At 72.4% G+C, this 44,763-nt stretch carries 40 protein-coding genes and 1 pseudogene (1 of these 41 only partly in view); 18 read left to right on the top strand and 23 right to left on the bottom strand.

The annotated features are described in order from the left end of the window. Window positions 1-101 precede the first annotated feature (101 nt). On the top strand, window positions 102-1,802 hold the full coding sequence (locus IF61_RS0122410; RefSeq protein ID WP_030368292.1) for a phospho-sugar mutase: 1,701 nt from the start codon (window positions 102-104) through the stop codon (window positions 1,800-1,802). A gap of 107 nt (window positions 1,803-1,909) precedes the next feature. On the opposite strand, the gene IF61_RS0122405 is transcribed toward IF61_RS0122410, so the two are convergent. Further along, complete coding sequence (locus IF61_RS0122405) at window positions 1,910-2,470, bottom strand: PH domain-containing protein (RefSeq protein WP_030368291.1); 561 nt, start codon at window positions 2,468-2,470, stop codon at window positions 1,910-1,912. A 305-nt stretch (window positions 2,471-2,775) separates the two neighbouring features. Between IF61_RS0122405 and deoC the strand changes: the two genes are divergently transcribed. From deoC to IF61_RS0122390, 3 genes are read left to right on the top strand one after another with little or no spacing between them, the layout of a single operon-like run. Next, the gene (gene deoC / locus IF61_RS0122400; RefSeq protein ID WP_043190189.1) at window positions 2,776-3,759 is read left to right on the top strand and encodes a deoxyribose-phosphate aldolase; all 984 of its coding nucleotides are present in this window, start codon (window positions 2,776-2,778) and stop codon (window positions 3,757-3,759) included. Window positions 3,760-3,773: 14 nt separating this feature from the next. After that, window positions 3,774-5,213, top strand: a complete 1,440-nt coding sequence (locus IF61_RS0122395; RefSeq protein WP_030368289.1) for an aldehyde dehydrogenase family protein — start codon at window positions 3,774-3,776, stop codon at window positions 5,211-5,213. After that, window positions 5,206-6,090, top strand: a complete 885-nt coding sequence (locus IF61_RS0122390) for an aldehyde dehydrogenase family protein (RefSeq protein ID WP_030368288.1) — start codon at window positions 5,206-5,208, stop codon at window positions 6,088-6,090. The genes IF61_RS0122395 and IF61_RS0122390 overlap by 8 nt, the downstream gene beginning before the upstream one ends. Window positions 6,091-6,168: 78 nt before the next feature. On the opposite strand, the gene IF61_RS0122385 is transcribed toward IF61_RS0122390, so the two are convergent. Continuing rightward, window positions 6,169-6,573, bottom strand: a complete 405-nt coding sequence (locus IF61_RS0122385; protein WP_245684581.1) for a hypothetical protein — start codon at window positions 6,571-6,573, stop codon at window positions 6,169-6,171. Window positions 6,574-6,765: 192 nt separating this feature from the next. On the opposite strand from IF61_RS0122385, the gene IF61_RS0122380 reads away from it, so the two are divergent. Further along, the gene (locus IF61_RS0122380; protein WP_030368286.1) at window positions 6,766-7,422 is read left to right on the top strand and encodes a hypothetical protein; all 657 of its coding nucleotides are present in this window, start codon (window positions 6,766-6,768) and stop codon (window positions 7,420-7,422) included. Between the two features lie 274 nt (window positions 7,423-7,696). Here the strand turns inward: IF61_RS0122380 and IF61_RS0122375 are convergent, their stop codons facing one another. After that, the gene (locus tag IF61_RS0122375; protein ID WP_030368285.1) at window positions 7,697-8,476 is read right to left on the bottom strand and encodes a SigE family RNA polymerase sigma factor; all 780 of its coding nucleotides are present in this window, start codon (window positions 8,474-8,476) and stop codon (window positions 7,697-7,699) included. A 214-nt stretch (window positions 8,477-8,690) separates the two neighbouring features. Here IF61_RS0122375 and afsQ1 point away from each other — a divergent pair, with 214 nt between their 5' ends. From afsQ1 to IF61_RS37760, 5 genes and pseudogenes are all read left to right on the top strand, one after another. Further along, window positions 8,691-9,368 (top strand): two-component system response regulator AfsQ1, encoded by a 678-nt coding sequence (afsQ1, locus tag IF61_RS0122370; protein ID WP_173864811.1) that lies wholly within the window; start codon window positions 8,691-8,693, stop codon window positions 9,366-9,368. 38 nt (window positions 9,369-9,406) lie between these two features. Further along, the gene (locus IF61_RS0122365) at window positions 9,407-10,897 is read left to right on the top strand and encodes a sensor histidine kinase (protein ID WP_052392935.1); all 1,491 of its coding nucleotides are present in this window, start codon (window positions 9,407-9,409) and stop codon (window positions 10,895-10,897) included. Beyond that, on the top strand, window positions 10,894-11,511 hold the full coding sequence (locus IF61_RS0122360; RefSeq protein ID WP_030368282.1) for a hypothetical protein: 618 nt from the start codon (window positions 10,894-10,896) through the stop codon (window positions 11,509-11,511). Before IF61_RS0122365 ends, IF61_RS0122360 begins: the two co-directional genes overlap by 4 nt. 263 nt (window positions 11,512-11,774) lie before the next feature. Continuing rightward, a complete protein-coding gene (locus IF61_RS0122355) occupies window positions 11,775-12,329 on the top strand; it encodes a VanZ family protein (RefSeq protein WP_030368281.1) in 555 nt (184 codons plus the stop codon). A 116-nt stretch (window positions 12,330-12,445) separates the two neighbouring features. Continuing rightward, window positions 12,446-12,538 (top strand): annotated as a pseudogene (locus IF61_RS37760) (PspC domain-containing protein); the annotation flags it as partial. Window positions 12,539-12,629: 91 nt separating this feature from the next. Here IF61_RS37760 and IF61_RS36605 read toward each other — a convergent pair. After that, entirely contained in the window at window positions 12,630-13,097 is a 468-nt protein-coding gene (locus IF61_RS36605; protein ID WP_052392926.1) for a hypothetical protein, read from the bottom strand. 187 nt (window positions 13,098-13,284) lie between these two features. Further along, on the bottom strand, window positions 13,285-14,397 hold the full coding sequence (locus IF61_RS0122345) for an adenosine deaminase (protein ID WP_030368279.1): 1,113 nt from the start codon (window positions 14,395-14,397) through the stop codon (window positions 13,285-13,287). A 102-nt stretch (window positions 14,398-14,499) separates the two neighbouring features. Here IF61_RS0122345 and IF61_RS0122340 point away from each other — a divergent pair, with 102 nt between their 5' ends. After that, window positions 14,500-15,327 (top strand): alpha/beta hydrolase, encoded by an 828-nt coding sequence (locus IF61_RS0122340; RefSeq protein ID WP_245684580.1) that lies wholly within the window; start codon window positions 14,500-14,502, stop codon window positions 15,325-15,327. A gap of 326 nt (window positions 15,328-15,653) precedes the next feature. Here the strand turns inward: IF61_RS0122340 and IF61_RS0122335 are convergent, their stop codons facing one another. Continuing rightward, window positions 15,654-16,640: a LysR family transcriptional regulator gene (locus IF61_RS0122335; protein WP_078660405.1), complete on the bottom strand. Its 987-nt coding sequence runs from the start codon at window positions 16,638-16,640 to the stop codon at window positions 15,654-15,656. 62 nt (window positions 16,641-16,702) lie between these two features. Here IF61_RS0122335 and IF61_RS0122330 point away from each other — a divergent pair, with 62 nt between their 5' ends. Together IF61_RS0122330 and IF61_RS0122325 are read left to right on the top strand one after the other, a co-directional pair. Continuing rightward, on the top strand, window positions 16,703-18,010 hold the full coding sequence (locus tag IF61_RS0122330) for an MFS transporter (protein ID WP_030368276.1): 1,308 nt from the start codon (window positions 16,703-16,705) through the stop codon (window positions 18,008-18,010). Between the two features lie 128 nt (window positions 18,011-18,138). Then, on the top strand, window positions 18,139-18,672 hold the full coding sequence (locus IF61_RS0122325; RefSeq protein WP_030368275.1) for a GNAT family N-acetyltransferase: 534 nt from the start codon (window positions 18,139-18,141) through the stop codon (window positions 18,670-18,672). An 87-nt stretch (window positions 18,673-18,759) separates the two neighbouring features. Here the strand turns inward: IF61_RS0122325 and IF61_RS0122320 are convergent, their stop codons facing one another. The 13 genes from IF61_RS0122320 to IF61_RS0122260 all read right to left on the bottom strand — a co-directional run bounded on the left by IF61_RS0122320 (window position 18,760) and on the right by IF61_RS0122260 (window position 35,100). After that, window positions 18,760-19,620 (bottom strand): hypothetical protein, encoded by an 861-nt coding sequence (locus IF61_RS0122320; RefSeq protein ID WP_030368274.1) that lies wholly within the window; start codon window positions 19,618-19,620, stop codon window positions 18,760-18,762. Window positions 19,621-19,631: 11 nt separating this feature from the next. Beyond that, entirely contained in the window at window positions 19,632-20,195 is a 564-nt protein-coding gene (locus tag IF61_RS0122315) for a papain-like cysteine protease family protein (RefSeq protein WP_030368273.1), read from the bottom strand. Between the two features lie 222 nt (window positions 20,196-20,417). Beyond that, a complete protein-coding gene (locus tag IF61_RS0122310) occupies window positions 20,418-21,701 on the bottom strand; it encodes a thymidine phosphorylase (protein WP_030368272.1) in 1,284 nt (427 codons plus the stop codon). Window positions 21,702-21,797: 96 nt separating this feature from the next. Continuing rightward, window positions 21,798-22,193 (bottom strand): cytidine deaminase, encoded by a 396-nt coding sequence (locus IF61_RS0122305; protein WP_030368271.1) that lies wholly within the window; start codon window positions 22,191-22,193, stop codon window positions 21,798-21,800. Then, the gene (locus IF61_RS0122300) at window positions 22,190-23,482 is read right to left on the bottom strand and encodes an ABC transporter permease (RefSeq protein WP_030368270.1); all 1,293 of its coding nucleotides are present in this window, start codon (window positions 23,480-23,482) and stop codon (window positions 22,190-22,192) included. Before IF61_RS0122300 ends, IF61_RS0122305 begins: the two co-directional genes overlap by 4 nt. Continuing rightward, a complete protein-coding gene (locus tag IF61_RS0122295) occupies window positions 23,479-24,585 on the bottom strand; it encodes an ABC transporter permease (RefSeq protein WP_030368269.1) in 1,107 nt (368 codons plus the stop codon). Before IF61_RS0122295 ends, IF61_RS0122300 begins: the two co-directional genes overlap by 4 nt. Continuing rightward, window positions 24,582-26,321 (bottom strand): ABC transporter ATP-binding protein, encoded by a 1,740-nt coding sequence (locus IF61_RS0122290; RefSeq protein ID WP_245684584.1) that lies wholly within the window; start codon window positions 26,319-26,321, stop codon window positions 24,582-24,584. The genes IF61_RS0122295 and IF61_RS0122290 overlap by 4 nt, the downstream gene beginning before the upstream one ends. Window positions 26,322-26,592: 271 nt before the next feature. Further along, window positions 26,593-27,621, bottom strand: coding sequence for a BMP family lipoprotein (locus IF61_RS0122285; RefSeq protein WP_030368267.1), 1,029 nt, complete (start codon window positions 27,619-27,621; stop codon window positions 26,593-26,595). Window positions 27,622-27,974: 353 nt separating this feature from the next. Then, a complete protein-coding gene (locus tag IF61_RS0122280) occupies window positions 27,975-29,210 on the bottom strand; it encodes an amidohydrolase (RefSeq protein ID WP_030368266.1) in 1,236 nt (411 codons plus the stop codon). 113 nt (window positions 29,211-29,323) lie between these two features. Beyond that, a complete protein-coding gene (locus IF61_RS0122275) occupies window positions 29,324-30,610 on the bottom strand; it encodes a hypothetical protein (RefSeq protein WP_030368265.1) in 1,287 nt (428 codons plus the stop codon). 302 nt (window positions 30,611-30,912) lie between these two features. Further along, window positions 30,913-31,854 (bottom strand): N-acetylneuraminate synthase family protein, encoded by a 942-nt coding sequence (locus IF61_RS0122270; protein WP_030368264.1) that lies wholly within the window; start codon window positions 31,852-31,854, stop codon window positions 30,913-30,915. A gap of 166 nt (window positions 31,855-32,020) precedes the next feature. Continuing rightward, the gene (locus IF61_RS0122265; protein ID WP_078660403.1) at window positions 32,021-33,376 is read right to left on the bottom strand and encodes an acylneuraminate cytidylyltransferase; all 1,356 of its coding nucleotides are present in this window, start codon (window positions 33,374-33,376) and stop codon (window positions 32,021-32,023) included. 383 nt (window positions 33,377-33,759) lie between these two features. Further along, window positions 33,760-35,100: a DUF6716 putative glycosyltransferase gene (locus IF61_RS0122260; protein ID WP_245684579.1), complete on the bottom strand. Its 1,341-nt coding sequence runs from the start codon at window positions 35,098-35,100 to the stop codon at window positions 33,760-33,762. A gap of 187 nt (window positions 35,101-35,287) precedes the next feature. Here IF61_RS0122260 and IF61_RS0122255 point away from each other — a divergent pair, with 187 nt between their 5' ends. From IF61_RS0122255 to IF61_RS0122245, 3 genes are read left to right on the top strand one after another with little or no spacing between them, the layout of a single operon-like run. Then, entirely contained in the window at window positions 35,288-36,277 is a 990-nt protein-coding gene (locus IF61_RS0122255) for a glycosyltransferase family 2 protein (protein WP_030368261.1), read from the top strand. Next, window positions 36,277-37,659, top strand: a complete 1,383-nt coding sequence (locus IF61_RS0122250) for a polysialyltransferase family glycosyltransferase (protein ID WP_030368260.1) — start codon at window positions 36,277-36,279, stop codon at window positions 37,657-37,659. The genes IF61_RS0122255 and IF61_RS0122250 overlap by 1 nt, the downstream gene beginning before the upstream one ends. After that, on the top strand, window positions 37,656-38,795 hold the full coding sequence (locus tag IF61_RS0122245; RefSeq protein WP_052392925.1) for an acyltransferase family protein: 1,140 nt from the start codon (window positions 37,656-37,658) through the stop codon (window positions 38,793-38,795). Before IF61_RS0122250 ends, IF61_RS0122245 begins: the two co-directional genes overlap by 4 nt. On the opposite strand, the gene IF61_RS0122240 is transcribed toward IF61_RS0122245, so the two are convergent. Next, window positions 38,766-39,425, bottom strand: a complete 660-nt coding sequence (locus tag IF61_RS0122240) for a TetR/AcrR family transcriptional regulator C-terminal domain-containing protein (RefSeq protein ID WP_030368258.1) — start codon at window positions 39,423-39,425, stop codon at window positions 38,766-38,768. The two genes, IF61_RS0122245 and IF61_RS0122240, sit on opposite strands and share 30 nt — an antisense overlap. A 69-nt stretch (window positions 39,426-39,494) precedes the next feature. Here IF61_RS0122240 and IF61_RS0122235 point away from each other — a divergent pair, with 69 nt between their 5' ends. Then, window positions 39,495-41,249: an FAD-dependent monooxygenase gene (locus IF61_RS0122235; RefSeq protein ID WP_245684578.1), complete on the top strand. Its 1,755-nt coding sequence runs from the start codon at window positions 39,495-39,497 to the stop codon at window positions 41,247-41,249. Window positions 41,250-41,284: 35 nt separating this feature from the next. Here the strand turns inward: IF61_RS0122235 and IF61_RS37090 are convergent, their stop codons facing one another. The 3 genes from IF61_RS37090 to IF61_RS0122220 all read right to left on the bottom strand — a co-directional run bounded on the left by IF61_RS37090 (window position 41,285) and on the right by IF61_RS0122220 (window position 44,295). Then, complete coding sequence (locus IF61_RS37090; RefSeq protein WP_030368256.1) at window positions 41,285-41,974, bottom strand: hypothetical protein; 690 nt, start codon at window positions 41,972-41,974, stop codon at window positions 41,285-41,287. 368 nt (window positions 41,975-42,342) lie between these two features. Then, the gene (locus IF61_RS0122225) at window positions 42,343-43,740 is read right to left on the bottom strand and encodes a GntP family permease (protein ID WP_030368255.1); all 1,398 of its coding nucleotides are present in this window, start codon (window positions 43,738-43,740) and stop codon (window positions 42,343-42,345) included. 39 nt (window positions 43,741-43,779) lie between these two features. Continuing rightward, entirely contained in the window at window positions 43,780-44,295 is a 516-nt protein-coding gene (locus IF61_RS0122220) for a gluconokinase (RefSeq protein WP_030368254.1), read from the bottom strand. Window positions 44,296-44,423: 128 nt separating this feature from the next. Here IF61_RS0122220 and IF61_RS0122215 point away from each other — a divergent pair, with 128 nt between their 5' ends. Next, window positions 44,424-44,763, top strand: the start of a protein-coding gene (locus IF61_RS0122215; protein WP_030368253.1) for a FadR/GntR family transcriptional regulator. 362 nt of this gene lie beyond the right edge of the window; 340 of the gene's 702 nt are visible here — the first part of the coding sequence; its start codon is at window positions 44,424-44,426; its stop codon lies beyond the right edge, outside the window.

The following is a 44,763-nucleotide window of genomic DNA, read 5'->3' as shown; positions in this document are numbered from 1 at the left end:
GAGGGCCCGTAAATCATGCAGCCCCGGAGGGCCCGGCCCACCCCGCCCCCGACCCGCCTCACCACAGACCCCATATCCCCGAACCCTCCGTAGGAGACACCGTGGAGCGAGACGACGCCCTCATCGCCCAGGCCCGGACCTGGCTCGCCGAGGACCCCGACCCCGACACCCGCGAGGAGCTCGCCCGGCTCATCGACGGCGCGGCCACCGGGGACACCGCCGACCTCGCCGCCCGCTTCGCCGGCACCCTCCAGTTCGGCACCGCCGGCCTCCGCGGCGAACTCGGCGCCGGCCCCATGCGCATGAACCGCTCCGTCGTCATCCGCGCAGCCGCGGGCCTCGCCGCGTACCTGAAGAAGCAGGGGACCCCCGCGGGGGACGACACTGCCGGCACGGTCGTCATCGGCTACGACGCCCGCTACAAGAGCGCGGACTTCGCCCTGGACACCGCCGCCGTCATGGTCGGCGCCGGCCTCAAGGCCGTCCTCCTCCCCAAGCCGCTCCCCACCCCCGTCCTCGCCTTCGCGATCCGCCACCTCGGCGCCGTCGCCGGCATCGAGGTCACGGCGAGCCACAACCCGCCCCGCGACAACGGCTACAAGGTCTACCTCGGCGACGGCTCCCAGATCGTGCCGCCGGCCGACGCCGAGATCGCCGCCGAGATCGCCGCGATCAAGAGCCTGGACGACGTCCCGCGCCCCTCCGCCGGCTGGGAGACCCTCCGCTACGAGGACGTCGTCGGCGCCTACCTGGAGCGCACGGACGCCGTCCTGACCGGCGGCTCCGCCCGCGACGTCCGCGTCGTCTACACGCCCATGCACGGCGTCGGCCGCGACGTCCTGACCGCCGCGTTCGAGCGCGCCGGCTTCCCCGCCCCGACCGTCGTCGCCGCCCAGGCCGAGCCGGACCCGGACTTCCCGACCGTGGTGTTCCCGAACCCGGAGGAGCCGGGCGCCATGGACCTGGCGTTCGCCACCGCCCGCGAGGCCCGGCCGGACATCATCATCGCCAACGACCCGGACGCGGACCGCTGCGCCGTCGCCGTCCCCGACCCGGACAGCACCGAGGGCTGGCGCATGCTCCGCGGCGACGAGGTCGGCGCGCTGCTCGCCACGCACCTGGTGCACAAGAACGCCCGTGGCACGTTCACCACGACGATCGTCTCGTCCTCCCTGCTCTCCCGCATCGCCGCCGCGAGCACCGGCACGCCGTACACGGAGACCCTGACCGGCTTCAAGTGGCTGGCCCGCGTCGACGGCCTGCGCTACGCCTACGAGGAGGCGCTCGGCTACTGCGTCGACCCCGAGGGCGTCCGCGACAAGGACGGCATCACCGCGGCCCTGCTGATCGCCGAGCTGGCGGCGGAGCTCAAGGAGTCCGGCCGCACCCTCAGCGACCTCCTGGACGACCTGGCGGTCGAGCACGGCCTGCACGCCACGGACCAGCTGTCGGTGCGCGTCCAGGACCTCTCCCTGATCGCGGACGCGATGCGGAGGCTGCGCGAGCAGCCGCCGACGGTTCTGGCGGGCCTGCACATCACGTCCGCCGAGGACCTGTCGAAGGGCACGGAGTCGCTGCCGCCGACGGACGGCCTGCGCTATCACCTCGCCGGTGACGAGTCGGGGACGGTCTCCGCCGCGCGGGTGATCGTGCGGCCGAGCGGCACCGAGCCGAAGATCAAGTGTTACCTGGAGGTCGTGATTCCGGTGGCGGACGCGGCGGCACTCGCGGGCGCGCGATCCAAGGCGGCGGAGGTCCTGGCCGCGATCAAGACGGACCTGTCGCAGGCAGCGGGCATCTGATTCCCGGGGCCCCGCCCCGGACCCCGGTCCTCGAACGCCGGACGGGCTGAAACATTTCAGCCCGTCCGGCGCAGGATTTCGGGGCGCCGGCTGCCGGCTGCCAGCCGTCAGCCGATAACCAGCAACACCACGAACAACACCAACCCCACTCCGGCGGGCACCAGCACCTCGTACGCCCACCGCACCACGACATCCCCCTTCGCGTCCTCCCGCGAAGCGCCCCGCTCGGCAAGCTCCTGCAGCTCCGCGACGGTCTGGTCGGCGGGTGCCGCCTCCGCCCCGCTCCGGGCCGCGCGCTTGCGCTTCCTCAGGGACACCGGCACGGCCCACAGCTGGTACGTGGAGCCCCCGGCCAGCACCTCGCTGGAGTACCCGGCCCGCACCGCGTCCACCGCCGCCCACGGCAGCGTGATCGTCCGGAACGGGTTCCGCACGAGCAGCCGCGAGGCGCCCGCGAAGACGGCGGGCCGCAGCGTGAAGGCGATGATGAGCGGGACGACGCACAGCAGGCCGGCCAGGGCCAGCCAGGGCGTACGGCCCTCGCCGCGGGCCGCGGCGTCGCCGCCCAGCCAGCCGGCGAGGGCGAGCAGCAGCACGCCGCCGGCGATGCCGGCGGGCGAGCGGTAGCGCCTGTCGGCGAATTCCTGTTCGGGGCTAGGGCTCGTCATGGGCAGATTGTGCCTGACGCCTCCGGCGGGGACCTCGGGCGCAGCGCCCGGGACACCCGCGGCCGAGCCGCGAAGCACGTCCGGCACCGCCGGATTCCACCGTCGTGGCTGCGCGCCACTGCGGCGGAAGGGGATGCCCCCGCGTACCCCACGCCCGGGCCGGACGGCCACCCCGCACCACCGGGCCACGAGTCGATCACCACGCGATCACCCCCTCGCCACCACGTGATCACCCGCTCGGAAGAGCGCCGACTCCTGCAGGGGTGTACACGCGCTACGCGCGTAGATATGCTCATCTGGTGACCATGCCCACCACAGTTACCGCACACGGCAACGACGCCGCGACGCGGCTGAAGGAGCTGGCGGACGCCACCGCCTCCGACAGTGCGCTGCGCCGCTTCCTGCACGGACTCCCGGGGGTCGACGCGGTCGGGCTGGAGGCCCGCGCCGCCTCGCTCGGCACCCGCTCGATCAAGACCACGGCGAAGGCGTATGCCATCGACCTGGCGATCTCGATGATCGACCTCACGACGCTCGAGGGTGCCGACACCCCGGGCAAGGTCCGGGCCCTGGCCGCCAAGGCCGTCAACCCCGACCCCACCGACCGGACGGCGCCGCGCACCGCCGCCGTCTGCGTCTACCCCGACATGGTGGCGACGGCCAAGGCCGTCCTCGCCGGCACGGACGTGAAGGTCGCCTCCGTCGCCACCGCGTTCCCCGCCGGCCGCGCCGCACTGCCGGTCAAGCTCGCGGACACGCGCGATGCGATCGAGGCCGGTGCCGACGAGATCGACATGGTCATCGACCGTGGCGCCTTCCTCGCCGGCCGGTACATGGACGTCCTGGAGGAGATCCGGGCCGTCAAGGCCGAGTGCGGTGACAAGGCCCGCCTGAAGGTGATCTTCGAGACGGGCGAGCTGTCGACGTACGACAACATCCGCCGCGCGTCCTGGATCGGCATGCTCGCGGGCGCCGACTTCATCAAGACCTCGACCGGCAAGGTCGCGGTCAACGCCACCCCGGCGAACACCCTGCTGATGCTGGAGGCCGTGCGGGACTTCCGCGCGCTGACCGGCGTGCAGGTCGGCGTGAAGCCGGCCGGCGGCATCCGCACCACCAAGGACGCGATCAAGTTCCTGGTCCTGGTCAACGAGACCGTGGGCGAGGAGTGGCTGGACAACACCTGGTTCCGCTTCGGCGCCTCCAGCCTCCTCAACGACCTGCTGATGCAGCGGCAGAAGCTGAGCACCGGGCGCTACTCCGGTCCCGACTACGTGACGGTGGACTGACCGACATGGCTGACATGGCTAACAAGGCATTCGCATACGCTCCCGCACCCGAGTCGCGCGCGGTCGTCGACATCGCCCCGTCCTACGGCCTGTTCATCGACGGCGAGTTCGCCGAGGCGACGGGCGGCAAGGTCTTCAAGACGATCAGCCCCTCCACCGAGGAGGTGCTCTCCGAGGTCGCCCAGGGCTCCGCGGAGGACGTGGACCGCGCGGTGAAGGCCGCCCGCAAGGCCTTCGAGAAGTGGTCGGCGCTGCCGGGCGCCGAGCGCGCCAAGTACCTCTTCCGGATCGCCCGGATCATCCAGGAGCGCAGCCGCGAGCTCGCCGTCCTGGAGACCCTGGACAACGGCAAGCCGATCAAGGAGACCCGCGACGCGGACCTCCCGCTGGTCGCCGCGCACTTCTTCTACTACGCGGGCTGGGCCGACAAGCTCGACCACGCGGGCTACGGCGCGAACCCCCGCCCGCTGGGCGTCGCGGGCCAGGTCATCCCGTGGAACTTCCCGCTGCTGATGCTGGCGTGGAAGATCGCCCCGGCGCTCGCCACGGGCAACACGGTCGTCCTCAAGCCGGCCGAGACCACGCCGCTGTCGGCGCTGTTCTTCGCGGACATCTGCCGCCAGGCGGGCCTGCCCAAGGGCGTCGTCAACATCGTCACCGGTGACGGCACCACGGGCGCCGCGCTCGTCGCGCACGAGGGCGTCAACAAGGTCGCGTTCACCGGCTCCACGGCGGTCGGCAAGGCCATCGCCCGTACGGTCGCGGGCACGGACAAGAAGCTCACCCTGGAGCTGGGCGGCAAGGGCGCCAACATCGTCTTCGACGACGCGCCCATCGACCAGGCCGTCGAGGGCATCGTCCAGGGCATCTTCTTCAACCAGGGCCAGGTCTGCTGCGCGGGCTCGCGCCTGCTGGTCCAGGAGTCGATCCAGGACGAGCTGCTGGACTCCCTCAAGCGCCGCCTGTCCACGCTGCGCCTCGGCGATCCGCTGGACAAGAACACCGACATCGGTGCGATCAACTCCGCCGAGCAGCTGGCCCGGATCACCGAGCTGGCCGACAGCGGCGAGGCCGAGGGCGCCGAGCGCTGGGCCCCGGCGTGCGAGCTGCCGGAGAACGGCTTCTGGTTCCGCCCGACGCTGTTCACGGGCGTCACCCAGGCCCACCGGATCGCCCGCGAGGAGATCTTCGGCCCGGTCCTGTCGGTGCTGACGTTCCGCACCCCGGGCGAGGCGGTCGCCAAGGCGAACAACTCGCAGTACGGCCTCTCCGCCGGCATCTGGACGGAGAAGGGCTCGCGCATGCTGGCCGTCGCGAGCAAGCTGCGCGCGGGTGTCATCTGGGCCAACACGTTCAACAAGTTCGACCCGACGTCGCCGTTCGGCGGCTTCAAGGAGTCGGGATTCGGCCGCGAGGGCGGCCGCCACGGCCTGGAGGCGTACCTCGATGTCTGATCGGCTCAGTGTCTTCAAGACCTACAAGCTGTTCGTCGGGGGCAAGTTCCCCCGGTCCGAGAGCGGGCGGGTGTACGAGGTGACCGACTCCAAGGGCAACTGGCTGGCCAACGCCCCGCTGTCCTCGCGCAAGGACGCCCGTGACGCGGTCGTCGCGGCCCGCAAGGCCGTCGGCGGCTGGTCCGGCGCGACCGCGTACAACCGCGGCCAGGTCCTCTACCGCGTCGCCGAGATGCTGGAGGGCCGCCGCGACCAGTTCGTGGCGGAGGTCGACGACGCCGAGGGCCTGTCCAAGGCGAAGGCCGCGGCCCAGGTGGACGCCGCGATCGACCGCTGGGTCTGGTACGCGGGCTGGACCGACAAGATCGGCCAGATCACCGGCGGCACGAACCCGGTGGCGGGCCCGTTCTTCAACGTCTCCTCCACCGAGCCGACCGGCGTCGTCGCCGTGCTCGCGCCGCAGGAGTCGTCGTTCCTCGGCCTGGTCTCGGTGATCGCCCCGGCGATCGCCACCGGCAACACCGTGGTCGTGGTGGCCTCGGAGAGGGCCCCGCTGCCCGCCCTGTCGCTGGGCGAGGTGCTGGCCACCTCCGACGTCCCGGGCGGCGTCGTGAACGTCCTGTCGGGCCGTACGGCGGAGATCACGCCGTCGCTGGCCGCGCACCAGGACGTCAACGCGATCGACCTCGCGGGCGCGGACGCCGAGCTCGCCAAGGAGCTGGAGATCGCCGCGGCGGACAACCTGAAGCGCGTGCTGCGTCCACAGCCTGTGGACTGGGCCGCGGCACCCGGCACGGACCGCATGACGGCGTTCCTGGAGACGCGCACGGTCTGGCACCCGACGGGGTCGCTGGGCGCGGGCGGCTCGTCGTACTGACCCAAGGTCGTACTGAGACCCGAACGGCATGAGGAGGCGGGGTGGGCCGTGGCCCACCCCGCCTCCTCACGTCCGGTCTCAGTGCGCCTTGGGAGGCACCGCCGGCCGCCCGGTCGGCAGCAGCGACGTCAGGTTGCTCGCCACGGGCAGGTCCGTCAGGCTGCCGCCCTTGGAGATCGGCGCCGTCGCCGGCTTGGTGGTGACCGGCTGCATCTGGCCCACCTTCGTGCCCACCGTGTTGTCGAACGGGTCGACGGGCGTGCCGGCCAGCGGGTTGGTCCGCAGGGTCTTGACCGTGTCGAAGATCCCCTCCGCTCCCGCCTCCAGGCCCTTGTTGGCTCCTTCGACGGCCGCGGGGATGTTGGTCTCGCCGAACTGGGCGCGGGCCAGGCCGCTGCCCATGCCCGTGTCCGTGCCGGCGGCGCTCGCGGAGGCCGCGCCGCCCGCGGCCAAGGCCGCGCCCGCCGATACGGTCAGCCCCACGCGCAGCAGCATCCGGCGCCGGAGCGCTCTCGACGCCTTGCTGGCGGAGTGTGCGTGTCGTGCGTGCGAGGCCATGGCCACCTGCCCTGCCGGAGTCGTGAGATGCGGACGGTCGTGAGATGCGGACGAACGACAACGCAGAGTATGCGAGTCGTGACGCTGTGCGCATCATGCGACCCGGGGGGATCCCCCATGCGGACCAATGCCTCACACTGGTGTCCCGTGACTCCCCACTTGAGCCCCGCACGCGTCATCCTGCTGACCGGTCCGTCCGGTTCCGGAAAGTCGTCCCTCGCGGCCCGTACCGGGCTGCCCGTCCTCAACCTGGACGACTTCTACAAGGAGGGCACGGACCCGACGCTGCCGCTCCTCGCGGACGGCTCGGGCACGGACTGGGACTCCCCGCTCTCGTGGCACGCGGACGCCGCCGTCGCCGCGATCGAGCAGCTGTGCCACACGTCGCGGACGGACGTGCCGCTGTACTCCATCTCCAGCAGCTCGATCACGGGCACGAGCGTCCTGGACATCGGCCGCACGCCGCTGTTCATCGCCGAGGGCATTTTCGCCGCCGACATCATCGACCGCTGCCGCGACCTGGGCGTGCTGGCCGACGCCCTGTGTCTGCGCGGCCGCCCCTCGACGACCTTCCGCCGCCGTCTGGCGCGCGACCTGCGCGAGGCCCGCAAGTCCGTGCCGTACCTGGTCCGGCGCGGCCTGCGGCTGATGCGCGCCGAGCGCGGCATCGTGGCCCGGCAGACGGCGCTGGGCGCGTACGCGTGCGGCAAGGAGACGGCCATGGGCCGGATAGCCGCCGCGGCGGCGGGCCGCCGCGAGAGCGTGCGGATCTGACCGGGGCCGTACGAAGCGACGTACGGAGCGACCGGACCGTCATCCGAGGCGACCAGCCCGTCATCACTGTGCGCGCCGCCTGACCGGGACACCGGAAGCGGGCGGACGCGCACGGAAGCGCGCCGAGGCGCACGGCCCCGGCGCGGAAGACGCGCAGAAGCGGGTCAGGACAGGCCCCCCGGCTGTCCGACCCGCTTCCGCTCCCCCGTGGCCCTGTCCGCGCTCCCCCCGAAGCGCCCCCCGTTCAGGGCCCCTTGTCGTCCGTCGGCGCCCCTCAGGCGACCAGCTCGCCGAAGGACTCCAGCTGGTCACGGCCGGAGCCGATGACCTCGTCGTCGCGCAGGCGGCGCAGCGAGCGCCAGATGCTGCTCTTGACCGTGCCGACGCTGATGTCCAGGATCTCGGCGATCTCCGGGTCCGTCCGGCCCTCGTAGTAGCGCAGGACGAGCATCGTGCGCTGCAGCTCGGGCAGCCGGGCCAGCGCCTGCCAGAGGACGGCGCGCAGCTCGGTGCCGCGCATCGCGTCGCCCTCGCCGGGCATCTCCGGCAGTTCCTCGGTCGGGTACTCGTTGAGCTTCCGGCGGCGCCAGGCGCTGATGTGCAGGTTGGTCATCGTGCGGCGCAAGTAGCCGCCGACGGCCGCCTTGTCCGTGATCCGGTCCCAGGCCCGGTAGGTGGAGAACAGCGCGCTCTGCAGCAGGTCCTCCGCCTCGTGGCGGTCGCCGGTCAGGTGGTAGGCGGTCGCGTACAGGGAGGCGCGGCGCTCCTGGACGTAGGCGGTGAACGCCGCTTCGGCGGACACGGCCTCCGTCCGGGACGCCCCCGTGACGTCCCCCGTCTTCTCCCCCGTGGCCCCCGGAGCCGCCCCCGCGGCTCCCTTGGCCTTCCCGTACGTGACCGCGTCGATCGCCACCATGTACGGCGGCCGGACGCGTCCGGTGCCGCGGGCGCACCCCCGCCCGCCCACGGCACCGGACTTCTCCGGGCCCCGCCCGGCGTCGTGCAGGCGCGTGCGAATGACTGCGCTGGTCGTGGTGCTGTGCAGTGTGTTCATCTCGCGCCCCCCGTCGGTGGAGCCAGCCTCGGTCCGATTTCCGTACCGGGCCTCGCTGCCCGATGACCAAAAGCCTGCCGGGCCAGTTTCATCGCGCTGTCCGCCGACTGTCACAGCCCTGCAACAGCTCGGCGGGGCGCGGAAGGGCCCGGCGGGACCCCGCGCCGAGGGCGCCGGTCGAACTACCGGGCTGACGTAGGCCAGAATGACCACTGTGCCTTCCCTGTTGCTGATCGAGGACGACGACGCCATCCGCACCGCTCTCGAGTTCTCCCTGTCCCGTCAGGGCCACCGTGTGGTGACCGCGGCGACGGGCGAGGACGGCCTCAAGCTGCTCCGTGAGCAGCGGCCGGATCTGATCGTGCTGGACGTGATGCTGCCCGGTATCGACGGTTTCGAGGTGTGCCGGCGCATCCGCCGCACCGACCAGCTGCCGATCATCCTGCTCACCGCGCGCAGCGACGACATCGACGTCGTGGTGGGCCTGGAGTCCGGCGCGGACGACTACGTGGTCAAGCCCGTGCAGGGCCGGGTGCTGGACGCGCGGATCCGCGCGGTGCTGCGCCGCGGCGAGCGCGAGACCAACGACTCCGCCGCCTTCGGCTCGCTGGTCATCGACCGCTCCGCTATGACCGTGACCAAGAACGGCGAGGAGCTCCAGCTCACGCCCACCGAGCTGCGGCTGCTGCTGGAGCTCAGCCGCCGGCCGGGGCAGGCGCTCTCGCGCCAGCAGCTGCTGCGCCTGGTCTGGGAGCACGACTACCTGGGCGACTCCCGGCTGGTCGACGCCTGTGTGCAGCGGCTGCGCGCCAAGGTCGAGGATGTGCCGTCGTCCCCGACCCTGATCCGCACCGTGCGCGGCGTCGGCTACCGCCTGGACGCTCCGCAGTGACCGGACGCGTGCGCCGCTGGGCCGCCGCCCGCAATGTGATGACGCTCAGCCTGCGCTGGATAAGCCTGCGGCTGCGGCTGATGCTCGTCTTCGCCCTGGTCGCCCTGGCCGCAGCCGTCTCCGCCTCGGCGATCGCGTACTGGCTCAACCGCGACGCGGTGCTCACCCGCACCCAGGACGCGGCCCTCGACGACTTCCGCAAGTCCCTGCAGGACAACACCGGCACGCTGCCCCTCGGGCCGACCTGCCAGGAGCTGCAGGCGGCGGCCGACCGGATGGCGGCCACGTCGCAGAAGTACGAGGTGCTGCTGATCGGCAGCGGCGAGGGCGGCAAGGCCTGCGCCGCGCCCTCGGACCGCGACCTGTTCTCCCTCAAGGTCGTGCCGAAGTCGCTGCAGGCGGCCGTGAACCGCGAGCGGCGCGTGGACGACTCCAACCGCTACGCGTACCACCTGTACTGGCAGCGGATCACGCTGGACGGCAAGCCGTACCTGGTGGGCGGCGCGAAGGTGATCGGCGGCGGGCCCACGGGCTATCTGCTGAAGTCCCTGGAGAACGAGCGCGCCGACCTCAACTCGCTGGCCTGGTCGCTGGGCATCGCCACCGGTCTCGCCCTCATCGGCTCCGCGCTGCTCGCGCAGGCCGCCGCCTCCACCGTGCTGCGGCCCGTGCAGCGGCTCGGCGACGCGGCCCGGCGGCTCGGCGAGGGCAAGCTGGACACCCGGCTGCGCGTCTCCGGCACGGACGAGCTCGCCGACCTGTCGCGCACCTTCAACAAGACCGCGGAGTCGCTGCAGAAGCGCGTCGAGGAGCTCAGCGCCCGGGAGGCCGCGAGCCGCCGCTTCGTCGCCGACATGTCGCACGAGCTGCGGACCCCGCTCACGGCCATCACGGCGGTGACCGAGGTGCTGGAGGACGAGGCGGACAACCTCGATCCGATGATCGCCCCGGCGGTGCAGCTCGTCGTGAGCGAGACCCGCCGGCTGAACGACCTGGTGGAGAATCTGATGGAGGTCACCCGCTTCGACGCGGGCACGGCCCGGCTCGTGCTGGACGACGTGGACGTCGCCGACCAGGTCACCGCCTGCATCGACGCCCGCGCCTGGCTCGACGCCGTCGAGCTGGACGCCGAGCGCGGCATCATGGCCCGGCTCGACCCGCGGCGCCTCGACGTCATCCTCGCCAACCTCATCGGCAACGCACTCAAGCACGGCGGCTCCCCTGTGCGCGTCTCCGTCCGCACCGAGGACGACGCGCTGCGCATCGACGTGCGCGACCACGGCCCGGGCATCCCCGAGGACGTCCTGCCGCACGTCTTCGACCGCTTCTACAAGGCGAGCGCGTCCCGGCCGCGCTCCGAGGGCAGCGGCCTCGGCCTGTCCATCGCCCTGGAGAACGCCCACATCCACGGCGGTGAGATCACCGCGGCCAATTCCCCCGAGGGCGGCGCGGTCTTCACGTTCACCCTGCCGCGGGACGCCTCCGGCCTCGCGGAGCAGCCGGCCGGGGACGGGGAGGGCGGCAAGTGAGAACCACTCCGCGCCCGGCCCCGCGCCTGAGATCGACGCTGCGGGGCGCCGCGCTGGCCCTCGCCTTGCTCGGCACGGCCACGGCCTGCGGCATCCGCGGCACCGCCGTGCCGGTGGACGCGGGCGGCGCGCCGTCGCGCTCGTCGTGCGTCGTCAAGCCCGAGCGCACCGTCCCCTCGGGCTCCGCCACCGTGACCGTCCAGCTGGAGTGCACCTCGCAGCTGGTGCCCGTCACCCGCGCGGTGAACGGGCCCGACACCTCCGAGGACGGCGTGGCCGTCGCCCGCCTGCTGCTCGACGAGCTCCGCAAGGCGCCCTCGAACCAGGAGGCCGAGGCGGGCATGTCCACGGCCGTCCCGCAGCGGCTGACCGTGTCCGGGCCGCGGCCCGGCGACCCCGCCGGAACGCTGCGGCTCGGCCGGGACCCCGGCGACCTGCCGCAGGTCGGCCTGGCGCAGCTCGTGTGCACGTACGCGGGCACGGCCGCGGCCGACGGCAAGCGGACGGTGATCCTGGGCGGGCCGGCGGAGGAGCGCCCCAAGAGCTACGCGTGCACGGACGAGCTCCGGGCGCATCCGGACAGCGCGGACATCACGGGCGCGGCTGTTTCGTAAGACACGGCCGTTTCGTCAGACATCGCTGTTCGTAAGACATCGCTGTTTCGTGAGCCCTGTCGCTTTCGCTGCGGTGGATACGGCACCGCCGGGCCGCGGTGTCCCACCGTTGCGGCGGGCGATCGTTTTCCGCCGCAACGGCGGCCCGTCACCGCGGTGCGGGCCCGGCGGCATACGCAGGCGGAACCGCCCCGCGCCCCGGGAACCGCCGGAGGCTCCCGCAGGCCGGAACCGTGCGACCGGCGCACCGCGTCATGTGGGGCGTGCAGGGTCATGGTTACGGCGGTACGCCCGCCCTCCGATACCGCTACCGCCTCGCGGGGTGCGTGCTCCTCGTCGTCCATCTGCTGACGGTCGGCTGGCTCGCCCTGCGCCCGCTGACCGTGCCCTGGGTGTCCGCCGCGCACCTGGAGCCGCTGGCCACGATCCGGGCCGACCTCGCTCTGAGCCCCTGGGAGGCGGCGCGGGCCATAGGGGCGGGGGTGCTGCCGCTCGCCCCGCTGGGCGTGCTGCTGCCGTGGGCGCGGGGCCGCCTCATGGCGTCACCGCTGGGCTCGCTGACCCGTACGGTCTTCACCAGCGCGATGGTGTCGCTGGCGCTGCAGGTGGTGCAGAGCGGCGTCGTGGGCCAGGTGCTGGACGTGGACGCGCTCCTGCTGAACGTGACGGGGGTGGCGGCCGTGCACCTGGCCGTCGTCCCCGCGGCGAGGGCCCGTCTCCGTCGCACGGCGGACGGGAGGCGTCCGGAGCCCATACGCCGGGAGGAGGCCCCCCAGGGTGTCACCCCGACGATCCCCAGGGTTCGGATCGCCCCTTAGGCCGACGTTCCGGCCGGGCCCACGGACATAACGTGGAGTCATCGGGAAGCCGACGGGATGGACGGGAAAAACGTTCCCGCGCCGTATCGGTTCCCGCGAGACGAGGAGTCGCCGTCATGTCCGCCAAGCTGGTCCGTCCCCGCAACCACAGGATGATCGCCGGGGTGTGCGCCGGTCTGGCCGAGCGCTTCGGGACGTCCCGCACGACGATGCGGGTGATCCGCCCGCCCGCCGACCCCCGCTCCGGCGCCGCCCCCCGCCGTCGTACGAGCGGGACGGGCTCGCGGGGGCCGGGGCTGGTCAGCCGCCGATGCCGGACACCGGCAGGCTGCCGAGCGGCAGCCCGGACAGGGGCGCCAGCAGGCCCGTGTTCCCCTTGTTGTCGGCCGGCAGGGTGGCGGCCTGGGCCGCGGCGTCCTTGGTCTCCGGGGCGGCCTGGGTCTCCGGGGCGGCGGACCTGGTCGCGCCCTTCGGGGCGAGCTCGTGCGTGGGCAGCTGCGGCGCCACGGCCTTGTCCACGGCCTGGGCCGGGGCCTGCAGCATGCCGCTCTGGATCGCGCGGTCCGCCGCGGAGATCACCGGGCCGCCCGCGGGGGCGACCTCGGCGACCTGCTGGATGGGCAGCCCCGCCGTCGTGGTCCGGGCGGTGGTCGTGAGCGATTCGACGGCACCCGCGGGGCCGGCCGCCTGCGCGCTCCCCGCCGCCACGGCGGCGAAGGCAACACCGAGGGCGGCGGCACCGAGAGTCCTGAAGTTTCCGAGCTTCATCTGAATTCTGTCCTCGCGACGGGGGATTCTTCGAGCGGCACTGCAACCTAGCCACGACTTCCCGGCCGCCGCAATCATTGACACGGCCGGGACGATAAACGTCCCGGCCGTCGCACGCTATTCCCCGCGGATTCACCGTCCGTTGCGGCCGGTGAGAACGCCGCTGGTCAGAAAGGCCCGCCCGCTCCTACTGGAAGAGCCACTCGGACTTGAGCTCGGCGTAACCCGGCTTGATCACGTCATTGATCATCGCCAGACGTTCGTCGAATGGGATGAACGCGGACTTCATCGCGTTGACGGTGAACCACTGGATGTCGTCCAGCGTGTAACCGAAGGACTTCACCAGGTGCTCGAATTCCCGGCTCATGCTGGTGCCGCTCATCAGGCGATTATCGGTATTGATAGTCGCCCGGAAATGCAGTTTCCGGAGCAGTCCGACCGGGTGCTCCTCGTACGAGCTGGCCGCACCGGTCTGCAGGTTCGAGGTGGGGCACATCTCCAGCGGAATGCGCTTGTCCCGGACGTAGGACGCGAGGCGGCCCAGCTTGGCCTTCCCGTCCTCGCCGATCTCGATGTCGTCGATGATGCGGACGCCGTGGCCGAGCCGGTCCGCGCCGCACCACTGCAGCGCCTGCCAGATCGACGGCAGGCCGAACGCCTCGCCCGCGTGGATGGTGAAGTGGTTGTTCTCGCGCTTGAGGTACTCGAACGCGTCCAGGTGGCGGGTGGGAGGGAAGCCCGCCTCGGCGCCCGCGATGTCGAAGCCGACGACGCCGGAGTCGCGGTAGCGGTTGGCGAGTTCCGCGATCTCCAGGGCACGGGCCGCGTGCCGCATGGCGGTCAGCAGCGCGCCCACCCGGATGCGGTGGCCGGCCGCCTTGGCGCGGCGCTCGCCCTCGCGGAAGCCCTCGTTGACGGCCTCCACGACCTCTTCGAGGGTGAGGCCGGCCTCCAGGTGCTGCTCCGGTGCGTAGCGCACCTCGGCGTAGACGACGCCGTCCTCGGCCAGGTCCTCGGCGCACTCCGCGGCCACCCGGACGAGGGCCTCGCGGGTCTGCATCACGGCGCAGGTGTGCGCGAAGGTCTCCAGGTACCGCTCCAGCGAGCCGGAGTCGGCGGCCTCGCGGAACCAGACGCCCAGCTTGTCCGCGTCGGTCTCGGGCAGACCGGTGTAGCCCGTCTCGCGGGCCAGGTCGACGATCGTGCCGGGGCGCAGCCCGCCGTCCAGGTGGTCGTGCAGCAGGACCTTGGGGGCGCGACGGATCTGTTCGGGGTTCGGTTGGATGGTCTCGGTCGTCATTTCGGCACTCTAGCCCCTACGCGCGTAGATGGCGGCGAACGATACGGAACGGTGACCCGTCGGCGGGGTGGACACCACCGGTCCTTCTGCCATCGTTTTTCCATGGCTCAGCAAGCGTTGCCTCAGCGGGACCCGGAAGGAACGCACGGACAGCCGAACGCCCCGCGGCAGAAGCGGGACAGGCGGGACACGGCACGGCCCACGGCGCGGCTGGGGAAGCCGCTCGGGGCCGGGCGCACGGTGCACGGAGTGGCACTGCTGCTGCCCGGCGGCCGCGCCGAGAGCACCCGCCGGCCCTCGGCGCTCGCCCTCGCGGCACAGCGGCCGCTGGCCCGCCGGCTGACCGCGGCGGCCGCGGCGGACGGGCTGGTCACCCACGTCGTCCACTACCGGCAGCGCGGGTGGAACGGTTCCGCGGCGGACCCCTTGCGGGACGCCGAATGGGCGGCGGACGAGGTGGTGCGGCGCTACGGCGACGTACCGGTGTGCCTCGTCGGCACGGACGTGGGCGGCCGCGCGGCGCTCCGGGCCGCGGGGCACGCGGCGGTGACGGCGGTGCTGGCCGTCGCCCCGTGGCTGCCGGACGCGGGCGGCCTCCCGGAGCCCGAACCGGTGCGGCAGCTCTGCGGGCGGCGCGTGCTGATCGTGCACGGCACCAATGACGAGCACACGGACCCCGATCTGTCGTTCCGCCTCGCCCAGCGCGCGAAGAAGGTCAACCGCGACGTGTGCCGCTTCGAGGTCCACTCCGACGGGCACGGCCTGCGCCAGCACCGCGCGGAAGTCCAGGCCCTGGCCGCGGATTTCGTGCGCGGCGCGCTCTTCGGCCACCACTTCGCGCGGCCGGTCGCCGATGCGCTGGCGGCTCCGCCGCCGCTGGGCCTTCGCATGCCGCTGGCCTCCGGCTTCGGGGCGAGTCTGGGGTACTGAGCCGCGGGGTTCGCCCCTCGTACGGGGTACGCCCCTCGTACGGAGTACGCCGAGTTCGGCACCGCCGGGCTGCGCCATGGGGGTTGCTCGCCGCTGCGGCGGTTTCGAGAGGCTGGGCCTCTCGACAACCCTGCAGGTGCAGCCCGTCCCGCAGACGCGCATCTTTGCCGCAGGCAAAGATCTTCCGCCGCGACGGCGAGCAACCCCCACGGCGTGGCCCGGCGGTGCCGGACTCGGCGTGCGCACGCGAAGCAGACCCCGCGGAGCGGACCGGTGCCGGACCGGGCTCACCCCCCGTACGAGAAGCGAACCCGCGGAGCGAACCGTCAGCGCGGGAGGAGTTGCCCCCTCCTCGACAGGAGGAACCGTTTGAACGCGGCCACCGGGGGCGTGTCGGGGTGGCCGTCCAGCCACGCCACTCCGATCTCGCGGAACGCGCGCGGCGCGGTGACCGTCAGTTCGGCGACGCCGGGCCGCGGGACGGCGGGCGGGGGCAGGAGGGCCACGCCGAGGCCGGCCGCGACGAGGCCGCGGAGCGTCTCCGCCTCCTCGCCCTCGAAGGCGATCTTCGGGGTGAACCCCGCCTCCGCGCAGACCGCGTCGGTGATGCGCCGCAGCCCGTAGCCGGGTTCGAGGGTGACGAAGAGCTCGGAGGCGGCCTCGGCGAGGCGGATGCGCTTGCGGGAGGCGAGGGGGTGGTCGTCGGGGACGACGAGCCGCAGCTTCTGCTCGTCGAGGCGGCGGGAGACGAGGTCCGGGGCGTCCGGGACGGGCGAGGTGAGGCACAGGTCGAGCTCGCCGTCCCGCAGCCGCTGCAGCATGGACTCGCCGTAGTTCTGCACGAGCTGGAACCGTACGCGCGGATGGTCGGCGCGGAAGGCGCGGATGAGCTCGGGTACGGTCTCGGTGCCGAGCGTGTGGAGGAAGCCGAAGGCGACCTTGCCGGCGGCGGGGTCGGCGTCGGCCCGTACGGACTCGGCGGCGCGGTCGACCTCGGACAGGGCGCGGTCGACGGTGGCGAGGAAGGTGCGGCCGGCCGCGGTCAGGGAGACCGTGCGGCCGTGGCGGGCGAACAGGGCGACGCCCAGGTCGGCTTCGAGGCGGGCCATCGAGCGGCTGAGCGTGGACTGCGGCACGCCGATCTGCTGCGCGGCGCGCGTGACGTGCTCGTGGCGGGCGACGGCGACGAACTGCGCGAGCCGCGGAGTGAGGGTGGCGGCCCAGGAGTCGGCCTCGACATCCGCTGTTACGGGGATGTCTTTTTCATTGCCGGGCGGTGACAAGGGCGGCCGTGACCTGCGTTCATGCAACACAGGATCGATTATCGCCATTCTGTGCATTGGACGCATCAGCCCAGGCTGCCTACGGTTTTCGTATGCCTCCTGCCGATACCGGGGCATCCAGCGTCATCATGCGTTCGGGTGCCTCTGTTCTGTCGTCCCTTCACTTCTCCCGCCCGACCGACGATGACACCCGGCTGGAGCCGGGCGGCCCCGGCTACCGCCGGATGAGCTTCGCCCTGTTCGCCGCGGGAATCGCCACCTTCGCCCTCCTCTACTCCACGCAGGCGCTGCTGCCGGCCATCTCCGGCGGCCTCGGGGTGACTGCCGATCAGGCCAGTTGGACGGTCTCCGCCGCGACGGGCGGGCTCGCCCTCGCGGTCGTCCCGCTCAGCGCCCTCTCCGAGCGCTTCGGGCGCCGCACGATGATGACCGCCTCGCTGTGCGTGGCCGCGTTCGTGGCCCTGCTCGTGCCGCTCGCGCCGAGCCTGGGCTGGCTGGTCGCGCTGCGCGCGGTGCAGGGTGCGGCGCTGGCCGGGGTGCCGGCGTCGGCGATGGCCTACCTCGCGGAGGAGGTCCGGCCGAAGGCGCTGGTCGGCGCGATCGGACTGTTCGTGGCGGGCAACAGCATCGGCGGCATGACCGGCCGCATCCTCGCGGGCTGGGTGGCCCAGGCGTGGGGCTGGCGGGCCGGCCTGGCCGCGGTGGGCGCGCTGGCGGTGGTGTGCGCGGTGGCGTTCCGGCTGCTGATCCCGAAGGCGCGGCACTTCAAGGCGGCGGCGGTGTCGCCGAAGCACCTGGCCCGTACGGTGGGCGGGCACCTCTCCGACCCGCTGCTGCGGCGCCTGTACGCGATCGGCGCGCTCTTCATGACGGTCTTCGGCGCGGTGTACACCGTGATCGGCTACCGGCTGGCGGAGGCGCCGTTCGCCCTCCCCCAGGGCGTCGTGGGCTCGATCTTCCTGATCTACCTGGTCGGCACGGCGTCGTCGGCCGCGGCCGGCAAGCTCGTCGGCCGGCTGGGCCGCCGCGGGGCGCTGTACCTGGCGGTCGGCACGACGACGCTGGGCCTGCTGCTGTCGCTGACGTCGTCGCTGCTCGCGGTCCTGGCGGGCCTGGTCCTCATCACGGCGGGCTTCTTCGCCGGCCACGCGGTGGCGTCGTCCTCGGTCAGCCGCGCCGCGAAGACGGGCCGGGCCCAGGCCTCGGCCCTCTACCAGACGGCGTACTACCTGGGTTCGTCGGTCGGCGGCACGCTCGGCGCGATCGCCTTCGGGGCGGCGGGCTGGGACGGCACGGTGGTGCTGGGCCTGCTGGCGATGGTGGGCGCGGCGTCGATCACGCTGTACGCGACGCGGCGGGCGCTGCTGGAGCGCCGCCGCGAGGCGGCGGTCCGGGCGTAGCCCGGCCGCCCGGACGAACCCGAAGGGGGCCGTTTCCCCGCCGCCTGTCCTGGCGGGGACGGCCCCTTCGCCGTCTGCGGCGGTCACCGATTACCGCCGGAGGCCCCGGCTTCGGCAGGATGGACCGTATGACCGAGATCCACACCCCCCGCCTCCTCCTCCGTCGCTGGCACGACGACGACATCACCTTCATGGCGGACATCAACGCGGACCCGCAGGTCATGCGCTGGGTGGGCGACGGTTCGACGCTCGACCCGGACACCACCGCCGAGGAGATCGAGCGGTGGGAGGAGGAGTGGGACGAGGAGGGCTTCGGCCTCTTCGCCGTGGAGCTGCTGGGCTCCGGTGAGCTGATCGGCTTCACGGGGCTGTCCGTGCCGGAGTTCCTGCCGGAGGTGGCGCCCGACGTGGCGATCAGCTGGCGGCTCGGCTCCCAGTTCTGGGGCCAGGGCTACGCCTCCGAGGCCGCGCAGGCCGTGCTGGAATTCGCGCTCACGGACCGCGGCCTCGACCGCGTCATCAGCATCATCCGGACCGGCGACGAGGCCTCCGAGAACATCGCCCGCAAGCTCGGCATGGCCCCGGAGCGCGAGACGGTCCACCCGGTCCACGACTTCCCGCTGACGGTGCACGCCATCGACCTCACCGAGTACCAGGCCTGAGCCGGCAGACCCGGGAAAACATGAAACGGGGCCCGGCGGAAGACTCCGCCGGGCCCCGTTCGCCGCACGAGGCAGGTCAACCCGCGATCACGCCGCCCCGGCGCGCCTGCGGCGCCGGAAGGCGAAGGTGCCGCCCGCCAGGGCGAGCGCCGCGCCCGAGCCGCCGATGATCAGCGGGGCCGGGGACGGGGAGTGTGCCGGGGCGGTGGGCCGGAAGCCGCTGGAGAAGCCCTTCGTGTCGTAGTCCGAGCCGGGCAGTTTGTCGGCGTAGCGGCCCTTCACCAGGTTCTGGTAATCGGCCAGGGACACCGACGACTTGCCGTCGAGTCCGGCCTTGGCCGCGTCGTTGAGGGGCTCGACGGTGCTGTCGAGCTTCAGCTGGTACCAGGCGTGGAGCTGCGGTTCGGAGAACACCGTGGCCCCGAGGGCGCCCTTGGTGGGGTAGGTGCCGTCGCTGTCGCTCTCGCGCACGCCGGCCAGGTGCCATCCGCCGCCCTGGGTGGCGGCCAGCAGGACGGTGGCGCTGCGTCCGCTGCCGCTGTCGGGGCTGACCGGGGAGACCACGTAGGCGATCCGGAGCGCTTCGGCGAGGACCGGTCGGGCCGTGCCGGCGGCGAAGGCCGGGGTGACCTCGTACAGCGCGGCCGGGAGCTTGACGGTGAAGGACGGCACGCCCTGGCACGGGTCGGTCCGGGCGGGGATGGTCTGGGCCCCGCGGGGGCCGCCGTCCGGCAGCGGCGCGCTGAGGAACCGGCAGACGGCGTCGCGGGTGGCCTGTGACTTCACCGTGTCCAGGGCAGCCTGGTAGTCGGGGATGTCGGCGGGAGCGGGGGCGGGGGCGGCGAGGGCCGGCCCGGCCGCCGCGGTCAGCAGCGCCGACGCGCCCAGGGCCAGGCCGAGGGAGAGGCGGGCGGCCCTGCGTGTGCGGGGTTCTCCGGTGTCACGCATGATGCTCCTCCTCAGCCCGTGATCTTCTCGCGGCTGTGCGTCCACTTGAACGAGCTGTTGCTGACGTAGTCGTTGTACTTCCACCACGTGTACGTCTGGGTGTCCGGCCACGGGTCGCCGACGCCGATGGTGTTGTCCGACTCGTCGTAGCCGTAGACGACGTTCATGTGGCCGCCGCCGGACGTCCAGCCGATGCGCACGGCCATGGGCCGGCCGGCGTTGACCTCGTTGGAGACCTCGTTGAACGACAGCGAGCTGTTGACGCCCGTGCCGGTGTTGCTGAAGCCCATGCGCCCCCAGGCGCCGGCCATGTCTCCGAGCGTGGCCGGCTGGTTGTTGCAGCTGACGCCGGTCGCGGCATTGGCGAGGTTGCAGAACTGGGTCTGGGTGTAGTTGTAGCCCCAGTACGCGGCGATGGTGTTGCCCGAGGCGTCCCAGCACCACTGGGTCTTTTCCTGCTTCTGCATGTTGATGTCGTCGTAGGCGCCTGCCTGGGCCGTTCCGGCGGCTGCCACGAGGAACCCCGATACGGTCAGCGCGAGGGCCGATGCGACGGTGAGCCTGTTTCTGCTCATCTTCCCTTCCTTTCCGAGGAGTTGACTGTTCGGGCGGTTCGGACGGTCAGGCATTCGGCCAAATGCTTTACGTGACGTGATCAGGACACCGCCACGCGTCAATCCCAACCAGAGGCGGCGTAAGGACTTCACTCGGACGAGTGGCGCGCGTGGGATGACGGGGGTGGGATAAAAAGAAAAGCCCCCGCCGCAGCGGGGGCTTTTCTCGTGGGCTTCGCGGAGTTACGCGATGCGGTCCAGCACGATCGGGTTCGCCGTGAAGTCCGTGCCCGCCGGGGCGATCTCCACGCCGCCCTCCAGGGCCTTCAGCGCGTAGTCGAACTTCTCCGGGGTGTCCGTGTGGAGGGTCATCAGGGGCTGGCCCTCGGTGACCTTCTCGCCCGGCTTGGCGTGCATCTCGATGCCCGCGCCGAACTGCACCGGGTCCTCCTTGCGCGCGCGGCCCGCGCCGAGGCGCCAGGCGGAGACGCCGACGGCGTAGGCGTCGAGCTTGGTGAGGACGCCGGAGGCCGTGGCCTTGACCACGTGCTGCTCGCGGGCGACCGGGAGCGTCGCGTCCGGGTCGCCGCCCTGGGCCTGGATCATGCGGCGCCAGTGGTCCATGGCGGTGCCGTCGCGCAGCGCCTTCGCGGGGTCGGCGTCCTTGATGCCGGCCGCGTCGAGCATCTCGCGGGCCAGGGCGATGGTCAGCTCGACGACGTCGGCCGGGCCGCCGCCGGCGAGGACCTCGACGGACTCGCGGACCTCGAGGGCGTTGCCCGCGGTGAGGCCGAGCGGGGTGGACATGTCCGTCAGGAGGGCCACGGTCTTGACGCCGTGGTCCGTGCCCAGGCCCACCATCGTGGACGCCAGCTCGCGCGCGTCCTCGATGTTCTTCATGAAGGCGCCGGAGCCGACCTTCACGTCCAGGACGAGCGAGCCCGTACCCTCGGCGATCTTCTTCGACATGATGGAGGAGGCGATCAGCGGGATCGCCTCGACCGTGCCGGTCACGTCGCGCAGGGCGTAGAGCTTCTTGTCGGCCGGGGCGAGGCCGTCGCCCGCGGCGCAGATGACGGAGCCCACGTTGCGCAGGACGTCCATCATCTCGTCGTTGGAGAGCAGCGCGCGCCAGCCGGGGATGGACTCCAGCTTGTCCAGCGTGCCGCCGGTGTGGCCGAGGCCGCGGCCGGACAGCTGCGGGACGGCCGCGCCGCACGCCGCGACGAGAGGCGCCAGCGGCAGCGTGATCTTGTCGCCGACGCCGCCCGTGGAGTGCTTGTCCGAGGTCGGCATGGGAAGCGAGGAGAAGTCCATGCGCTCGCCGGACTTGATCATCGCGGCGGTCCAGCGGGCGATCTCCGCACGGTCCATGCCGTTGAGCAGGATGGCCATCGCGAGCGCGGACATCTGCTCGTCGGCGACCTCGCCGCGCGTGTACGCGTCGATGACCCAGTCGATCTGCTCGTCGGTCAGACGGGCGCGGTCGCGCTTGGCGCGGATCACGGAAATGGCGTCCATCAGCACATTTTCCTTAAGTTCGTAGTCCTCAGGTCTTCCCGGGGCCGGAAAGTGACCCGGAGGGGCTGCAAACAACAACTCCTCCGGCGCTTAGGGACATCTTTAACGATTCAGGTCAGCGGGCCCAAACGCATCCGGCAGGAGTTCCGCCAGCGGGCGGATGCCGGTGGTCGTGTCCACGGCCAGCTCCGGGCCGCCGTGCTCCCACAGCAGCTGCCGGCAGCGCCCGCAGGGCATGAGCACGTTGCCGTGGCGGTCGCAGCAGGTGAAGGCCACGAGCCGGCCGCCGCCGGTGGCGACGAGCTCCGAGACGAGGCCGCACTCGGCGCACAGGGCGACGCCGTAGGCCGCGTTCTCCACGTTGCAGCCGCTGACGACGCGGCCGTCGTCCACGAGGGCCGCCGAGCCGACGGGGAAGCCGGAGTACGGGGCGTAGGCCCGGGACATCGCGTCCCGGGCCTGCCCGCGCAGCTCCTCCCAGTTGGGGGAAGAGGTCACTTTCCTTGGCCCTTCCGGTACGGCTTGCCGTTCGCCTTGGGCATCCGCAGACGTTGCGAGGACACCGACAGGACGAGCAGGGTCGCCACGTACGGGGTCGCGACGACGAGCTCCAGCGGCACGGTGTCGGTCGTGGCGTACCAGACGACCAGCAGGGCGCCGATGACGCCGGCGATGACCGCGGCCTGAACCTTGCCGGCCTTCAGCCGCCACGCGGCGAAGCCGACCAGCAGCACGGCCAGGAGCAGCAGCAACGCGTGGACGGTCGGGCCGCCGGAGCGCAGCTGGAGGCTGTCCATGAAGCCGAACAGGCCGGCGCTCATGGCCACGCCGCCCGGCCGCCAGTTGCCGGAGATCATGGTCGCGAGACCGATGTAGCCGCGGCCGGCGGTCTGGCCGTCGGAGTACATGTGCGTGCCGATGGCGAGGAACGCGCCGCCGAGGCCCGCGAGGGCGCCGGAGACGACCACGGCCGCGTACTTGTACGTGTAGACGTTGACGCCGAGGGACTCGGCGGCCACCGGGCTCTCACCGCAGGAGCGCAGGCGCAGGCCGAAGGCGGAGCGCCACAGCACGTAGAAGGTGCCGACGAAGAGGAGCCCGGCGACGATCGTCAGCCAGGAGACGTCGGTGACCAGGCCGCGGACGACGCCGGCGAGGTCGGAGACGAGGAACCAGTGGTGCTTCTCGATGGTGCCGAGCCAGTCGGACAGGCCCGGGATGGAGAAGTTCGGCATGTCGGCCATGACGGGCGACTGTTTGTCGTTGCCGCCCGCCTGCTGGGCCGCGCTGCCCTCCGCGCCGAACAGCAGCTTGGCGAAGTACTGCGTGACGCCGAGGGCCAGGATGTTCATGGCCACACCGGAGATGATCTGGTCGACGCCGAAGGTGACGGTGGCGATCGCGTGCACGAGGCCGCCGACCGCGCCGCCGATGACGCCGGCGAGCGCCGCGATCCACGGGCCGTGCTGCCAGCCCATCCAGCCGGCGCCGAAGGTGCCGAGCATCATCATGCCTTCGAGGCCGATGTTGACGACGCCCGCGCGCTCGGCCCACAGCCCGCCGAGGCCGGCGAGGCCGATCGGCACGGCGGCGGCGAGGGCGGAGCTGTACTGACCGGAGGAGGTCAGGTCATTGGCGTCCGTGATCATCCGCAGGGCGGAGAGCAGGAGCAGGGCGCCCGCGATGATCAGCAGGACGACGGGGTAGGAGAGCTTGCGCCCGCCCTTGCTGTCCTTGTTCTTGCCGCTCAGCCGGTCGGCGAGTGCGGCGGTGAAGGTCGTACTCACGCGGAAACCTCCGCCTTCTCGCTCTTACGGGCCTGGGCGGCGAGCTCCTCGCCGACCTTGCGCTGCTGCATCTTGAGGCCGTACCGGCGCACGAGCTCATAGGCGACGACGACGCACAGGACGATGACGCCCTGGATGACTCCGACGATCTCCTGGGCGTAGCCCTCGAACTCCAGCTGGGTGCTGGTGCGGTCCAGGAAGCCCCAGAGCAGCGCGCCGGCCACCATGCCGATGGGGTGGTTGCGGCCCAGGAGGGCGATGGCGATGCCCGTGAAGCCGATGCCGGCGGGGAAGTCGGTGCCGTAGTTGTACGAGACGCCGAGCAGGGTCGGCATGCCGACGAGGCCGGCCATGGCGCCGGAGAGCAGCATGGCGGTGATCACCATGCGCTTGACGCTCACGCCGGAGGCGTGGGCGGCGGACTCGGACTGACCGACGGTGCGCAGGTCGAAGCCGAAGCGGGTGCGGCCGAGCACGAACCAGTAGGCGATGCCGGCCAGCACCGCGACGATCACGAAGCCGTAGATCGGCTTGGGCGTGGTCGGGATCTCGAAGAAGTGCGCCGAGTCGGGCAGGTAAGTCGTGTGGACCAGGTTGCCCTCCTTCACCGCGAGCCGGCCGTCCTTCAGGAAGTAGGCGATGACCGAGGCGCCGATGGCGTTCAGCATGATCGTGCTGATCACCTCGCTGACGCCGCGGGTGGTCTTCAGCAGACCGGCGATGCCCGCCCAGAGGGCGCCCACCAGCATCGCGACGATGATGATGACCGGGATCTGAATGATGCCGGGCAGCGCGAGCGCGCCGCCGACGGCGGCGGCGAAGAAGGCCGCGATGCGGTACTGGCCGTCGACGCCGATGTTGAACAGGTTCATCCGGAAGCCGATGGCGACGGCCAGCGCGGACAGGTAGTACGGGGTGGCCTTGTTGATGATCCAGACCTGGCTGTCGGCCTTCGAGCCGAACTCGATCATCACCTGGTAGGCGTGGAACGGGTCCTTGCCGGTGGCGGCGATGATGACCGAGGTGATCACCATGGCGGCCACGATGGCCAGGAGCGGGGCGGCGATCCCCAGAATCACCTTGTTCTTGTCGAACTTCTTCACTTCTCGTCACCCTCCCCCGCGGTGTCGTCGCCCTTGGCGCTCTCTTCACCGGAGGCGTTCTTCTTGCCCTTGGCGGTGTCTTCGCCGGAGGCGGTCTCCTCGCCCTCGGCGGACTCCCCGCTCTCGGCGGCGGGGCTGTCCCCGCCGTCCGCGGCGGTCTCTTCGGCCTCCTCGGTGTGCTCGAGGTGGCCGGTTGCGGCGCCGGTCATGGCCGAGCCCAACTCCTCCGGGGTGATCGTGGCGGGGTCGGCGTCGGCGACCAGGCGGCCGCGGAACATCACCCGCAGGGTGTCGGAGAGCCCGATCAGCTCGTCCAGGTCGGCGGAGATCAGCAGCACCGCCAGGCCCTCGCGGCGCGCCTCGCGGATCTGGTCCCAGATCTGCGCCTGCGCGCCGACGTCCACGCCCCGGGTGGGGTGCGCGGCGATGAGGAGCTTGGGCGCGTGGCTCATCTCGCGGCCGACGATCAGCTTCTGCTGGTTGCCGCCGGACAGGGAGGCCGCGGTGACCTCGATGCCGGGCGTGCGCACGTCGTACTCGCGCACGATGCGCTCGGTGTCGGTGCGGGCGGCCTTGTTGTCGAGAACGCCGCGCTTGCTGTTGGGCTTCTCGGTGACGTGGCCGAGGATGCGGTTCTCCCACAGCGGGGCTTCCAGCAGCAGGCCGTGCCGGTGGCGGTCCTCGGGGACGTAGCCGATGCCGTCCTCGCGCCGCTTGCGGGTCGGCGCGTGGCTGATGTCGGTCCCGTCGAGGAGGATCGTGCCGCCGTCGGGGTCGCGCATGCCCATGATGGCCTCGACGAGCTCCGCCTGGCCGTTGCCCTCCACACCGGCGATGCCGAGGACCTCGCCCTTGTGGATGGTCAGGGAGATGCCGTCGAGGACCGCGCGGACCACGCCGTCGGGGTCGGTCGCCGACAGGTGCAGGCCGTCCACCTTCAGCATCTCGACGTCGGTGACCGTCGACTCGCGGGTCTCCGGCGAGGGCAGCTCGCTGCCGACCATCAGCTCGGCGAGCTGCTTGGGGGTGGTCTCGCTGGGGACCGCGGTGCCGACGGTGGTGCCGCGCCGGATGACGGTGATGTCGTCGGCGACGGACAGCACCTCGCCGAGCTTGTGCGAGATGAAGATGACCGTGAGGCCCTCGGACTTGAGCTCGCGCAGGTTGCCGAAGAGCGCGTCGACCTCCTGCGGGACCAGGACGGCGGTCGGCTCGTCGAGGATCAGCGTGCGGGCGCCGCGGTAGAGGACCTTGAGGATCTCCACGCGCTGGCGGTCGGCGACGCCGAGGTCCTCCACGAGGGCGTCGGGGCGGACGGCCAGGCCGTACGCGTCGGAGATCTCCTTGATCTTCGCGCGTGCCTTGCCGCCGATGCCGTGCAGCTTCTCGGCGCCCAGGACGACGTTCTCCAGGACGGTGAGGTTGTCGGCGAGCATGAAGTGCTGGTGCACCATGCCGATGCCGCGCGCGATGGCGTCGCCCGGGCTGTGCAGGGTGACCTGCTCGCCGTCGAGCGTGATCGTGCCCTCGTCCGGCTTCTGCATGCCGTAGAGGATCTTCATGAGGGTCGACTTGCCGGCGCCGTTCTCGCCGCAGAGGGCGTGAACGGTGCCGCGGCGGACCGTGAGGCGGATGTCGTGGTTGGCCACGACGCCGGGGAACCGCTTGGTGATGCCCTCGAGTTCTACTGCGGGGGCCTGCGTACCTTCGGCTTCGGTACTGGTGGACGCTTTGATGGCGCACTCTCCTCGGGGAAGGGAGCGGGAGGAAGGAGCGGAGCCGTCCGGGCGGGGACCGGGTGAAGCTCCGACGGGCGGGGGCGACGCTACACGCGTCAACAGCACGCTACGCGCGTAGCGTCGACCGCAGTGCCCCCGACCGGGGGCCGGGGGCGTGTGTACGGGCCCGGCGGAGAGGTCCTCTCTCGCGCCGGGCCCGAGGCCGTGCGGGTCCGGCCGGTCACGCGGACCGGCCGGGAGGTGCCGGTCGGGGATGACCGGCGGGAGGTCACACGGTGGACTTGACCTTGACCTTGCCGTCCACGATGTTCTTCTTCGCTTCCTCGATCTTGGCCTTGATGTCGTCGATGAAGCCGCCCGAGGTGGCCAGCGAGACGCCGCCGTCCTTGAGCAGGTAGGGGTGCTGGCCGGTGAGCGGCTTGCCGTCCTTGACGCTCTTGATCATGTCGAAGACCGCCACGTCCACGTTCTTCACGACCGAGGTGAGGATGTGGTCCTTGTACTTCTCCAGGCCCGGCTGCTGGTACTGGTCGGAGTCGACACCGATGGCCCAGGCGTCCTTCTGGCCGGCGACGGCCTCGATGGAGCCGTTGCCGGAGAGGCCGGCCGCCGTGTAGATCACGTCGATGCCGCGGTCGAGCATGCCCTTGGCCTTGTCCTTGGCGGCCGCCGGGTCATTGAAGCCCTTGTCGGTGCTGCCGAGGTACTCGGAGGTGACCTCGACCTTCGAGTTGGCCTCCTTCGCGCCCTGCTCGAAGCCCGCCTGGAACTTCTTGATCAGCTCGTTGTCCACACCGCCGATGAAGCCGACCTTGCCGGTCTTGGACTTCAGCGCGGCGGCGACGCCCGCGAGGTAGGAGCCCTCGTGCTCACCGAAGGTGATGCTGTCGACGTTGGCGCCCGGGACGACCGAGTCGACAATCGCGAAGTTGGTCTTGGGGAAGTCCTTGGCGACCTTCTCCAGCGACTTCGCGTAGTTGAAGCCGACGCCGATGACCGGGTTGTAGCCCTTCTCCGCGAGGGAGCTGAGGCGCTGCTCGCGCTCGGCCTCGGTCTCGCCGTTCTTGGCGGTCATCATCTTGCTCTTGACGCCCAGTTCCTTCTCGGCCTTGTCCAGGCCGCGAGCGGCGGACTCGTTGAAGGAGTGGTCGTCACGGCCGCCGACGTCGAAGGCGAGGCCGACGCCCTGTCCGCTGCCGCCACCGGACTCGGTGGAGGACTCACCACAGGCGGTGAGGGTGAATGCGAGAGCCGCGGTGCTGATGCCCGCGACAGCGATGGTGGATACCCGGCGCACGAGAGGCCCCTTCACTCGAAGCGCCTCCATTGGCGCTGGTCGCCGGAATCGTAACGCGCGTAGATGGAGGGAAAAGGGGTAGAACAAAGCCGTTATCGGATCGAGGCGAACCACTATTGACCCGTTTGCGTCCTTGATAGACACATCCGGCCCAGTCCCGCCTGGGATCCGCCATCCGGACCCCTAACAGGTTTTACGTACAACGTGATCTGGCCCCAGTCGGCCAGGTTTTACGTACAACGTGACCTGCGACGCTTGATCCGCGTCCGGCCGGGCACCAACGAAGGCAATATGCACGCCAATGTGCAAGCAATACGTTCCCTCGCACTCCTCAAATCCCGTGCTTACTACAGCTAAACCCGGTGTCCGTCCAGCAATGCCGCGGCCGTGAAGAGTTCGACTCCGGCGGTGATGGAACCCTCATCCACGTCGAAATCGCCACAATGCAGGTCGCGGCGGGTCGTATCACCCATGGGGCGGACGCCCAGCCGGGCCATCGCCCCCGGCACGCGCTCCAGGTACCAGGAGAAGTCCTCGCCGCCCAGGCTCTGCTCGGTGTCCTCCACGGAGTCGGGGCCGCGGCGGGCGGCCATCGCGCGCCGCAGCAGATCCACGATCTCGGCGTCGTTGACCACGGGGGGCACACCGCGGACGTAGTTGATCTCCGACTTGGCCCGGTGGAGGGCCGCGACCTCGTCGATCGCGGCGTGCACCAGATCCGGGGCGTCCCGCCAAGCGTGCAGGTCGAGGCAGCGGACGGTGCCGGAGAGCTCGGCGTGCTGCGGGATCACATTCGGCGCGTGGCCCGTCTCCATCCGGCCCCAGGTGAGGGAGAGGCCCGAGCGGGCGTCGACCCGGCGGGCCAGCACCGCGGGCACGTCGATCGCGATCCGGGCGGCGGCGGTCACCAGGTCGGTGGTGAAGTGCGGGCGGGCGGTGTGGCCGCCGGGGCCGGCCAGGGTGACCTCCAGCCGGTCGCACGCGGAGGTGATGGGGCCGACCCGCAGGCCGATGCGGCCGACCTCCACCTTCGGGTCGCAGTGCACCGCGATGATCTTGCCGACGCCCTCCAGGGCCCCGCACTCGATGGCGTCGAGGGCGCCGCCCGGCAGCACCTCCTCGGCGGGCTGGAAGATCAGCCGGACGGGATTGGGCAGCCGGCCCTGCTCGGCGAGGTCGGCGAGGACCAGGCCGGCGCCGAGGACCGCGGTGGTGTGCACGTCGTGCCCGCAGGCGTGCGCCATCCTGGGGACGGTCGAGCGGTACGGGACCGTCTTGGTGTCCGGGATGGGCAGCGCGTCGAGATCGGCGCGGACCGCCAGCATCGGCCGGGCGGGGACCCCCGGCTCCCGGCCGATGTCGCAGAACAGCCCGGTGCCCGTGGACAGCGTCCGCGGGGAGAGCCCGGCCCGCTGGAGTCTCGCCTTGACCGCCGCCGTGGTCCGGAACTCCCGGTTGCCCAGCTCGGGGTGCATGTGCAAATCCCGCCGGAACGCGATGAGTTCGTCACGCAGCCCCGGGGGGAGCACACCGGCGAGCACCCCCTCGCCCGTCCCCTGAGAAGTGGCAGTCCCGGCGTCGCAAGGCATCAGATGGTTCACGCAGGGAAGAGTAGAGCCCCCACCCGGGCAACTGCCCCCCGATCAAGAAAAGTTCAGCCGCATGGATGGCGCATCAGAGGGGTATGACCAGTCTTTACGGCTCAGGGAGCGCTCAGGGGGCTGGCCGGAAGTCGCCGCACATCCCGGGCCGTGTCCGTCACCTCGGACAGGAAGCCCTCGGCCCGCGGCGAGGCGTGCTCCGTGAGCCATACGGGGTCGATGTCGCAGACAGCGACGGTGATCCCGGTGCCCGCGAGGGCCAGCGGCAGCGTGTGCACGACGGTCGAGGGAAAGCTGAGGACGGTGCGGCCTACGGGCCCCCGGCGGGCGACGATCTCCAGCGGCAGTTCGGGGCGTACGACTTCCAGCCCCGTGCGGTCCGCTATGCGGCGCAGCTTCTCCGCGCTCTCGCGGCGGTGGGCGAAGTAGCGCGTGGCGCCGTGGTTGCGGGCCAGCGCCGCGACGGCCCCGAGGTAGTGCTCGGGGTCCACGACCCCGGTCTCGACCAGGGACGTTCCCACGAGGTCCGTGCCGCGGGAGATCCGGGGCGGGCCGAAGGCGGAGCGCGTCCAGGCGAAGTCGTTGGCCCTGACCTGTACGCCGGGTGGCGGTTCCACCGGGAGGGCGGTGAAGGAGGTGAACACCTCCACGCTCCGGCGATCGTTGGGCGTCAGCATCCGGCGCGCTGAAGCAGAGACCGGCGCGAAGAGGAGATCGCGCGCCCCTCGACTGCCGCGCCGGTGCCACCGTACGAGGCTTTCGCCCCGCGCGAGTTGGGCGACGAACTCCATGGTGGCCGTGCCGTCGTCGACCACCACCAGCTCGCGCGCCCGGGTGATCGTCAGCAGCAGCTGGACGTAGCGCGAGAACGGGTCCCCGATCACGATCCGGTGCGCCCGGCGGAGCGGGCCCGCGAGGCCGCCGACCGTGGCCACCGGCGCCGTGGGCCCGCCCCGCGCCTCCTCCCAGCGCACCTCGTGCCCCTGGTCCCGGGCCAGCTCGGCCATCCGGCGCAGCTGGCCGCGCGACATCGGGTCGTGCGGCGCGAGCACGACGACCAGCAGCCCGGTGGGCTCGGGCCGGACGGGTGCCGGCCCCGTCCCGGCACCGGAGCCTTGATCGCGCGGGCCGGGCTGACGGGGGACGCCGCGGGCGAGGGGGGAGCCGGGCAGGCCGGGTGCGGGGCCGGGGCGACCGGCCGTGCGGGGCGAGCGGGACGGACGGGAGGCCCCGTCCGGCGCGGGCGCCGCGGACGGCCTGGGCGGCCGGGACTGCTCGCCCGCCACCGTCGCGTACGCCCATTCGAGGACGTTGAGGAGCTGTACGGGGCTCTCGACGAAGGCGAGGGTGCGGGCCGGGCCGGGGGCCGGGTCGCGGGCGGCCTCCAGCGAGGCCGGGGAGGCCGGCGATTCCGGCGGGGCGGGCTGCCGCTCCTTCGTCCCGCCGCGACGGCGCTCGGCCCCCGCGGCGGTGTTCGGCGGTGCCGGAACGGCCTCTGGTGGTTCCGGCACCGCCGGTGGCGTGGTGAGTGGTTGCTCGCCGTCGCGGCGGGAGCGAGGCGCCCGGCGGGCCCGCAGGCCCGGAGCAGGGGCGCCCTCGGCTGCGTCCGGGGCCGGCCGCGGCGGGCGGGCCCGTGGGCCCGGTGCGGGGCCGCCCTCGTCGGCGGCGCTCGGGGTCATGTGGCCGCCCGTCAGGCCGTGACCGGCTCGCGGTCGCCGGCCTCGGCGACGACGCCCGCGACCCGGCGCAGCTTGCGCATCGGGCCGAGCTCGCTGTCGTAGACGCGCTTCACGCCGTCGCCGAGGGACTCCTCGACGACGCGGATGTCGCGCACGAGCCGCTGCAGGCCGCCGGGCTCGACGGAAGCGGCCTGGTCGGAGCCCCACATGGCGCGGTCGAGGGTGATGTGGCGCTCGACGAAGGCGGCGCCGAGGGCGACGGCGGCGAGGGTGGTCTGCAGGCCGGTCTCGTGGCCGGAGTAGCCGATGGGCACGTTGGGGTACTCGGCGCGGAGGGTGTGGATCACGCGGAGGTTGAGCTCGGCGGCCTTGGCCGGGTAGGTGGAGGTGGCGTGGCAGAGCAGGATGTTCTCGCTGCCGAGCACCTCGACGGCGTGCCGGATCTGCTTCGGGGTGGACATGCCGGTGGAGAGGATGACCGTGCGGCCGGTGGCGCGCAGGGCGCGCAGCAGCTCATCGTCGGTGAGGGAGGCGGAGGCGACCTTGTGGGCGGGTACGTCGAACTTCTCCAGGAAGGCGACGGCCTCGGTGTCCCAGGGCGAGGCGAACCAGTCGATGCCGCGCTCGCGGCAGTGGGCGTCGATGGCGCGGTACTCGTCCTCGCCGAACTCCACCCGGTGGCGGTAGTCGATGTAGCGCATCCGGCCCCAGGGCGTGTCGCGCTCGATGTCCCACTGGTCGCGGGGCGTGCAGATCTCGGGGGTGCGCTTCTGGAACTTGACGGCGTCGCAGCCGGCGTCGGCGGCCGCGTCGATGAGGGCGAAGGCGTTGGTGAGGTCGCCGTTGTGGTTGATGCCGATCTCGCCGGTGACGTAGACGGGGTGGCCGGGGCCGGCGAGCTTGCGGCCGAGGGCCCGGACCGGGGCGTACGGGGCGGCGTGCGCGGAGTTCATACGGGGCGGTTCCTTCGCGATACGGGGACGGTGAGGGTCATGGGCCCGGAGGGGCTCTGGGGTTCGGGGCTGCTCAGGGGATTCGGGGTGGCTCAGGAGCTCAGGGAGAGTCAGGAGGCTCGGGGTGGCTCAGGGCGCGCTTAGCGGGTCAGGAGACTCGGGTGGCTCAGGGCGCGGTCAGGGCGGGCCCCAGGAGCCAGGAGGCGATCTCGCGGAGGGCGCCGCTGCCGCCGGGCGCGGAGGTCACGGCCCGGGCGGCGCCGCGTACGGCGTCATGGGCGTCCGCGACCGCCACGGGCCAGCCGACGAGCCCGAGGCAGGCCAGGTCGTTGACGTCGTTGCCGACGTAGAGCACGCGGTCGGGGGCGATGCCCTGCTCCTCGCACCACTGCTTGAGCGCGCGGTCCTTGCGGTCGATGCCGTGCAGGACGGGCACGCGCAGCTTGCGGCCGCGCGCCGCGACGACGGCGTTCTCCTCGGTGGAGAGGATCAGCAGGGCGAGCCCGGCGCGGCGCAGGGCGGCGACGCCGAGGCCGTCGCCGCGGTGGACGGCGACGAGTTCGCGGCCGTCCGCGTCGATGAGGACCCGGTCGTCGGTCTGGGTGCCGTCGAAGTCCATGACGACGGCGTCGATGTCGGCGCGGGCGGGGAGCGCGGCGGTGCCGGGGCCGTCGAGGAGGGGTGCGAGGGCGCGGGCGCGGGCCAGGTCGTGGGGGTCGTCGACCTCCAGGACGCGGGAGGCCTCGGTGCGGACGAGTTCGGTGCGGCCGAAGAAGCGGTGCCGGGCGGCACGGAAGCCGTCGGCGCGCATGGCGTAGGCGGCGCCGGTCTCCAGGAGGTCCTGGGGGCGGTCCTGGCGGCGGGGGCGCCGGCTCTTGTCGTGGTTGACGCCGTGGGAGGCGGAGTCCTGCCGCTCCTCCCGCTCCTCCCGCCCCTCCCTCCATACGAAGCCGTGGAAGGGTGCGACGGTCAGGGCGCTGTCGGCGCCGCCTTCGACTACGGCTTCGGCGACGCCGTCGACGTCGCCGCTGGTCAGGAAGGGGCTCGTGCACTGCACCAGCAGGACCGTGCCCACTTCGGTGCCGTGCATCGCCTCGTACGCGTCCATCGCGTGCAGCACGGCCGCCTCGCTGGTGGCGGTGTCCCCCGCGATGGCGGCGGGGCGCTGGACGACGACGGCTCCGGCGCCGCGCGCGGTGGCGGCGATGCCGGGGTCGTCGGTGGAGACGACGACGTCGGTGACGAGGCGGGCGGCGCGGCACTCTCGGACGGCGCGGGCTACGAGGGGCACGCCGCCGATGGGGGCGAGGTTCTTCGCGGGCACGCCCTTGGATCCGCCGCGGGCGGGGATGACGGCCAGGACGGCGGGGGCGGGCCGGTCAACCGGTTCGGCCGGGGCGGCGGCGCCGGCCGGGACGGCCGGAGCGACCGAGGCAGCCGGGCCGGCCGGGGAAGCCGGGGCGGCGCCGGCCCGGTCGGCCGGGGTGACCGTGGCGGTCGGAGTAGCCGAGGCGGCTTGCATGACGGGCTCCTTGCGTGTCCGGGAGTTCTGGGGCGGGCGGGCGACGACGGGGCGGCTGACGGCGCCGGCGCGTGTGCGGGCGACTTGCGCTGACCCCTGTGCCCGTGTCGGCACCTGTGCCTGTGACGGCTGTTGCGTATTCCGCCGGTCCCTCACCGCGGTGGCGCTCCGCCGTTGCGGCGGCAGGAACGTGCCGCGGCAGCAACCACGCCCCGGCGGCGCCGAGCACTTCCCTCCGCCGCAACGGCGAACAACCGGCGCGGCGGAGCGCGGCGGTGCCGTACCGCGGGCCGTCCCGGTGGTGCCGTACCGCCGCGGGCCCGCGGGGAGGGCCCGCCGGGCTCCGGCGGCGCTCTTCCGGGGACCGGACGCCGTAGGGACGGTCACAGCTCCCCCACGCGGCGGATCAGCGGAGCGACCCGCTGGACGCCGTGGCGGTAGGCGCCGCGGGCCGCGTCGCGCAGGGCGGCGCGGCCCGCGCGCCGCAGGGCGCTCTCCTCGCGGGGAGCCCCCGACCGGCCGGGAAGGGGACGGCCCCGGTGGTCGAGGCCGTGGCGGGCGAGGACGGCGGGAAGGTAGCCGGGTGCGGTGGCCGGGGTGTAGTAGGGGGCGAGCGGGGGGAGGCAGGGCCGGGCGGCGAGGCCTGCGACGCGCTGCCGCGCCGCGGCGAAGACGGCCTCGCCGGAGCCGTCGGCGGGCACGCCGTGGCGGACGGCCCACTCCGGGTCGGCCCGGGGCACGTGGCCGGCGTCGAGCTGGTCCCAGGAGGCGAGGCAGCCCGAGCCGAGGAAGTGGTGGTTGCCGAGGGCCTCGCGGATGCCGAGGTCGGTCAGCACGGCCGTGGGGATGGCGCGGTGGAGGGACTCCAGGGCCGCGGTGGAACTGACGGTGACGAGGAGGTCCGTGCGGTCGAGGACCTCGCCCATGTGCCCGTAGACGAGGCGGCAGTTGGGCGGCAGTCCGCCGGGCAGGCGCGCGGCCAGCTTCTGGTACGGGAGTTCTTCGATGTGTGTGGTGTGTTCTCCGGGCTTGCTGCGCAGTTTGATGAGCACTTCGCGCTCCGGGTGCGCCCGGGCGTGCGCGACGGCGCGGCGGAGCAGGTAGCCGCGGTCGGCGCGGCTCCCGGGCACGGAGGGCTGCGCGGCGAACACGACCGTGTACGGGCGGACTTGACCGTCCGGCGGGCCGGTGCGGCGGTCACCGAGGAACGGCAGCGCCCACTCGGTCACGCAGTCCGCGCCGGCGCCCACGCCCTCGTAGACGGCGCGGAAACGGACGGCGTCGTCCGGGGAGTTGGCGAGGACGACGTCCGCTCCGTGGCGCAGCAGCAGTCCGTCGGCGAGCTTCTCGTAGACGACGCCCACGTAGCCGGTCACCACGACGGGCCTGGAGGGCGCGCCCTCCCACGCGGCGGCGAGCCCGTGCAGCATGGCCTGGACGGCGCCGCCGACGCAGGCGAGGACCACGACGTCGTACCGGTCGCGGCCGGCCGTGCGGACGAACTCCGTCCCGGTGACCTCGCCGATCTCCGCCGCGCGCACGCCCACCTCGCCGAGCTGGCGGGCGGTGGGGGTCGCGCGGCCCCGCAGGAGGCGGCCGTCGAGCCGGGCACCCGGTGCGAGCCGGTGCGCGGTGAGCGCGCCCCATTTCCACCGGGTGTCGGAGTCGGCGAGGACGGCGATCCGCAGCGGGGGTTCGGTACGTGATGGCGTACGTGATGACACGTCGCCGACGATAGAAATCCATTCCGTTTCGTTGCCCAACGCGAGGGCAACAGCCGGTAAACAGCACACCGACGATCGGCGACCCGGCCCGGCGGAGCGGCGGGTTCATCATTCCGCCGCGCTTCGTTCACCTCCGCGCCCGCCCGCGGACAAGACGAATGCCGGGGGGCCGCCTAATGTCGCCGAGGTGGTCAAGCTCTCCGTCATCGTCCCGTTCTTCAATGTTCAGACCTTTGCGCCCGACGTACTGAGAAGTCTGCGGGCGAACGCCCGCGAGGATTTCGAATTCATTCTCGTGGACGACTGTTCGACCGACGGCACGCCGGCGCTGCTGGAGCGCGCCGGGCGCGAGCTGCCGGGGGCCGTGGTCCTGCGCCACGAGCACAACGGCGGCCTCGCCACCGCCCGCAACACCGGGCTCGACGCGGCGCGCGGCGAGTACCTGACCTTCCTCGACGGCGACGACTGGCTGGCGCCCGGCTACTACGACCGGCTCGTCGCGTACATCGAGGAGCTGGCCGTGGACTTCGTCCGCACGGACCATGTGCAGTGCACGGGCCGCACCCGCACCGTGCAGCGCGTGCCGCACGGCCGCCGCGGGGTGGTCCTGGACCCGCGCGGCGCGATCCTGCCGGCGGACCGCTCGACGTCCGTCGACTACCCGTACGCGTGGGCGGGGATCTACCACCGGCGGCTGCTGGACGAGGGCCTGCTGCACTTCCGGGACGGTCTGCGGACGGCGGAGGACCGGCCGTGGATCTGGCGGCTGCACCGCGAGGCGCGCACCTTCGCGGTGGCCGGGCTGCTGGGCGTCTTCTACCGGCGCGGGGTGGCGACTTCACTCACCCAGATCGGGGACGTACGGCAGCTCGATTTCCTGCGCGCATTCGATCGGATCATCGAGGAGACGGCCCTCGATGAGAACGCGAAGGAATTCCTCCCGAAAGCCGTTCGAACATATTGCGCAATCATTGCCCACCACCTCACGAATATCGAACGCTTTGAGCCGCAGGTAGCCCGCGCATTGCGTACGAAGAGCGCGGGCGCACTGCGCCGACTGCCACCGGAACTCGTCAAGGACGCCGTGAATTCCATGGACTACGACCGCGCGGTCCTCCTGCGCAGGCTGAGGCGGCGGCCGGCCGGGGCCTCGGGCGCTGCCGGGGTGGCCGCCTGATGTCCGTCCCGCCGCCTCCCGCCCGCCGCCGCACGCAGATCTTCCTCGCGTCCACGTTGTACGGCGCCGCCACGCTCGCCGCCGCCCTGGACGCCGGCTGCTTCACCCCCGCCGACCGCCGGCTGCTGCTCGTCGCCAACACCGCCGCCGTCCCGGAGACCACCCCGGCCCTCGACGAGGCGCCCGGCTTCGGACGGCTGCGCACCCGCTTCGACGGCGTCCTGTCCTGGAACGACGCGATCCGCCCCTTCCACCCGTCCGGCTGGTCGCCCCGGCCCGACGACGCGCCCCTGTGGGAGCGGCACCTGAGGCTGCTCTGGGGCCTTGGCGACGACGACGTGTCACTCGTCGTCGAGTCCATCCAGGTCAGCCCGGCGGGCGCGATCGCCCAGTGCTTCCCCGACGCCCCGCTCGACGTCTACGCCGACGGCCTCATGAGCTACGGCCCCACCCGCAACAAGCTCGACCCGCTGATCGGCACGCGCGCCGGCCGGCTGCTCCACCTGGACCTCGTACCCGGGCTGCGGCCGCTGCTGCTCACGGAGTTCGGCGTCGCACCCGAGATCGTCCCCACGGAGGTCTTCACCAAGGTGCTGGCCGAACTCGCCCTGGACGCGCCCGCCCTGGACGCGCCCCAGGGCGCCGCGCTCCTCCTCGGCCAGTACTTGTCGGCGCTCGACATCCTCACCCCCGAGGAGGAAGAGCAGTTGCACGTACGGATGCTGCGCGGGGCGGCCGGGCGCGGCCACCGCGAACTCGTCTTCAAGCCGCACCCGGCCGCCCCGGCCCGCTGGTCGCGGATGCTGGAGGAAGAGGCCGGCCGGCTCGGCGTCACCCTGACGGTCCTCGGCACGCCGGTCCTGGCGGAGGTGGTCTACCAGCGGCTGCGCCCTGCGCTGGTGGCCGGCTGCTTCTCGACGGCGCTGGTCACGGCGAGGACGTTCTACGGCCTGCGGGCGGCGTGCACGGGCACGGACCTTCTTCTGGAGCGCCTGAGCCCGTACCAGAACAGCAACAGGGTGCCGGTGACGTTGGTGGACGCGCTGCTGCCGGAGCTGAGCGCAAGCGCTCAGGAACCTGAGGCCGAAGCCGATCTCAACGGCCTGCTGGCAACCGTGGGCTTCGCCATGCAGCCCCAGATCTACCCGCACCTGCGCGAAGCCGCAGAAGACTACCTCCGCACCCACCTCACCCCCCGCACCCGCCGCTACTTCAAACGCCGCCGCCTCACTGCCCTCGCCCTCCCCGGCGCACTCCCGGCCCAGCTGTCGTTCCTCCCGCGCAACCCGACCGTACGAAGGGTCGCCCGGAGGGCACGCGCCCTCCAGCGGCGCCTGGCCAAGCCGAAGACGAAGGCAGCGAAGACGACGGTGACGACATGACGGCCCCGACCCTGCCCCGGCCCCTCCGTAAAGCGGCCACAGCTCAGCCCGAGGCCATACAGAGCCCCCACGGCGGCAGCCGCCTCCGCGCTCTGGACGCCCTGCGCCTGATCGCCGCCCTGATGGTGGCGCTCTACCACTACGGCGGGCGCGACGGCGATGTGAGCCGCGCGTGGGGCACGTCGCCGCGGCACGAATTCCCCACCCTGTCGGGCGCGTTCGCCTACGGCTGCCTCGGCGTCGAGATCTTCTTCGTCATCAGCGGCTTCGTGATCTGCATGAGCGGCTGGGGCCGCCCCCTGCGCTCGTTCTTCGCCTCGCGCGCGGCCCGCCTCTACCCCGCCTACTGGGCGGCGATCGCGCTGGTCACCGTGGCGTTCGCGCTGCCGTGGGCGGGGTACAGGACGGTGTCGTTCAGCGACACGCTCGTGAACCTGACGATGCTGCAGCAGCCGGCGGGCGCCGAGCGCGTGCTCGGCGTGTGCTGGACGCTCTGGGCCGAGCTGCGCTTCTACGCCCTCTTCGCGCTGTTCGTCGTCCTGCCGGGGGCGACCCGGCGCCGCGTGCTGATGTTCTGCGCGGTGTGGACGCTGGCGACGGTGGTGACGACCGCCTCGCACGTGGAGTTCCTGCGGGTCGTCGTGATGCCGGAGTACTCGTCGTACTTCATCGGCGGCATCGGCCTGTACCTGGTCCACCGCTTCGGCAACGACCTCCTGCACTGGGGCGTCGTGGCCGTGAGCTTCCTCGTGGGGCAGCACTACGCGGTGGCGGGCCTGTGGCACGCGCCGAACCCGCACTACTTCTCGTACCGCTCCCCGTACGTGATCGTGGCCGTCGTGGCGCTCGGGTACGCGGCGGTGGCGGCCGTCGCGCTGGGCAAGGCCGGCCGGATGAACTGGCGTTGGCTGACCCTCGCGGGCGCGCTGACGTACCCGTTCTACCTGGTGCACGAGCATCTGGGGTGGGTCGTGATCGGCGGCCTGCACCGCGGCCTCGGCATCCCCTCCTACGCGACGCTCGGCCTGACCCTCGCCCTGATGCTGGGCCTGGCCTGGCTCCTGCACCGCTGCGTGGAGAGGCGGCTGACGCCTCTCCTGCGCAGGTCACTCGACCCCGGGACGGCCCGGCGGTAGCAGCGTGGCCTCGATGCCGGCGACGACGGCGTGCAGGCCGTCCTCGAAGCCGGCTTCGAGGTCGCCGAAGAACTCCGCGCCGGCCGCTATGACGAGGGGGTATCCCTCCAGGCGGTCGGCGCGGTCCTCCAGGTCGTAGGCGGGATCGCGCTCGCCGCCCGGCACCGGGTGCACGGACTGCTCCTCCATCACGTACCCCATCGTGTACGTGTTGACGGTGAACCAGGCGCGGGCGGCGGTGCTCGGCGTGAAGCCCGCCGCCACGATCTTCTCCATCATCTCCTCGACCGGCCCGGCGTAGCTGCGGCCGGTCAGTCGCGTGCCGCCGAAGACCTTGGCGCCGTCGCGGTAGCCGAGGAGGAAGCGGCGCATCACGCGGGCCGATCCGGCCAGGCACGACTGCCAGGTGCTGCTGTCGACGGCCGACATCGGCTCGGCCATGCGCCGGAACATCTCCGTGGCCACCTCGTCGAGCAGCTCCTGCTTGTTCTTGAAGTGCCAGTAGAGCGCCGGGGCCTGGACGCCCAGTTCCTTGGCGATCCTGCGCAGAGTCAGGCCTTCGAGGCCCACCTCGTTGAGCAGGTCGAGTGCGGTTTCGGCCACCTGGGCGCGGTCGATGCGAGTTGCCACCTTGACAGCTTAACGGTGTTCAGTTCACTCTGGGGACAGCGCGAACTTAACAACGTTAAGGGGGATTTCGTGAACGCTGCAGCACCGACCACTGCCGCATCGACGACTACCGCTCCGGCCACTGCCGCGCTGGACACCACGCCACTGGACACCACGCCACGGGACACCACGGCTCCGCCCGCTCCGGCGCCGTCCGCGGTGCCGGTCGGCGCCGCGCCGGACGCCGCGCCGACGGACGTCGAGGTGCTCATCGCCGGCGCCGGGCCCACCGGCCTCGTCCTCGCCATCGACCTGACCCGGCGCGGCATCCGCCACCGGCTCGTCGAGCAGGAGGCGCGCGGCTTCCCCGGCTCGCGCGGCACGGGCCTCCAGCCGCGCAGCCTGGAAGTGATGGACGACCTCGGGGCCATAGCGGCCCTGCTCGCCTCGGCCGGCCCCATCCCGCCCGTGCAGTCGTGGGAGGGCACCGAGCGCGGGCGCGAATGGCCGCTCGTCGAGCCCGGCGACCCCTCGCCCCACGTGCCCTACCCGAACGCACTGATGTGCCCCCAGTGGCGCACGGTGGAGGTGCTGTACGAGCGCCTCGAAGAGCTGGGCGGCCGGGTGGACTTCAACACCGGCCTCACGGGCTTCACGCAGGACGAGCACGGCGTCACGGCCGAGCTGCGGCACGCCGACGGCACGGCGGAGACGGTCCGGGCCGGCTATCTCGTCGCGTCGGACGGCGGGCGCAGCGCCGTGCGGAAGGCGCTCGGCGTGCCCTTCGAGGTCGACATCGTCGACGAGCGCCACGTGATGGTCGCCGACGTGCGGATGACCGGCTTCGAGCGCGCGGGGGTCGACCGCGGCCACTGGCACATGTGGACCAGCGCCCCCGGCGGGATCCTCGGCCTGCGCCCGCTGGAGCTCACGACGGACACCATCCAGGTCATGGCCTTCTGGGCGGACACCTCATACAGGCCGGACCCGGAGCGCGACGCCACGCCCGAGGCCCTGGCCCGGCTCATCACCGAGCGCACGGGGCTCACGGGCCTCGTGCCGGAGGAGGTCATCTGGGCGTCGGCCTTCCAGCCGAAGGCCGGCATGGCCGCGCGTTTCCGCACCGCCCGGGTCCTCCTCGCCGGGGACGCGGCGCACATCCACTCCCCCGCCGGCGGGCAAGGGCTCAACACCAGCCTGCAGGACGCCTACAACCTCGGCTGGAAGCTCGGCGCCGTCCTGCGGCACGGCGCGCCGGACGCCCTGCTCGACACGTACGACGCCGAGCGCACGCAGGTGGCCGCCGAGGTGCTGGGGCTGAGCACCCGCATCCACGGGCAGGACCGCAGCGTCGGCTTCGAGCGGGGCATGTCACGGCGGGGCAAGGAAACCCACCAGCTCACCCTCAACTACCGCACGGGCCCGCTGGCCCGCGAGCTGCGCCGGGATCTGCCGGAGGACGGGCTGCGGGCGGGTGACCGGGCGCCCGACGCACCCTGCACCGACGCCTCGGGCGCGCCCTTCAGCCTCTTCGACGCCTTCCGGGGCCCGCACTTCACCCTGCTGGACCTCACCGGGTCGGAGGCCGTGGGCGGGCCTGCCGCGGCGGCGGTGGCGGATGTGGAGTGGGTGCGTGTGTACCGGGTGGGCGGGCCCGCGCCCGATCTGGTCGACGCCGGCGGGCACGCCAAGGCGGCGTACGGCTCGGGGCTGTTCCTGGTCCGGCCGGACGGCTATGTGGGGCTGGCCACGGATGAAGCGGCGGACGTACGGGCCTACCTGGCGCAGGTGTCGGCTCCGGCGCCGGTGCCGGCTCCGGCACAGGCGCCGGCGATACGGGACTGAGCCGCGGCGGGCGGGCCCGGCGGTTGTGGACGGCGTCAGACCGCGTCATGGTTCGTCGCCGCCCCCGCCGCCGGGACCTTGAGGGTGTAGTCGACGGAGACGGTGAACCGGCCGGAGGAGCCGCGGATCTCCAGGGTGTGGTTGCCGGGGCGCAGCGGTTCCGTCTGCACCCACAGCCCGCAGGCGTGGGTGCGGAAGGTGCCGCCGCCGTCGGTGAGCGGGTTGCCCTCCTCGGCGGTGACCCGTACGGGCGTGGCGTCGTAGCGCTCGGTCCGCAGGGGCTTGCCGTCGAGGGTGGCGGTGCCCTTGGCGGGGGCCATGAACTCGGAGCAGCCGGCCTGGTCGCTCATCAGGTTCACGAGCGGGAAGGCCAGGCGCCGGTTCGCGGGGACGGCGCAGGTGCGCTTGGCGCGCTCCCCGAAGGTGCCGGCCAGGAACCAGACGCCGCCGTCCTTCTGGCCCTGGGCGCACATGCTGCCGTCGCGGTCTTCGACGGGGTTCGAGCCGCTGGGGCTGGAGGACGCCCAGGTCCACCAGCGTCCCTGCAGGTCGGAGGGGCTGAGCGGGCCCGCCGCCGCGTCGGGGGTCGCGGTGGCGGTGGCTCCGCCGTTCGGGGTGCTCTTCGCGTCCGCGTGTTTCGGGGAGGGCGTGCCCGCGCAGCCGGCGGCCAGCAGGGCGGCGCCGAGCAGCAGCGCTGCGGGGGCGACAGGTCTTCCAATACGCATAGGCGAACCCTAAGGTCCGATATGTCCATTGGGGCGGGAGCAACGCAGAACGGCCAGGGCCGAGAGGAGCAACGGAGGGGACGCAGGGAGGACCGGCGGGCCGGCGGCCCGGAGAACGGACGGGCCGGCGGCCGGCGGCTCGGAGAACCGGTGGCCGCCGGCCGGTGCGGGGCGGAGGATCAGTGACCGGGGGTCAGAGGGCCGGCCGGTGCGGCTCAGAGGACCAGTGACCGGGGGTCAGAGGGCCGGTGAGCGCGGGTCAGAGGGCGGGTGGCGCGGGTCAGAGGACCAGTGGCCGCGGGTCAGGAGGCCGGTGGGCGCAGGTCAGAGGACCAGCGACCGGGCGCCAGAGGGCCGGTGGGCGCGGGTCAGAGGACCAGGGACAGCAGCAGGACGAGGACGAGGGAGACGACGGAGATCACGGTCTCCATCAGCGACCAGGTCTTGATCGTCTGGCCGACGTCCATGCCGAAGTATTCCTTCACCATCCAGAAGCCGGCGTCGTTGACGTGGCTGAAGAACAGCGAGCCGGCGCCGACGGCGAGGACGAGCAGCGCGGTGTGGGTCGTACTCATGCCCTCGGCGAGCGGGGCGACGAGCCCGGCGGCCGAGATGGTGGCGACGGTCGCGGAGCCCGTGGCGAGCCGGATGCCGACGGCGATCAGCCAGGCGAGCAGCAGGGCCGAGACCGACCAGTCCTTGGAGAAGTCGAGGATCATCCGGCCGACGCCCACGTCGATCAGCGTCTGCTTGAAGCCGCCGCCCGCGCCGACGATCAGCAGGATGCCGGCGATGGGGGCGAGGGACTTCTCGACGGTCCCGGCGAGCCGGTCGCGGCCGAAGCCGGCGGCCCGGCCCAGCGTGAACAGTCCGACGAGGACGGCGGCGAGAAGGGCGATCAGCGGCGAGCCGACGACGTCGGTGACGCGCTGGACGTGGTTCTTCGGGTCGTCCACGACGATGTCGACGAGCGCCTTGGCCAGCATGAGGACGACCGGCAGCATGACCGTGGCGACGGTGGCGCCGAAGCCCGGGCGGCGCTCCAGTTCGGCCGAGGGCCGCTGGGGTATCAGCTTTTCGGGCGGGGCGATGTCCACCCAGCGGGCGGCCACCCGCGAGAACAGCGGCCCGGCGACCACGGCGGTCGGCACGGCGATCAGCACGCCGAGGGCGAGGGTCACGCCGAGGTTCGCGCCGATGGCGTCGATGGCGGCCAGCGGGCCGGGGTGCGGGGGCACGAGGCCGTGCATGACGGACAGCCCGGCGAGCGCGGGGATGCCGATCCGCATCAGGGAGTGGTTGCCCCGCTTGGCCACGAGGAGCACCACGGGGATCAGCAGCACGATCCCGACCTCGAAGAACAGCGGCAGGCCGATGACGGCCGCGATCAGCACGATCGCCCACGGCATCGAGCGCGGCCCGGCCTTCGCCAGGATCGTGTCGACGATCTGGTCGGCGCCGCCGGAGTCGGCGAGGAGCTTGCCCAGGATCGCGCCGAGCGCGATCAGGACGCCGACGCCCGAGACCGTCGACCCGAGTCCGGCGGTGAAGCTCGCGATGGCCTTGTCCATCGGCGCGCCCGCCGCGGCCCCGAGCACCAGCGAGCCGATGGTCAGGGAGAGGAAAGCGTGCAGCTTGAGGCGGGTGATGAGGAGGACGATGACGGCGATGCCGACGAGGACGGCGATCCCCAGCTGTGCGTGACCCGCCGACGTGATCGGTCCGGCGGGGGCCGCGGCCAGCATCTCGACGCTGAGAGTGCTCACGGGCTTCCTTGGAGGAGGAGGTGGAGGGGGAGGGAGGGGCTAGAGCTGCCTCAGGGCCCGGGCGGCCCGCTCGGCGATGACCTCCGGCCCGGGCGTGACGTCGACGCCGACGCCCGCCTCGTCCGCGCCCAGCGGTTCGAGGGTCGCGAACTGGGAGTCCAGCAGCCTGGTGGTCATGAAGTGGCCCTTGCGGGCCGCCATCCGCCCGGCGATCAGGTCGTGGTCGCCGGTGAGGTGGAGGAAGACGAGCCCGGGCGCGGCGGCGCGCAGCCGGTCCCGGTAGGCCCGCTTGAGCGCGGAGCAGCTGACGACCCCGCCGCGGCCCGCACGGCCCGCGGCCCACGCGCCGATGGCGTCGAGCCAGGGGGCCCGGTCGGCGTCGTCGAGCGGGGTCCCGGCGGACATCTTGGCGATGTTGGCGGCCGGGTGGAAGTCGTCGCCCTCGGCGTAAGGGACCCCGAGGGCCTCGGCGACGAGCGGTCCGACGGTGGTCTTGCCGGTGCCGGCGACGCCCATCACGACGACGACGTGGGGGTGTGCCGGACGGCTGCTCATCGGGGCCTCACTGTCTTCATTGACGGGGGTGTGGCCACACTGAAACGTATTACGTACGACATATTCAAGCCCTTGTGACTCAAACGTCATACTTAATTGGCCGTGCGCGGGGATCGTAGGCTTGCCCCATGGAAAACCAGGGGCAGGGGCTGCACGCACGCGTGCTGGAGTCCCTCGGGCCCGCGATCACCTCGGGCACGTACCCGCCGGGCAGCGTCCTGCGCACCGACGAGCTCGAAGAGCGCTTCGACGTCTCCCGCACGGTCATCCGGGAGGCGATACGCGTCCTGGAGTCCATGCACCTGGTCGTCTCCCGGCGCCGCGTCGGCGTGACCGTCCGCCCCACCGAGGAGTGGAACGTCTACGACCCCCAGGTCATCCGCTGGCGCCTCGCCGGCGCCGACCGGCCGCGCCAGCTGCGCTCCCTCACCGTGCTCCGCTCGGCCGTCGAGCCGGTGGCCGCCGGCC

The organism is Streptomyces roseoverticillatus, from assembly GCF_000719265.1.
Taxonomy (GTDB): Bacteria; Actinomycetota; Actinomycetes; order Streptomycetales; family Streptomycetaceae; genus Streptomyces; species Streptomyces roseoverticillatus.
The sequence above is the reverse complement of the archived record's forward strand: the minus strand, read 5'-3'. Positions and strand labels throughout refer to the sequence as shown.

Excerpts from the sequence above, each read along its gene's own strand:
- IF61_RS0122280 (WP_030368266.1), bottom strand. The coding sequence starts at position 29,210 with ATGCCTTGCGACGCCGGGACTGCCACTTCTCAGGGGACGGGCGAGGGG.
- deoC (WP_043190189.1), top strand. The coding sequence starts at position 2,776 with ATGCCCACCACAGTTACCGCACACGGCAACGACGCCGCGACGCGGCTG.
- IF61_RS0122340 (WP_245684580.1), top strand. The coding sequence starts at position 14,500 with ATGGCTCAGCAAGCGTTGCCTCAGCGGGACCCGGAAGGAACGCACGGA.
- IF61_RS0122270 (WP_030368264.1), bottom strand. The coding sequence starts at position 31,854 with ATGAACTCCGCGCACGCCGCCCCGTACGCCCCGGTCCGGGCCCTCGGC.
- IF61_RS0122380 (WP_030368286.1), top strand. The coding sequence starts at position 6,766 with ATGCGGACCAATGCCTCACACTGGTGTCCCGTGACTCCCCACTTGAGC.
- IF61_RS0122375 (WP_030368285.1), bottom strand. The coding sequence starts at position 8,476 with ATGAACACACTGCACAGCACCACGACCAGCGCAGTCATTCGCACGCGC.
- IF61_RS0122405 (WP_030368291.1), bottom strand. The coding sequence starts at position 2,470 with ATGACGAGCCCTAGCCCCGAACAGGAATTCGCCGACAGGCGCTACCGC.
- IF61_RS0122325 (WP_030368275.1), top strand. The coding sequence starts at position 18,139 with ATGACCGAGATCCACACCCCCCGCCTCCTCCTCCGTCGCTGGCACGAC.
- IF61_RS36605 (WP_052392926.1), bottom strand. The coding sequence starts at position 13,097 with ATGAAGCTCGGAAACTTCAGGACTCTCGGTGCCGCCGCCCTCGGTGTT.
- IF61_RS0122330 (WP_030368276.1), top strand. The coding sequence starts at position 16,703 with ATGCCTCCTGCCGATACCGGGGCATCCAGCGTCATCATGCGTTCGGGT.
- IF61_RS0122390 (WP_030368288.1), top strand. The coding sequence starts at position 5,206 with ATGTCTGATCGGCTCAGTGTCTTCAAGACCTACAAGCTGTTCGTCGGG.
- IF61_RS0122265 (WP_078660403.1), bottom strand. The coding sequence starts at position 33,376 with ATGCAAGCCGCCTCGGCTACTCCGACCGCCACGGTCACCCCGGCCGAC.
- IF61_RS0122315 (WP_030368273.1), bottom strand. The coding sequence starts at position 20,195 with ATGAGCAGAAACAGGCTCACCGTCGCATCGGCCCTCGCGCTGACCGTA.
- IF61_RS0122220 (WP_030368254.1), bottom strand. The coding sequence starts at position 44,295 with ATGAGCAGCCGTCCGGCACACCCCCACGTCGTCGTCGTGATGGGCGTC.
- IF61_RS0122365 (WP_052392935.1), top strand. The coding sequence starts at position 9,407 with ATGACGCTCAGCCTGCGCTGGATAAGCCTGCGGCTGCGGCTGATGCTC.
- IF61_RS0122395 (WP_030368289.1), top strand. The coding sequence starts at position 3,774 with ATGGCTAACAAGGCATTCGCATACGCTCCCGCACCCGAGTCGCGCGCG.
- IF61_RS37090 (WP_030368256.1), bottom strand. The coding sequence starts at position 41,974 with ATGCGTATTGGAAGACCTGTCGCCCCCGCAGCGCTGCTGCTCGGCGCC.
- IF61_RS0122320 (WP_030368274.1), bottom strand. The coding sequence starts at position 19,620 with ATGCGTGACACCGGAGAACCCCGCACACGCAGGGCCGCCCGCCTCTCC.
- IF61_RS0122345 (WP_030368279.1), bottom strand. The coding sequence starts at position 14,397 with ATGACGACCGAGACCATCCAACCGAACCCCGAACAGATCCGTCGCGCC.
- IF61_RS0122250 (WP_030368260.1), top strand. The coding sequence starts at position 36,277 with ATGTCCGTCCCGCCGCCTCCCGCCCGCCGCCGCACGCAGATCTTCCTC.
- IF61_RS0122245 (WP_052392925.1), top strand. The coding sequence starts at position 37,656 with ATGACGGCCCCGACCCTGCCCCGGCCCCTCCGTAAAGCGGCCACAGCT.